This is a genomic window from Nocardioides ochotonae (assembly GCF_011420305.2).
Classification (GTDB): domain Bacteria; phylum Actinomycetota; class Actinomycetes; order Propionibacteriales; family Nocardioidaceae; genus Nocardioides; species Nocardioides ochotonae.
Genome location: NZ_CP061769.1, coordinates 3,913,558 through 3,969,255, shown reverse-complemented (window position 1 = coordinate 3,969,255; position 55,698 = coordinate 3,913,558). Strand labels below are relative to the sequence as shown.

Annotated in this window: 56 protein-coding genes and 3 tRNA genes (2 of these 59 cut by a window edge); 41 read left to right on the top strand and 18 right to left on the bottom strand. The window is 73.4% G+C overall.

The window, feature by feature from the left end:
* The 7 genes from dnaK to HBO46_RS19005 form a co-directional block, all read left to right on the top strand.
* Positions 1-232, top strand: partial view of a molecular chaperone DnaK gene (dnaK, locus tag HBO46_RS19035; protein ID WP_166134516.1) — the 3' end only. 1,619 nt of this gene lie to the left of the window's left edge; only the last 232 of its 1,851 coding nucleotides appear in the window; its start codon lies beyond the left edge, outside the window; the stop codon is at positions 230-232.
* Positions 229-879 (top strand): nucleotide exchange factor GrpE, encoded by a 651-nt coding sequence (gene grpE / locus HBO46_RS19030; RefSeq protein WP_166134514.1) that lies wholly within the window; start codon positions 229-231, stop codon positions 877-879. The genes dnaK and grpE overlap by 4 nt, the downstream gene beginning before the upstream one ends.
* A gap of 117 nt (positions 880-996) precedes the next feature.
* Complete coding sequence (gene dnaJ / locus HBO46_RS19025; RefSeq protein WP_166134512.1) at positions 997-2,172, top strand: molecular chaperone DnaJ; 1,176 nt, start codon at positions 997-999, stop codon at positions 2,170-2,172.
* Positions 2,172-2,606, top strand: coding sequence for a heat shock protein transcriptional repressor HspR (locus HBO46_RS19020; protein WP_166134510.1), 435 nt, complete (start codon positions 2,172-2,174; stop codon positions 2,604-2,606). Before dnaJ ends, HBO46_RS19020 begins: the two co-directional genes overlap by 1 nt.
* A gap of 13 nt (positions 2,607-2,619) precedes the next feature.
* Positions 2,620-3,105: a VanZ family protein gene (locus tag HBO46_RS19015; RefSeq protein WP_166134508.1), complete on the top strand. Its 486-nt coding sequence runs from the start codon at positions 2,620-2,622 to the stop codon at positions 3,103-3,105.
* A 136-nt stretch (positions 3,106-3,241) separates the two neighbouring features.
* The gene (clpB, locus tag HBO46_RS19010; RefSeq protein WP_166134506.1) at positions 3,242-5,836 is read left to right on the top strand and encodes an ATP-dependent chaperone ClpB; all 2,595 of its coding nucleotides are present in this window, start codon (positions 3,242-3,244) and stop codon (positions 5,834-5,836) included.
* Between the two features lie 81 nt (positions 5,837-5,917).
* Complete coding sequence (locus HBO46_RS19005) at positions 5,918-7,111, top strand: hypothetical protein (protein ID WP_166134504.1); 1,194 nt, start codon at positions 5,918-5,920, stop codon at positions 7,109-7,111.
* A 3-nt stretch (positions 7,112-7,114) separates the two neighbouring features.
* On the opposite strand, the gene HBO46_RS19000 is transcribed toward HBO46_RS19005, so the two are convergent.
* Positions 7,115-8,305 (bottom strand): pyridoxal phosphate-dependent aminotransferase, encoded by a 1,191-nt coding sequence (locus tag HBO46_RS19000; protein ID WP_166134502.1) that lies wholly within the window; start codon positions 8,303-8,305, stop codon positions 7,115-7,117.
* Between the two features lie 55 nt (positions 8,306-8,360).
* Between HBO46_RS19000 and pyrE the strand changes: the two genes are divergently transcribed.
* On the top strand, positions 8,361-8,900 hold the full coding sequence (gene pyrE, locus HBO46_RS18995) for an orotate phosphoribosyltransferase (protein ID WP_224769244.1): 540 nt from the start codon (positions 8,361-8,363) through the stop codon (positions 8,898-8,900).
* On the top strand, positions 8,897-9,574 hold the full coding sequence (locus HBO46_RS18990) for a DedA family protein (RefSeq protein ID WP_166134500.1): 678 nt from the start codon (positions 8,897-8,899) through the stop codon (positions 9,572-9,574). Before pyrE ends, HBO46_RS18990 begins: the two co-directional genes overlap by 4 nt.
* A gap of 18 nt (positions 9,575-9,592) precedes the next feature.
* On the opposite strand, the gene HBO46_RS18985 is transcribed toward HBO46_RS18990, so the two are convergent.
* Entirely contained in the window at positions 9,593-10,357 is a 765-nt protein-coding gene (locus HBO46_RS18985) for a DedA family protein (RefSeq protein ID WP_224769243.1), read from the bottom strand.
* 129 nt (positions 10,358-10,486) lie between these two features.
* Here HBO46_RS18985 and HBO46_RS18980 point away from each other — a divergent pair, with 129 nt between their 5' ends.
* A complete protein-coding gene (locus HBO46_RS18980; RefSeq protein ID WP_166136158.1) occupies positions 10,487-11,143 on the top strand; it encodes an RNA methyltransferase in 657 nt (218 codons plus the stop codon).
* Positions 11,144-11,153: 10 nt separating this feature from the next.
* Here HBO46_RS18980 and HBO46_RS18975 read toward each other — a convergent pair whose 3' ends face one another.
* Together HBO46_RS18975 and HBO46_RS18970 are read right to left on the bottom strand one after the other, a co-directional pair.
* Entirely contained in the window at positions 11,154-11,636 is a 483-nt protein-coding gene (locus HBO46_RS18975) for an SLOG cluster 4 domain-containing protein (RefSeq protein ID WP_166134498.1), read from the bottom strand.
* A 29-nt stretch (positions 11,637-11,665) separates the two neighbouring features.
* Positions 11,666-12,418: a septum formation family protein gene (locus HBO46_RS18970; RefSeq protein WP_166134496.1), complete on the bottom strand. Its 753-nt coding sequence runs from the start codon at positions 12,416-12,418 to the stop codon at positions 11,666-11,668.
* A gap of 208 nt (positions 12,419-12,626) precedes the next feature.
* Between HBO46_RS18970 and fbaA the strand changes: the two genes are divergently transcribed.
* The 3 genes from fbaA to HBO46_RS18955 all read left to right on the top strand — a co-directional run bounded on the left by fbaA (position 12,627) and on the right by HBO46_RS18955 (position 15,517).
* A complete protein-coding gene (gene fbaA, locus HBO46_RS18965; protein ID WP_166134494.1) occupies positions 12,627-13,658 on the top strand; it encodes a class II fructose-bisphosphate aldolase in 1,032 nt (343 codons plus the stop codon).
* 123 nt (positions 13,659-13,781) lie between these two features.
* Positions 13,782-14,924 (top strand): hypothetical protein, encoded by a 1,143-nt coding sequence (locus tag HBO46_RS18960; RefSeq protein ID WP_191480174.1) that lies wholly within the window; start codon positions 13,782-13,784, stop codon positions 14,922-14,924.
* Between the two features lie 176 nt (positions 14,925-15,100).
* On the top strand, positions 15,101-15,517 hold the full coding sequence (locus tag HBO46_RS18955) for a DUF3151 domain-containing protein (RefSeq protein WP_166134490.1): 417 nt from the start codon (positions 15,101-15,103) through the stop codon (positions 15,515-15,517).
* A gap of 23 nt (positions 15,518-15,540) precedes the next feature.
* Here HBO46_RS18955 and HBO46_RS18950 read toward each other — a convergent pair whose 3' ends face one another.
* Positions 15,541-16,446 (bottom strand): LysR family transcriptional regulator, encoded by a 906-nt coding sequence (locus tag HBO46_RS18950; RefSeq protein WP_166134488.1) that lies wholly within the window; start codon positions 16,444-16,446, stop codon positions 15,541-15,543.
* Between the two features lie 101 nt (positions 16,447-16,547).
* Between HBO46_RS18950 and HBO46_RS18945 the strand changes: the two genes are divergently transcribed.
* The gene (locus HBO46_RS18945) at positions 16,548-17,516 is read left to right on the top strand and encodes a YeiH family protein (RefSeq protein ID WP_166134486.1); all 969 of its coding nucleotides are present in this window, start codon (positions 16,548-16,550) and stop codon (positions 17,514-17,516) included.
* A gap of 36 nt (positions 17,517-17,552) precedes the next feature.
* Here HBO46_RS18945 and lysS read toward each other — a convergent pair whose 3' ends face one another.
* Together lysS and HBO46_RS18935 are read right to left on the bottom strand one after the other, a co-directional pair.
* Positions 17,553-19,271, bottom strand: a complete 1,719-nt coding sequence (gene lysS, locus HBO46_RS18940) for a lysine--tRNA ligase (RefSeq protein WP_166134484.1) — start codon at positions 19,269-19,271, stop codon at positions 17,553-17,555.
* A gap of 72 nt (positions 19,272-19,343) precedes the next feature.
* Positions 19,344-20,261 (bottom strand): diacylglycerol/lipid kinase family protein, encoded by a 918-nt coding sequence (locus HBO46_RS18935; protein ID WP_224769242.1) that lies wholly within the window; start codon positions 20,259-20,261, stop codon positions 19,344-19,346.
* Positions 20,262-20,399: 138 nt separating this feature from the next.
* On the opposite strand from HBO46_RS18935, the gene HBO46_RS18930 reads away from it, so the two are divergent.
* From HBO46_RS18930 to HBO46_RS18910, 5 genes are all read left to right on the top strand, one after another.
* Positions 20,400-21,683 (top strand): adenylosuccinate synthase, encoded by a 1,284-nt coding sequence (locus HBO46_RS18930; protein ID WP_166134482.1) that lies wholly within the window; start codon positions 20,400-20,402, stop codon positions 21,681-21,683.
* 77 nt (positions 21,684-21,760) lie between these two features.
* Complete coding sequence (gene purD, locus HBO46_RS18925) at positions 21,761-23,032, top strand: phosphoribosylamine--glycine ligase (protein ID WP_166136153.1); 1,272 nt, start codon at positions 21,761-21,763, stop codon at positions 23,030-23,032.
* Positions 23,032-24,462 carry an adenylosuccinate lyase gene (gene purB, locus HBO46_RS18920; protein ID WP_166134480.1) on the top strand — a complete coding sequence of 477 codons (1,431 nt, stop codon included), beginning with the start codon at positions 23,032-23,034 and terminating at the stop codon, positions 24,460-24,462. The genes purD and purB overlap by 1 nt, the downstream gene beginning before the upstream one ends.
* A gap of 94 nt (positions 24,463-24,556) precedes the next feature.
* Positions 24,557-25,123, top strand: a complete 567-nt coding sequence (locus HBO46_RS18915) for an RNA polymerase sigma factor (protein WP_153325248.1) — start codon at positions 24,557-24,559, stop codon at positions 25,121-25,123.
* On the top strand, positions 25,120-26,157 hold the full coding sequence (locus HBO46_RS18910; protein WP_166134478.1) for a hypothetical protein: 1,038 nt from the start codon (positions 25,120-25,122) through the stop codon (positions 26,155-26,157). Before HBO46_RS18915 ends, HBO46_RS18910 begins: the two co-directional genes overlap by 4 nt.
* Before the next feature lie 11 nt (positions 26,158-26,168).
* Here the strand turns inward: HBO46_RS18910 and HBO46_RS18905 are convergent, their stop codons facing one another.
* Together HBO46_RS18905 and HBO46_RS18900 are read right to left on the bottom strand one after the other, a co-directional pair.
* The gene (locus HBO46_RS18905) at positions 26,169-26,738 is read right to left on the bottom strand and encodes a carboxymuconolactone decarboxylase family protein (protein ID WP_166134476.1); all 570 of its coding nucleotides are present in this window, start codon (positions 26,736-26,738) and stop codon (positions 26,169-26,171) included.
* A 71-nt stretch (positions 26,739-26,809) separates the two neighbouring features.
* The gene (locus HBO46_RS18900; protein WP_166134474.1) at positions 26,810-28,261 is read right to left on the bottom strand and encodes an MFS transporter; all 1,452 of its coding nucleotides are present in this window, start codon (positions 28,259-28,261) and stop codon (positions 26,810-26,812) included.
* 106 nt (positions 28,262-28,367) lie between these two features.
* Here HBO46_RS18900 and HBO46_RS18895 point away from each other — a divergent pair, with 106 nt between their 5' ends.
* From HBO46_RS18895 to HBO46_RS18885, 3 genes are read left to right on the top strand one after another with little or no spacing between them, the layout of a single operon-like run.
* The gene (locus HBO46_RS18895; protein WP_166134472.1) at positions 28,368-29,264 is read left to right on the top strand and encodes a phosphoribosylaminoimidazolesuccinocarboxamide synthase; all 897 of its coding nucleotides are present in this window, start codon (positions 28,368-28,370) and stop codon (positions 29,262-29,264) included.
* A 7-nt stretch (positions 29,265-29,271) separates the two neighbouring features.
* On the top strand, positions 29,272-29,667 hold the full coding sequence (locus HBO46_RS18890; protein ID WP_166134470.1) for an SRPBCC family protein: 396 nt from the start codon (positions 29,272-29,274) through the stop codon (positions 29,665-29,667).
* 54 nt (positions 29,668-29,721) lie between these two features.
* A complete protein-coding gene (locus HBO46_RS18885) occupies positions 29,722-31,290 on the top strand; it encodes a long-chain-fatty-acid--CoA ligase (RefSeq protein ID WP_166134468.1) in 1,569 nt (522 codons plus the stop codon).
* Between the two features lie 13 nt (positions 31,291-31,303).
* Here the strand turns inward: HBO46_RS18885 and HBO46_RS18880 are convergent, their stop codons facing one another.
* A complete protein-coding gene (locus tag HBO46_RS18880) occupies positions 31,304-31,828 on the bottom strand; it encodes a general stress protein (RefSeq protein WP_166134466.1) in 525 nt (174 codons plus the stop codon).
* Between the two features lie 80 nt (positions 31,829-31,908).
* Between HBO46_RS18880 and purS the strand changes: the two genes are divergently transcribed.
* Genes purS through HBO46_RS18865 form a run of 3 tightly spaced genes read left to right on the top strand, consistent with a single transcriptional unit; the run spans position 31,909 to position 33,283 of the window.
* Positions 31,909-32,178, top strand: a complete 270-nt coding sequence (purS, locus tag HBO46_RS18875; RefSeq protein ID WP_166134464.1) for a phosphoribosylformylglycinamidine synthase subunit PurS — start codon at positions 31,909-31,911, stop codon at positions 32,176-32,178.
* On the top strand, positions 32,175-32,840 hold the full coding sequence (gene purQ / locus HBO46_RS18870; RefSeq protein ID WP_166134462.1) for a phosphoribosylformylglycinamidine synthase subunit PurQ: 666 nt from the start codon (positions 32,175-32,177) through the stop codon (positions 32,838-32,840). Before purS ends, purQ begins: the two co-directional genes overlap by 4 nt.
* Positions 32,837-33,283: a DUF3817 domain-containing protein gene (locus tag HBO46_RS18865; RefSeq protein ID WP_166134460.1), complete on the top strand. Its 447-nt coding sequence runs from the start codon at positions 32,837-32,839 to the stop codon at positions 33,281-33,283. Before purQ ends, HBO46_RS18865 begins: the two co-directional genes overlap by 4 nt.
* Before the next feature lie 100 nt (positions 33,284-33,383).
* Here the strand turns inward: HBO46_RS18865 and HBO46_RS18860 are convergent, their stop codons facing one another.
* A complete protein-coding gene (locus HBO46_RS18860; RefSeq protein ID WP_166134458.1) occupies positions 33,384-34,865 on the bottom strand; it encodes a glycoside hydrolase domain-containing protein in 1,482 nt (493 codons plus the stop codon).
* Between the two features lie 169 nt (positions 34,866-35,034).
* On the opposite strand from HBO46_RS18860, the gene purL reads away from it, so the two are divergent.
* From purL to HBO46_RS18845, 3 genes are all read left to right on the top strand, one after another.
* Complete coding sequence (purL, locus tag HBO46_RS18855; RefSeq protein WP_166134456.1) at positions 35,035-37,314, top strand: phosphoribosylformylglycinamidine synthase subunit PurL; 2,280 nt, start codon at positions 35,035-35,037, stop codon at positions 37,312-37,314.
* Positions 37,307-37,732, top strand: coding sequence for an alternative ribosome rescue aminoacyl-tRNA hydrolase ArfB (gene arfB / locus HBO46_RS18850; protein ID WP_166134454.1), 426 nt, complete (start codon positions 37,307-37,309; stop codon positions 37,730-37,732). The genes purL and arfB overlap by 8 nt, the downstream gene beginning before the upstream one ends.
* Positions 37,733-37,830: 98 nt before the next feature.
* Positions 37,831-38,553 carry an alpha/beta hydrolase family protein gene (locus tag HBO46_RS18845; RefSeq protein WP_224769241.1) on the top strand — a complete coding sequence of 241 codons (723 nt, stop codon included), beginning with the start codon at positions 37,831-37,833 and terminating at the stop codon, positions 38,551-38,553.
* 3 nt (positions 38,554-38,556) lie between these two features.
* On the opposite strand, the gene HBO46_RS18840 is transcribed toward HBO46_RS18845, so the two are convergent.
* The gene (locus tag HBO46_RS18840) at positions 38,557-39,345 is read right to left on the bottom strand and encodes an ABC transporter permease (RefSeq protein WP_166134450.1); all 789 of its coding nucleotides are present in this window, start codon (positions 39,343-39,345) and stop codon (positions 38,557-38,559) included.
* Positions 39,342-40,352 carry an ABC transporter ATP-binding protein gene (locus tag HBO46_RS18835; RefSeq protein ID WP_166134448.1) on the bottom strand — a complete coding sequence of 337 codons (1,011 nt, stop codon included), beginning with the start codon at positions 40,350-40,352 and terminating at the stop codon, positions 39,342-39,344. The genes HBO46_RS18840 and HBO46_RS18835 overlap by 4 nt, the downstream gene beginning before the upstream one ends.
* Before the next feature lie 61 nt (positions 40,353-40,413).
* Here HBO46_RS18835 and HBO46_RS18830 point away from each other — a divergent pair, with 61 nt between their 5' ends.
* From HBO46_RS18830 to HBO46_RS18810, 5 genes are all read left to right on the top strand, one after another.
* Positions 40,414-41,400 (top strand): helix-turn-helix transcriptional regulator, encoded by a 987-nt coding sequence (locus HBO46_RS18830; RefSeq protein ID WP_166134446.1) that lies wholly within the window; start codon positions 40,414-40,416, stop codon positions 41,398-41,400.
* Between the two features lie 9 nt (positions 41,401-41,409).
* Positions 41,410-41,769, top strand: coding sequence for a sterol carrier family protein (locus HBO46_RS18825; RefSeq protein ID WP_166134444.1), 360 nt, complete (start codon positions 41,410-41,412; stop codon positions 41,767-41,769).
* Positions 41,770-41,948: 179 nt separating this feature from the next.
* Positions 41,949-42,146 carry a hypothetical protein gene (locus HBO46_RS18820; RefSeq protein WP_166134442.1) on the top strand — a complete coding sequence of 66 codons (198 nt, stop codon included), beginning with the start codon at positions 41,949-41,951 and terminating at the stop codon, positions 42,144-42,146.
* Positions 42,147-42,206: 60 nt separating this feature from the next.
* Entirely contained in the window at positions 42,207-43,553 is a 1,347-nt protein-coding gene (locus HBO46_RS18815; protein WP_166134440.1) for a dipeptidase, read from the top strand.
* Between the two features lie 73 nt (positions 43,554-43,626).
* Positions 43,627-44,451, top strand: coding sequence for a DUF1963 domain-containing protein (locus tag HBO46_RS18810; protein WP_166134438.1), 825 nt, complete (start codon positions 43,627-43,629; stop codon positions 44,449-44,451).
* Between the two features lie 33 nt (positions 44,452-44,484).
* Here HBO46_RS18810 and HBO46_RS18805 read toward each other — a convergent pair whose 3' ends face one another.
* Positions 44,485-46,260 (bottom strand): sensor histidine kinase, encoded by a 1,776-nt coding sequence (locus HBO46_RS18805; RefSeq protein WP_166134436.1) that lies wholly within the window; start codon positions 46,258-46,260, stop codon positions 44,485-44,487.
* 115 nt (positions 46,261-46,375) lie between these two features.
* Here HBO46_RS18805 and purF point away from each other — a divergent pair, with 115 nt between their 5' ends.
* The 3 genes from purF (at position 46,376) to HBO46_RS18790 (ending at position 49,440) form a co-directional block, all read left to right on the top strand.
* A complete protein-coding gene (gene purF / locus HBO46_RS18800) occupies positions 46,376-47,938 on the top strand; it encodes an amidophosphoribosyltransferase (RefSeq protein WP_166134434.1) in 1,563 nt (520 codons plus the stop codon).
* A gap of 11 nt (positions 47,939-47,949) precedes the next feature.
* Entirely contained in the window at positions 47,950-49,077 is a 1,128-nt protein-coding gene (purM, locus tag HBO46_RS18795) for a phosphoribosylformylglycinamidine cyclo-ligase (RefSeq protein ID WP_166134433.1), read from the top strand.
* Positions 49,078-49,251: 174 nt separating this feature from the next.
* Positions 49,252-49,440: a DUF3073 domain-containing protein gene (locus HBO46_RS18790; RefSeq protein ID WP_153325225.1), complete on the top strand. Its 189-nt coding sequence runs from the start codon at positions 49,252-49,254 to the stop codon at positions 49,438-49,440.
* Between the two features lie 225 nt (positions 49,441-49,665).
* Here the strand turns inward: HBO46_RS18790 and HBO46_RS18785 are convergent, their stop codons facing one another.
* Positions 49,666-50,997, bottom strand: a complete 1,332-nt coding sequence (locus HBO46_RS18785; RefSeq protein ID WP_166134431.1) for a hypothetical protein — start codon at positions 50,995-50,997, stop codon at positions 49,666-49,668.
* A 61-nt stretch (positions 50,998-51,058) separates the two neighbouring features.
* Positions 51,059-51,835, bottom strand: a complete 777-nt coding sequence (locus HBO46_RS18780; RefSeq protein ID WP_166134429.1) for an SDR family oxidoreductase — start codon at positions 51,833-51,835, stop codon at positions 51,059-51,061.
* 213 nt (positions 51,836-52,048) lie between these two features.
* Between HBO46_RS18780 and HBO46_RS18775 the strand changes: the two genes are divergently transcribed.
* Entirely contained in the window at positions 52,049-52,702 is a 654-nt protein-coding gene (locus HBO46_RS18775; protein ID WP_207950236.1) for a GTPase domain-containing protein, read from the top strand.
* Between the two features lie 100 nt (positions 52,703-52,802).
* On the opposite strand, the gene HBO46_RS18770 is transcribed toward HBO46_RS18775, so the two are convergent.
* Positions 52,803-52,879: transfer RNA gene (locus HBO46_RS18770), tRNA-Phe, on the bottom strand.
* Between the two features lie 206 nt (positions 52,880-53,085).
* Here HBO46_RS18770 and HBO46_RS18765 point away from each other — a divergent pair.
* The 3 genes from HBO46_RS18765 (at position 53,086) to HBO46_RS18755 (ending at position 53,815) form a co-directional block, all read left to right on the top strand.
* A tRNA-Glu gene (locus tag HBO46_RS18765) sits at positions 53,086-53,158 on the top strand.
* Between the two features lie 112 nt (positions 53,159-53,270).
* Positions 53,271-53,347, top strand: a tRNA-Asp gene (locus HBO46_RS18760).
* Positions 53,348-53,440: 93 nt separating this feature from the next.
* Positions 53,441-53,815 carry a metallopeptidase family protein gene (locus HBO46_RS18755; protein WP_166134424.1) on the top strand — a complete coding sequence of 125 codons (375 nt, stop codon included), beginning with the start codon at positions 53,441-53,443 and terminating at the stop codon, positions 53,813-53,815.
* 49 nt (positions 53,816-53,864) lie between these two features.
* On the opposite strand, the gene HBO46_RS18750 is transcribed toward HBO46_RS18755, so the two are convergent.
* Positions 53,865-54,821, bottom strand: a complete 957-nt coding sequence (locus HBO46_RS18750; RefSeq protein WP_166134420.1) for an ATP-binding protein — start codon at positions 54,819-54,821, stop codon at positions 53,865-53,867.
* A gap of 274 nt (positions 54,822-55,095) precedes the next feature.
* Between HBO46_RS18750 and HBO46_RS18745 the strand changes: the two genes are divergently transcribed.
* Positions 55,096-55,698, top strand: partial view of an NAD(P)/FAD-dependent oxidoreductase gene (locus tag HBO46_RS18745; RefSeq protein ID WP_166134418.1) — the 5' portion only. The gene runs 885 nt beyond the window's last position; only the first 603 of its 1,488 coding nucleotides appear in the window; its start codon is at positions 55,096-55,098; the stop codon falls past the right edge of the window.

The following is a 55,698-nucleotide window of genomic DNA, read 5'->3' as shown; positions in this document are numbered from 1 at the left end:
CGACTCCCTCAAGTCCACCTTGGAGAAGGAGGACGCCTCGGCCGAGGAGCTCAACGCCGGCATCACCAAGCTCGGTGAGTCCAGCCAGAAGATGGGCGCCGCGATGTACGCCGCGGCCGAGGCCGAGAGCGCCGCGGCCGGCGGCACCACGGGCGCGACCGGGGAGAGCGACGACGACATCGTCGACGCCGAGGTCGTGGACGAGTCCACCGACGAGGGTGAGAAGAAGTGACCGACGAGCACCGTCACGACGAGGGTCCCCCCGGGGACCCCGCCCGGGAAGGGGCTCCGGAGGGCGCCGACGAGGCGACGGAGCGGTCGGAGGACCCGGCCGCTCCCGCCGCCGGCGAGGCGTCGGACTCCGAGGCCGTCGAGACCGACCCGCTGCAGGCCGCGCACGACGAGGTCGAGACGCTCAAGATGGAGCTCGGCGAGCGGACCAGCGACCTGCAGCGCCTGCAGGCGGAGTTCCTCAACTACAAGCGCCGCGTCGACCGTGACCGCGAGCTGGTCAAGCAGAACGCGGCGTACGTCGTGCTCTCACCGGTGATCGAGGTCCTGGACACGATCGACCGGGCCCGCGAGCACGCCGAGCTCGAGGGCGGCTTCAAGGCCGTCGCCGAGCAGCTGGAGCGGGTCGTGGCCAACCAGGGCCTGGAGAAGTTCGGCGTCGCCGGCGACCCGTTCGACCCGGCCCTGCACGAGGCGCTGAGCCACCTCGGCGAGGACCCGGACGTCGACGTGGTGACCTGCAAGATCGTCGCCAAGGCCGGCTACCGGATGGGCGACCGCGTGGTCCGCGCGGCGCAGGTCCTGGTCGTCGACCCCGCCGCGGACGCCGCGCCGGCGGATTCCGCCGGCGACGCCTCCGAGGGCTGAACCACCCACCGGGCCCCGCCACGTGCGGGGCCCGGTGGCACCGCCCCGGCACCGAAGGGGCAACCAGCACCACGCATCACCAGCACATGACCGGCCACATCGTTGGGAGGAGGGCACGTGAGTGACGACGGCTACCGCGCCGACTGGGCGCAGAAGGACTTCTACGCCGAGCTCGGCGTGAAGAAGGACGCGAGCGCCGAGGAGATCAAGAAGGCCTATCGCAAGCTGGCCCGGGCCAACCACCCCGACTCCAACCCCGGTGACACCGCCAAGCACGACAAGTTCAAGGCGGTCGCCGAGGCCTACGACGTGCTCGGCGACCGCGACAAGCGGGCCAAGTACGACGAGTTCCGCTCGCTGCACGCCTCGGGCCGCTTCGGCGGGTTCCCGACCGGCCAGGGCGGCCAGGGCGGCTTCAACCTCGACGACCTGCTGCGCGACCGCGGCGGCGCGGGCGGCGGCTTCGGGGACATGTTCGGCGACCTCTTCGGCCAGGGCGGCTTCGGCCGGCGCCAGCAGCCGCGCCGTCCCCACAAGGGCGCCGACGTCGAGACCAGCGCCACGATCAGCTTCACCGACGCCATCGACGGCGTCACCATCTCGCTGCGGCTGACCTCCGACGCGCCGTGCCCGGACTGCAACGGCACCGGTGGCAAGCCCGGCACCAAGCCGCACGTGTGCCCCGAGTGCGAGGGCGCCGGCTACGTCACCAGCTCGGTGGGCGGCGCGTTCTCCATGAACGAGACCTGCCCGACCTGCGGCGGCCGCCAGCTCGTGTACGACGAGGCCTGCCCCACCTGCCACGGCTCCGGTCGCGGCATGTCGGCGCGCACCATCCAGGCCCGCATCCCCGCCGGCGTCAAGGACGGCCAGCGGATCCGGGTGCGCGGCAAGGGCGCGGCCGGCGAGAACGGCGGACCGGCCGGCGACCTCTACGTCACGGTCAAGGTCAGCCCGCACCGCATCTTCGCTCGCAAGGGCGACAACCTGACCATCGACGTCCCCGTCTCCTTCGACGAGCTCGCGCTCGGCTCGGAGATCAAGATCCCCACGCTCGGTGGCGCCCCGGTGACCCTGCGGATCCCCGCCGGCACCCCGAACGGGCGGACCTTCCGGGTGCGCGGCAAGGGCGCGCGCCGCAGCGACGGCACGGTCGGCGACCTGCTCGCCACCGTCGAGGTCGTGGTCCCCGCGGTCCTCGACGAGGAGGCCCGCGCCGCGGTCACGGCGTACCGCGAGGCCACCGCGGGCCGCCCGCTGCGCGCCAACCTGTTCGAGAAGGCAGGGTCCTGATGGCGGCCCGGCAGCCGTTCAGCGGTCCGCCGGGCCCGGACGCCGCGGTGTTCGTGATCAGCATGGCCGCGGAGCTGACCGGGCTGCACCCGCAGACCCTGCGCACCTACGAGCGGCTGGGGCTGATCACGCCCCAGCGCACCGGCGGGGGCGGGCGGCGCTACTCCGCGCGCGACATCGAGCGGCTGCGCGAGATCGCCGACCTCACCGCCGCCGGCGTCGGGCTCAAGGGAGTGCGCCGCATCGTCGAGCTGGAGTCGGAGCTCACCGCGCTGGCCCGGCACAACGAGGAGCTGCTCGCCGAGCTCGCGGCCCTGCGCGAGGCGCTCGGCCAGGCCCACGCCGGACACCGCCGCGAGGTGCCCGCCAACAAGCTGCCCGTGCTCCGTCAGACCCAGGCCGGCTCGGTCGTGGTCTGGCGGCGCGGCCGCTGAGACCGGGGTCGACGTGTTCCACCGCCACCCGTTCCTGAGCCTGCTGACCTTCGCCTACCTCGGCTTCGTCGGCTGGATGACGCTCACCCCGCAGACCTCGACCGGCTCCTCGCTGATGACCCGCGTGGCCGACCGGGTGGTGCGTGAGCTGCACGCCTACGAGCCGACCTCGGCGCTGAGCGCCGCCGACATCGAGTTCGCCGCCAACGTCGCGATGTTCGTGCCGGTCGGCATGTTCTTCCTGCTCCTGCTCGGACGTCGGCAGTGGTGGCTCGCCGTGCTGGCGGGGCTGGTGCTGACTATGGGCATCGAGGCCGCCCAGCAGGAGATCCCCGGGCGGGTCAGCGACCCCCGTGACGTCGTCTCCAACGGTGCGGGTACGGCGATCGGCGTGGTGCTCGCCTGGGTGCTGACCGTCGGCGAGTGGCTCCGCGCGGTGAGCGCGCGGCGCGCCGCCGCCCGGACCGGCCGCCCTGCCCGACAGGCGGCGAGCCGATGAATTTCGACAGAGTTGAGTGGAACAGACTCAACTTTGCCGTCGTTGTGGAAGGTGCAGGGCCGTTCGACCCGGGCAGCCGGGACCGCGGCCCGTTCCCGATCGAATCCAGCGTTCGTATGGACCAAGGAGTGTGCAGATGAGCCAGTTCGGCGCCGACAAGTTCACGACCCGCAGCCGCGAGGCGATCGAGGCGGCTCAGCTCCTCGCGACCTCCGCGGGCAACACCACGACCGATCCGATCCACCTCCTCGTGGCACTGCTGCGCCAGGAGGACGGGGTGGCGCGCAGCGTCGTCTCACGCGCCGGGGTCGACGTCAACGCCCTCCTCGCCCGCGCGGAGGCCCAGCTCGAGGCGCTGCCGCGCGCCACCGGGGCCACCGTGCAGCAGCCTGCCGCCTCCGCCGCGCTCACCCGGGTGCTGGCCGGCGCGATGGAGCTGGCCGCGGAGATGAAGGACGACTACGTCGCCTCCGAGCACCTGCTGGTCGCCCTCGCCGGCACCGACAGCAGCGCCCGGCGGGTCCTCGAGGAGGCCGGGCTGAACGAGTCCGGGCTGCGCGAGGGGGTCACCGCCGTGCGCGGCAACCGCCGGGTCACCAGCCAGACGGCGGAGGACACCTACGAGTCCCTGGAGAAGTACTCCGTCGACCTGACCGCCGCGGCCGAGGAGGGTCGCCTCGACCCGGTGATCGGCCGCGACGCCGAGATCCGCCGGGTGGTGCAGGTGCTGTCCCGGCGTACCAAGAACAACCCGGTGCTCATCGGCGAGCCCGGCGTCGGCAAGACGGCCGTCGTCGAGGGGCTCGCCCAGCGGGTGGTCGCCGGCGACGTCCCGGACTCCCTCAAGGGCCGCCGGGTGCTCAGCCTCGACCTGGCCGCGATGGTGGCCGGCGCGAAGTACCGCGGCGAGTTCGAGGAGCGGCTCAAGGCCGTCCTCGACGAGATCCGGCAGGCCGGCGGCCAGGTGATCACCTTCATCGACGAGCTGCACACGGTCGTGGGGGCCGGCGCCGGCGGCGACTCCTCGATGGACGCCGGCAACATGCTCAAGCCGATGCTGGCGCGCGGCGAGCTGCACATGATCGGCGCCACCACGCTGGATGAGTACCGCGAGCGCATCGAGAAGGACCCCGCCCTGGAGCGCCGCTTCCAGCAGGTCTTCGTCGGCGAGCCCAGCGTCGAGGACACCGTGCAGATCCTGCGCGGCATCCAGGAGAAGTACGAGGCCCACCACGGCGTCCGCATCACCGACGCCGCGCTGGTCGCGGCCGCGACCCTCTCCGACCGCTACATCACCGGGCGCCAGCTGCCCGACAAGGCCATCGACCTGATCGACGAGGCCGCGTCCCGCCTGCGCATGGAGATCGAGTCCTCCCCGGAGGAGATCGACCACCTGCGCCGCCAGGTGGACCGGCTCAAGATGGAGCAGTTCGCCCTCGAGAAGGAGAGCGACCCGGCCTCGGTGGAGCGCCTGGAGCGGCTGCGCGCCGACCTGGCCGACCACGAGGAGGAGCTGCGGGCCCTCGAGGCGCGCTGGGAGCGCGAGAAGGCCTCCCTGGAGGGCGAGGGTGAGCTGCGCCGCCAGCTCGACCAGCTGCGCATCGAGGCCGACCGGCTGCTGCGCGAGGGCGACCTGGCCGCGGCCAGCGAGATCCAGTACGGCCGGATCCCGGCCCTGGAGCAGCAGATCGCCGAGGCCGCCGAGGTGGAGAAGTCCGAGCAGGTCGAGCCGCTGGTCGGTGAGGAGGTCGGCGCGGAGCAGGTGGCCGAGGTCGTCGAGGCCTGGACCGGCATCCCGACCGGCCGCATGCTCCAGGGCGAGACCGCCAAGCTGCTGGAGATGGAGCAGGTCATCGGCGAGCGCCTGGTCGGGCAGAGCGAGGCGGTGACGGCTGTCTCGGACGCCGTGCGCCGCTCGCGTGCGGGCATCGCGGACCCGAACCGGCCCACCGGCTCGTTCCTCTTCCTCGGCCCCACCGGCACCGGCAAGACCGAGCTCGCCAAGTCGCTGGCCGACTTCCTCTTCGACGACGAGCGCGCGATGGTGCGCATCGACATGAGCGAGTACTCCGAGAAGCACTCGGTCTCGCGGCTGGTCGGCGCGCCCCCCGGCTACGTCGGGTACGACGAGGGCGGGCAGCTGACCGAGGCGGTGCGGCGTCGGCCGTACTCGGTGGTGCTGCTCGACGAGGTCGAGAAGGCCCACCCGGAGGTCTTCGACATCCTGCTCCAGGTGCTCGACGACGGCCGGCTCACCGACGGTCAGGGCCGCACGGTGGACTTCCGCAACACGATCCTGATCCTGACCTCCAACCTGGGCTCGCAGTTCCTGGTCGATCCCACGATGGACCCGGAGCAGAAGCGGGAGGCGGTGATGGCCACGGTGCGCTCCTCCTTCCGCCCCGAGTTCCTCAACCGCCTCGACGAGATCGTCATGTTCAACGCGCTCACGCTCGCGGACCTGACCCACATCGTCGACCTGCAGCTCGGGCTGCTGGAGAACCGGCTCGCGGTGCGCCGGATCACCATCGAGGTCACCGACGCGGCGAAGACCTGGCTCGCGGAGACCGGCTACGACCCGGCGTACGGCGCCCGTCCGCTGCGTCGGCTGATCCAGTCGGCCATCGGCGACCCGCTCGCCAAGATGCTGATCGGCGGCGAGGTCGTCGACGGCGGCACGGTGCGGGTGGACCGCTCCGAGGACGGTCTGGCCCTCACCGCCGCCGGCTGAGGACGGGCCCGGAACGGGCTGCTGGGAGGACCCACGGAGGCGGGCAACCGCCGATGTGGGTCCTTCTAGTTGAATGAGCCCATGAGTGAGAGCAGTCCGTCCCGTCCGCGCCAGGTGACCTTCGCTGCCTGGCTGATCATGGGCGGATCGCTGTTCGTGCTGGTCTCGGCCTTCGAGCAGATGGCCGGGGTGCAGTCGCTGGACACCCGCCGTGCGGTGCAGGACTTCCTCGCCGAGCCCCCGGCCGACGGGCTCGGGGTCGGCGTGCAGGACGTCCTGAACACGCTGCGGGTGATGGTGCTGATCACCGGCGCGTGCGCGACCGCCACCCTGATCCTGGGTTTCCAGGTGCTCCAGCGCTCCCGCAGCGCCCGGCTCGCGCTCTCCGTGCTCGCGGTGCCGCTGTTCGTCTGCGGGCTGGTCGTCGGCGGCATCATGTCCTCCTTCGTCGCTGCCGCCGTGGTGATGCTGTGGGTGCAGCCGGCCCGCGACTGGTTCAACGGCAAGGAGGCGTCCGCCGGCACCCGCGACACCCGCTTCGACCGGCTGCCGCCCAGCAGCCAGGCCCCGACCGGACCGGTGCAGCCCGGTCAGCCCGGTCAGCCCAATCAGCAGGGCTACCCGCCCGCCGCCCAGGTGCCCCCGGTCGTGTCGGCGCCGGTGGGGGAGCAGTCCCCGGGACAGACCGGCCACGAGCCGGCCGGGTCCGGCGACCCGCGGCCGTGGTCCGGCTTCGGGACCGCGGGCACCGGCAGCGCCGGGGCCCCGGCCACCTACCCGGCCGAGACCCGGCCCGAGCCCGCGTCGTACTCCCCGTCGGCGTCGGGCGCGCGCCGTCGGCCCGCGCCGCAGCCCGTCGTCTGGGCCTGCGTGATCACCTGGGTGATGAGCGGACTGGTCGGCCTCGCGATGGGACTCACCGCTCTCGCCCTCGCCGCCGCGCCCGGCCCGCTCTTCGAGGAGATGGACCGCCGCGACCCCGAGCTGCTGAGCAGCACCGGGATGACCGAGGACGACCTGCGCGTGGTGGTGCTGATGGTCGCCGCGGGGATCGTCGTGTGGTGCGTGCTCGCGGCGCTGGTGGCGGTGTTCGCGTTCCGCCGCGTCCCGGTCGGCCGGGTGCTGCTGATGATCTCCGCGAGCTGCGCCGCGCTGCTCTGCCTGGCCGGTACCGTGCTCGGCTCGCCGCTGCTGGTCGTGCCGCTGGTCGCGTGCGGCGCCACGATGGCGCTGCTGATGCGCCCCGAGGTCACCGAGTGGTACGCCGGGCGCTGATCCTCAGCGGGTCAGGTCGGCCGCGACCAGGCGGCGTACGCCCTCGGTGAGCACGTCGGGGTCCTTGCAGAACGCCCAGCGCACCAGGTGCCGCCCGGCCTCCTGGTCGTCGTGGAAGACCTGCTCGGGGATCGCCACCACCCCGGCGCGCTCGGGCAGGGCGTGGCAGAACTCCAGTCCGTCGCGCCAGCCGAGCGCGCTGATGTCGGTGGTCGCGAAGTAGGTCCCCTCCGGGACGCGCACCCGCAGACCGGCGTCCGCCAGCCCGGCGCACAACAGGTCACGGCGGCCGCGCAGGTCCGCGGCGAGCGCTCGGGGGAAGTCCGGCTCCTCGTCGAGGGCGTGCGCGACCGCGGGCTGGAGCGGGGATCCGGAGGTGAAGGTCAGCCACTGCTTGGCGGCCAGCAGCGCGTCGACCAGCTCGGCGGGCCCGCTGGCCCAGCCGACCTTCCAGCCGGTGAACGAGTAGGACTTGCCCGCGCTGGAGAGCGTCAGGGTGCGCTCGCGCATGCCGGGCAGCGTCGCGATCGGCACGTGCGCGGCGTCGAAGGTCAGGTGCTCGTAGACCTCGTCGGTGATTACCACGAGGTCGTGGGTGGTCGCGACGTCGGCGACCGCCTGCAGCTCCGCCCGCGTCAGCACCGTGCCGGTCGGGTTGTGCGGGCTGTTGAGCAGCACGAACCGGGTGCGCGGCCCGACCGCCGCACGCAGCTCCTCGGGGTCGAGGCGGAAGTCCGGGGCGCGCAGCGTGACCGGGCGGCGCACGCCGCCCGCCATCTGGATCATCGCGGTGTAGGAGTCGTAGTAGGGCTCCAGCACGATCACCTCGTCGCCGGGGTCGACCAGGCCGAGCAGCGCGGCGGCGATCGCCTCGGTGCAGCCGGTGGTGACCACGACCTCGGTGTCCGGGTCGAGCTCGAGGCCGTAGTGGCGCTGCTGGTGGCGCGCGACCGCCTGCCGCAGCGCGGGGACGCCGGGGCCCGGGGCGTACTGGTTGTGCCCGGTGCGCAGCGCCTCGACCGCCTGCGCGATCACGCTCGGGGGGCCGTCGACGTCGGGGAACCCCTGGCCCAGGTTGACCGCGCCGGTGCGCGCGGCGAGCGCCGACATCTGGGTGAAGATCGTCGGCGGGATGCCGTGCAGCCGGCGGGCCAGGCGGGGCGTCGCGGTGGTGCGGGACGGCGAGTCGGGCATGCGCCCCACCGTACGGCGTACCGGGCCTCGTGCGGCGTACGCGACAATGGGCCGCGTGACGACCGCCGATACCGACCTTGCTGCCGACATCGACGCCACCTGCCGCCTGACCGGGAGCTTCACGCTCCGGTCCGGCCAGGTCTCCTCGGAGTACTTCGACAAGTACCTCTTCGAGGCCGACCCCGCGCTGCTGTCGCGGGTCGCGCGCGAGATGGTGCAGCTGCTGCCCGCCGACACCGAGCTCCTCGGGGGCTTGGAGCTGGGAGGCGTGCCGATCGCGACGATGGTCGGCTACCTGACCGGCCACCGCACGCTGTTCGTGCGCAAGAAGGCCAAGGAGTACGGCACCTGCAAGCTCGCCGAGGGCCCCGACGTGGCCGGGCGCCGGATCACCCTCATCGAGGACGTGATCACCACCGGTGGCGCGGTCCGCGACGCCACGCGCGAGCTGCGCGCGGCCGGCGCGATCGTGGAGGTCGTCGTCTGCGCGATCGACCGCAGCCCGGAGGGTGAGAACCCGCTGGCCGACATCGGCCTCGAGGTCCGTCCCGTGCTGACCAAGGCCGAGCTCGACGCGGCGCGGGCCGGCGCATGAGCCTGACCCTGACCGCCCACACCGTCCTGGCTGCCGCGGAGGGCTCCGAGGACCTCGGAGGTGTCGCCGGCTGGGCCGTCGACCTGATGGAGAAGCTCGGCGCCCCTGGTGCCGGCCTGGCCATCGCGTTGGAGAACCTCTTCCCGCCGCTGCCCAGCGAGGTGATCCTGCCGCTGGCCGGCTTCACCGCCAGCCGCGGCACCTTCGGTCTCGTGGAGGTGATCCTGTGGACGATCGCCGGCTCGGTGCTCGGCGCGGTCGCCCTCTACGCCCTCGGCGCGGTCTTCGGCCGGGACCGGATGTACTGGGTCTGGGAACGGCTGCCGCTGGTCAAGACCGAGGACCTCGAGCGCACCGAGGCCTGGTTCGGCCGGCACGGGCGCAAGGCGGTCTTCTTCGGCCGGATGATCCCGATCTTCCGCAGCCTGATCTCGGTGCCGGCGGGCGTCGAACGCATGCCGTTCGGGCAGTTCCTGCTGCTCACCTCCGCCGGCAGCACCATCTGGAACGTCACCTTCGTCCTGGCCGGCTACTTGCTGGGCGAGCAATGGCACCGCGTCGAGGGCGTCGCCGGCACCTTCCAGAAGGTCGTCATCGTCGTCGTGGTGCTCGCGGTCTGCTGGTGGCTGGTGCAGCGGGTGCGCCGCAGCCGGTCCTCGCGCACGGAGCCCTGAGCGGATTCCTGGGCAGGATCACTCGCGCCGGTCGACCGGCGTGACGCTGAGCCCGGTGATGTCGCGGTCGGGGCGGCCGTCGTGGTCGTTGTCCTCCGCGTCGGCGGAGTCGGTACGCCGGTGGCGCCACCACTCGAAGGTGATCGGGACCGCGGTGAAGGCCAGGATGACCAGGAAGATCAGGTCGATGTTGTGCTCCAGCCACGGCACCGCGTGGCCGAGGAAGTAGCCCAGCCCGGTGATCAGCACGACCCAGGCCACGCCGCCGACGGCGCTCCAGGTGTAGAAGCGGCGGCGCGGCATCTGGGTGATGCCGGCGACCACGGTGATGTAGGTGCGCACGAACGCCACGAAGCGGCCGATGACCAGGGCCTTGTTGCCGTGGCGCTCGAAGAACACCTCGGTCTGGTCGAAGTACTTCTGCTTCAGCACCCGACCCTCGCGCTGGCGCAACCGTGGCCCCAGCCGCCGGCCGATCTCGTAGCCGCACACGTTGCCCAGCCAGGCGGCGAGGGTCATCACCGTCACGGCGATCACCAGCTCGGTCAGCCGGCTGCCGGGGAACAGGTCGATCTGGCCGGTGGCGATGAAGATCCCGAGCGCGAACAGCAGGCTGTCGCCGGGCAGGAACGGGAAGAACAGGCCGCACTCGACGAAGATGATCAGCAGGCTGATCCAGAACAGCTCCGCGCCGAACTGCGCCAGCAGCCACTGCGGATCGAGGTAGTCGATACCGAGCAGGAGCGGGTGGGGCAGCGGCATACCTGCCAGGAGCGCGCTCACGCTCTTCAGCCTAACCGTCGCTGCCCGGGGCCGCCGACCGGGATTGCGGCCGCGGGCAGGGCCTCCTCGTACGATGCGGCGGTGGACGAGCAGCGCGAGGAACCCGAGCGGCGCGCGCCGTACGACCCGATGCCGCACGGTCCCGCGGAGGTCGGCGTGGGGCCGTGGCCGGGGCCGTGGCCGACAGGTCCCGGCAGCGAGGTGTACGACGAGCAGTTGCTGGCCGAGGGCGACCGGCGCAACGTGGTGGACCGCTACCGGTACTGGTCGCTGGAGGCGATCCGCGCCGACCTCGACACCCGCCGCCACGACTTCCACGTGGCCATCGAGAACTGGCAGCACGACTTCAACATCGGCACGATCGTGCGCTCGGCCAACGCGTTCCTCGCCCGTGAGGTGCACATCGTCGGCAACCGGCGCTGGAACCGTCGCGGGGCGATGGTGACCGACCGCTACCAGCACGTGCGGCACCACCCGAGCGTCGAGGAGCTCGCGGACTACCTCGCGGACCTCGACGGCGGCCCGGTGCCGCTGCTCGGCATCGACAACCTGCCCGGCTCGCTGCACTTGGAGACCATGGAGATGCCGCGGCGGGTGTGCTTCCTGTTCGGCCAGGAGGGCCCGGGGCTCTCCGAGGCCGCCCGGAAGCGCTGCGACGCGACGTTCTCGATCGCGCAGTTCGGCTCCACCCGGTCCATCAACGCCTCCGCCGCGGCCGCGATCGCGATGCACGGCTGGGTGCGCCAGCACGCCGACCTGTCGGGCGACGAGGCCTGGCGCGGCTGACCAAGCGCGCTCACCGGCCGGCGAGCAGCCCCACGACCGCGCGGACCGCGGCCGGGGCGTCGGCGGCCACCACGCCGGCGTCCGCCGGCAGGTCCCACGGGTCGAGCAGCACCAGCGGCACCCCGGTGCGGCGGGCCAGCGCGATCTCGCTCAGCGTCCCCCACGAGCAGCCGACCGCGCCCACCGCGTCGGCGGCGCGGACCAGCAGGCCGTTGCGCAGCTCGCCGAGCCCGGTGGGCAGCAGGTGGGTGTGCTCGGGGCTGCCGGCCGCACGGTCGGACCCGGGCAGCAGCCCGATCGAGACCCCGCCGGCCGCCGTCGCGCCGCGCGCCGCTGCGCGCATCACCCCGTGGTGCCCGCCGGTGAGCAGCACCGCCCCCTCCTCGGCGAGAGCGCGGCCCACGGCCTCGGCGCGGGCCAGGTCGACGTCCCGCGCGTCGTCGGCGGGGCCGACGACGGCGACGTACCTGCCCTCGAGCCGTCCTGGGTGCACCGCCCCACCGTAGGCGCGGCTGAGGCCCCCTACGCGCGGGTCTTGCTCGAGCAGGTGATCACCCGGTTGCCGAGCTTCCAGTCGAGGGCGTAGGACCAGCCGTAGGAGAACCGGTCGCTGGTGGTCAGCGACGGGCACTTCTTCAGGGCCGCGGCGCGCAGCTTCTTCTTGCTCGGGAGGGCGCGCGCCGGGTGCACGAAGGTGCCGGTGACCCGCCAGGCGTGCGTGCGGGCGCAGGTCGTGAGGAAGCCGCCCGCGGTCGTGCAGCTGGCGATCGAGTCGGGCAGTCGGCCCTTCGGGAGCGCCGGGGAGGCCGTGGTCGGCAGCGCCAGGTACTTCGTGCCGCCGGGCAGGACGAGGTCGCAGCGGTACCACCGCGCCCCGGCCTCGCGCTGGGTCTTGGTGGGGACGAACCAGACCCAGCGGTACGCCGCCCCGGCGCGCACCCGGTGGGTGCGCCCGAGCGCCCGGTCGTGGGCGGGACCGCACCGCCGCGCGACAGCGGCCTCCACCTTCGCGAGCTCGTCGTCCCAGTCCAGGGCGGCCGGCAGCGTGCCGACCTTGATGGTGCGGGCGTTGTGGCGCTGCGAGCAGTCCACCGGCGCGGACGTGCTGCTCGCTGCGGCGGCCTCCTCGACGCTGAGGTTGCGGCACTCCCCGACGACGGGACGGTCCGCCTCGGCGGCGGTGGCGGCGCCGGCGGGCTGGGTCAGCAGCCCGGCGACGAGCAGGGCCGGGGCGAGCGCGGCGAGGCGGCGCAGGACGGGGACGCGAGAGGTCACGGGTTCTCCGAGGGCGGGAGGTCGCGTCTGGGCGACACGAGCCAGCACACACTAGGGCTGCTGGCCGGGTGATGGTCGGGGAATCGGGGAACCGACCCCCACCGCTCGACGGGACCCGGGGGACCCCGGCGCGCCTACGCACTAGGCTCGGGCCAGACGTGCCCCGCCATCAGATCCACCGATCAGCTTTTTGCGAGGAGATCCTCAGATGCCCATCGCCAGCCCCGAGAAGTACGCCGAGATGCTGGACGCCGCGAAGGCCGGCGCCTTCGCGTTCCCCGCGATCAACGTGACCTCGTCGCAGACCCTCAACGCCGCCCTGCAGGGCTTCGCCGACGCCGGCTCCGACGGCATCATCCAGATCTCGACCGGTGGTGCGGACTACCTGTCCGGCCCGTCGATCAAGAACATGGTCACCGGCTCGGCCGCCTTCGCGGCGTACGCCGCCGAGGTCGCCAAGAACTACCCGGTCAACATCGCGCTGCACACCGACCACTGCCCCAAGGACAAGCTGGACGGCTTCGTGCGACCGCTGATCGAGCTCTCCGCCGAGCGCGTCGCGCGCGGTGAGAACCCGCTCTTCCAGTCCCACATGTGGGACGGCTCGGCCGTGCCGATGGAGGAGAACCTCGTCATCGCCGAGGAGCTGCTCGCCAAGTGCGCCGCGGCCAACATCATCCTCGAGATCGAGATCGGTGTCGTGGGCGGCGAGGAGGACGGCATCGTCGGCGCGATCGACGAGAAGCTCTACACCACCCCCGAGGACGCGCTGGCCACCGCGCGGGCGCTCGGCGTCGGCGAGAAGGGCCGCTACATGACGGCCCTGACCTTCGGCAACGTGCACGGCGTCTACAAGCCCGGCAACGTCAAGCTGCGCCCGGAGATCCTCAAGGCCGCCCAGGCCGCCGTCGCCGGCGAGCTCGGCCTCGCCGAGGACGCCAAGCCCTTCGACCTGGTCTTCCACGGTGGCTCGGGCTCGACCGCCCAGGAGATCTCCGACGCGGTCGACTACGGCGTCGTGAAGATGAACATCGACACCGACACCCAGTACGCCTTCACCCGCCCGGTCGCCGCGCACATGTTCACGAACTACGACGGCGTGCTGAAGGTCGACGGCGAGGTCGGCAACAAGAAGCTCTACGACCCCCGCGCCTGGGGCAAGGCCGCCGAGGCCGGCATGGCCGCCCGCATCGTCGAGGCCTGCCAGAACCTGCGCTCCGCGGGTCGCTCGATCGGCTGAGCTGGTCCCGCCCCGCCGCTTGTAACGCGGGGTTATTGACGCTGCACCCACCGCATACGGCGTGTGAAGCGTCAATAACCCCGCGTTACAGCTGTTTTCGGGCCCGCCCGCCGTGCTCCCGGGATGGGCCGCGAGCCGCTCACAGCCGCGCTGCCTGCGGGCCGCTTCACAGCCGCGGCGTACGACGGGGCACGGGGGAGCGCGGCGTACGACGGTTCGGGCATGCGCCCCGAGCTCGCCGCCCACGCCCGTCGCCAGTCCGGCCTGGTCCTGCGTCACCAGGCGGTGGCGGCCGACTACTCCGAGCGCGAGCTGCGCAGCCGGGTCGCGGCCCACGGGCCGTGGACGGTCGTACGCCGTGGGGTCTACGTGACCACCGAGCAGTGGGAGGCCGCCACGCAGGAGGATCGGTGGCGGCTGCGCGACCGCGCCGTCGACCTCACTACCGGCGTCGAGCACCTGATGAGCACCGACTCCGCGGCGCGCGCCCACGGGCTGCCGCTGCTGGCGCCGGCCCGGCCGCTCACCCATCTGGTGCGTCCGGGCGTCTTCGGGTCGCGCACCGAGCACGGTGTGAAGCACCACCTCGCCCGGCCGCTTCCCTCGCCCGCGTTAGAGGTGGACGGGATGCAGGTGACGGGGTTGGCGCGCACCGCCCTCGACCTGGCCCGGGAGCACGGGTTCGCCGCAGGGGTGTGCGCCTGCGACGCGGTGCTGCGCCGACGAGTGAGCAGCGGTGATCTGGCCGCCGAGCTGAAGCTGATGCGCTGCTGGCCGCACGTCACCCGAGCGCGCGCGGCCGCCGAGGCCGCCGACCCCGGTGCCGAGGGACCGGCCGAGAGCCTCGCCCGTCTGCTCGTGCTCGAGCTGGGTCTCGGTCCGGTGACGACCCAGTTCCCCGTGAGCACCGACCTCGGGCTGTTCTGGTGCGACCTGCAGATCGGCAACCACGTGGTCGAGTTCGACGGTCGGGTCAAGTACCGCCTGCGCGCCGACGGCGGCCTCGCCGCCCGCTCGGCCGAGGAGGTCGTGTGGGAGGAGAAGCGCCGCGAGCGCGCGATCGCCGCCGAGGGTCTCGGCGTCTCCCGGCTGATCTGGGAGGACCTGTGGGGCCGCGCCCGCGAGCGCGCACTGGTCCGCCTTTCCGGGGAGATCGCGGTCAGCCAGCGGCGGTACGGCGTGGCGCTTGCCCCGCACCTGCGCGCCATGGCGGCCCGGCTGGCCGGTGCGCGCGCGGCCCGGCTCGTGGAGCGTCGTTCCGCCTGAGGCGCCCGCGCCCCTCGCCGCCGATCCGCCCCCGCCGGCGGCGGCGTACTGGCCCCTGCGCCGCCCCGAGGCCGACTTCCCACGGACTGTGGACGCTTCCGCAGCGGTATACCGCGTGTGAAGCGACGATAACCCCGCGTTACAGGGGGTTGCGGGGCGCGCGCCACAATGGCGCCATGAGTCCCCTCGACCTGATGGCCCAGCCGCCCGCGACCCGCCTGCCCGAGGACCCCGCCGTGGCACTCCTCGAGGCCGGGCAGAGCCCCGCCGCGGTGGTGCGGGCGCTGCCGTCCTCGCCGTTCGCCTGGGCCGCGCTGGCCGACGAGGCGCGTGAGCAGGGCGCCGACGAGGTCACGCTCTACGCCTACGCCCGCGTCGGCTACCACCGCAGCCTCGACATGCTGCGCCGCAACGGCTGGAAGGGCCATGGCCCGGTGCCGTGGGACCACGCCCCGAACCGCGGCTTCCTGCGCTGCCTGGCCGCGCTCGCCCTGGCCGCCCGCGCGATCGGCGAGACCGACGAGTGGGAGCGCTGCTCGACGTTCCTGCGCGAGTCCAGCCCCGAGGCCTACGAGGCGCTGCTCGGCGCCTGACCCTCCGGGTGGCCCGGGCGTTCTCAGCCCGGGCGCCCCACGGCGCGCGCCACCCGCACCAGCTCGGCGGCGGCGCCGTCGGGGCGCCGCTCGCGCAGCCAGACCGCGCGTAGCTGACGGCCCAGCTCCAGGCCCTCGACCCCGACCACCACGAGGCGTCCGGTGGCGACGTCGGCGGCCACGGCCAGCTCGCTGAGCACCGCCGCCGCGCCGCCGGCGGCCGCCGCGGCCTTCACCGCCGCCGTGCTGGCCAGCTCGAGGCGCGCCTCCCCGAGCGCCACGCCCGCGTCGGCGAGCGCCCGGGCGAGGGTGTCGCGGGTGCCGGACCCCTCCTCGCGCAGCACCAGCTCGGCGCCCGCGAGCTCCGCCGGGCCCACCGGCGTACGCCGTCGCGCCCACGGGTGCGACGGGGCCACGACCACCACCAGCGAGTCGGTGGCCACCACGCTCGACGCCACCCCGGTCGGTACGCCGGGGGACTCCACGAAGCCCAGCGGCACCGTCCCGGCGCGCAGCAGCGCGAGGACCTCCACGGAGTTGCCCACCCGCAGGCTGACGTGCAGGTCCGGGCGCAGCGCCCCGAAGCGCGCGAGCCACGCCGGGGCGAGGTGCTCGGCGATGGTGAGGCTGGCGGCCACGGTCAGGTGCGCCGCGCGTTCGGCGGCCAGCGAGTGGGCGCCGAGCACCACCCGGTCGACCGCCTCCAGGGCCTCGCGCGCCCACGCGACGACCACCTCGCCCTCGGTGGTCAGCCGGGAGCCGCCGGGCGAGCGGACGACGAGGCCGAGGCCGAGCTGGCGCTCGAGGCGCTGCACGGCCCGGCTCGCGTTCGGCTGCGCCATCCCCAGGGCGCGGGCGGCGGCGCCGAGGGATCCGGTCTCGGCGACCCGGACCAGCAGATCGAGGACGACGAGGTCGGGACGACTCATGCGCTCAAGATATGACGACGCGCCTGCTCATATCAACCGCGCATGAGTCGCCAGCCGATTGACGGCTACCGCGGAGGTCGCTCCGGCGCGATCGTGGAAGCGTGCTCGTGAACCGCGTCCCTGGACTCCTCCTCGCCGCCGCCGGCGGCGCCGCCGCCCTGCTCGTGCACGCCCTGGTGCCCTACCTGGGCACCACCCTGGTCGCGATCGTGCTCGGGTTCGCCCTCGGCGCCGCCGGCCTCGTCCACGACCGGGTGCGCCCGGGCCTCGCCCTGGTCTCGCGCCATGTGCTGCGCGTCGGGGTGGCGCTGCTCGGCCTGGAGCTGGTGCTCGGAGACGTGCTCGACCTGGGCTGGGGGCTGCTGCTGGTGGTCGTCGCCGTGGTCGTGCTCGGCATCCTCGGCACTCTCGCCCTGGCCCGCCTCCTCGGCGTCCCGCGCGACCAAGGGCTGTTGGTCGCCTGTGGGTTCTCCATCTGCGGGGCCGCCGCGGTCGCCGCCGTCGAGGGCGTGCGCCGCACCCGCGAGGAGGACGTCGCCCGCGCGGTGTCCCTGGTCGTGGTCTTCGGCAGCATCGCGATGCTGGCGGTGCCCGCCCTGGGCGGCCTGCTCGGCCTCGGGGAGGTGGGCGCCGGCGCCTGGTCCGGCGCTGCGGTCCACGAGGTCGGTCAGGTGGTCGTCGCCGGCGGGCTGCTCGGTGGCGCCGCGCTCAAGGTCGCGGTCGTGGTCAAGCTGGCCCGGGTGCTGATGCTCGCCCCGGTGCTCGCGGTCGTCTCCTGGCACTCGCGCCGTGCGGCGGTGGCCACCGGACGTCGTCCGCCGCTGGTCCCGGCCTTCGTGCTGGCGTTCGTGGCGCTGGCCGTGGTCCGGTCGCTGTTCGACGTCCCCGCGGGGGTGCTGGACGTCGCGGGCGGCGTGCAGTCGGCCGCCCTCGCCGCGGCGATGTTCGCGCTCGGCTGCTCGGTGGACCCGCGGGCGCTGCGGCGCACCGGGCGCCCGCTGGTCCGCCTCGCCGCGGGCGCCACCGCGCTGGTGACGGTGGTGGCGCTGCCCGCGGCGTACCTCGTCTGAGGCTGCCCGTGGGGCTGCTCTGGGAGCAGCCCGGCCTCAGCCCGGCGTCAGCAGCGTGCGGATCCGCTCGGAGCCCAGCGCCTGGAACAGCGTGGGCAGCCGGGGACCGCGGTCGGCGTCGACCAGCAGGTTGTAGAGCAGCCGGAAGAACGCCTTCTGGTCCGCCTTCACCTCGTCGGTCGGGGCGTCGTCGAGGCCCAGGCCGCGCGCGAGCTTGGGCACGCCGTAGATCAGCGCGGTGACCTCGTCGCTGTCGGGGGAGTCCGGGAGTCGGTCGAGCAGCACGTCGATCCAGCGCTGCTCCTCGGGGGAGAGTGCGGCCAGGCGGGCGGTGTCGGGTGCGGCGCGCACGGTGGTGCGGTCCTCGGCCGGCACGAACTCCGCGGTCCAGGTCATCGCCTTGGACAGCCGCGGCTCGAGGTCGGCGACGCTGGCGTGGCTGTGGCCGACCTCGTTGACGATGCGGCTGATCTGCTCGGCGCTGCCCGCGGTCACGTCGGCGACCGAGGAGAGCAGACGGAAGGAGACCGGGGTCGCCGGCGCCGGCAGGGTGCCGGCGGTGGTGGTCGCCACCGCCCGCGAGTAGGCGAGCGTCTGGGCGTCGCGGCGCTCGGGGTCGGCGGCCTTGCGGGCCAGCGCGTCCCACTCGTCGTAGAGCCGCACCACCTCGGCGCCGAAGTCGACGTTGAAGGCCTGCTTGGGCTGGCGGCGCACGTAGAGCCAGCGCAGGATCGGCGCCTCGAGGATCCGCAGCGCGTCGGCCGCGGTCGGCACGCCGCCCTTGGACGAGGACATCTTCTGCAGACCGGCGAAGCCGACGAAGGCGTAGGCGGCGTAGGACGGTGCGCGGTGGTCGAAGATCCGCTTCACCAGCTCCTTGCCGACGGTGTACGACGACCCGGGGGTGGAGTGGTCGAGCCCGCCGGGCTCGAAGTCGACGCCCTCGAAGGCCCAGCGCATCGGCCAGTCGACCTTCCACACCAGCTTGCCCTCGTGCTGGGTCGCGACGTTGGTGACGCCGGCGAAGCCGCAGGAGGTGCAGGTGTAGCCCAGGTCGGTGGTCTCGTCGTCGTAGGAGGTGACCTCGACGGTGTCGCGGCCGCACTCGCGGCAGAACGGCTTGTAGGGGAAGCGCGCCAGCGAGCCGGCGGCGCCGGTCTCCTCGTCGGCGTCGTCGGCCACCGAGTCGGCGAGCGCCTCGGCCTCCTGGTCGCTCTCGGCGACCGGCTCCGCCTTCTTGGTGCGGTGCTTGGCCAGCACCTCCTCGATCGTGTCGCGGTGGCGCAGCGCGTGGAGCACCTGCTCGGTGTAGACGCCGGAGCGGTACTGCTCGGTCTGGTCGATCTCCACCATCTCCACGCCGAGCTCGGCGAGCGCGGCGCGCAGCGGGGCCTTGAAGTGCTCGGCCCACGAGGCGTGGCACTCCCACGGGTCCGGTACGGCGGAGAGCGGCCGGCCGATGTGCTCGGCCCACGACTCGGGCACCCCGGCCGGCACCTTGCGGAACCGGTCGAAGTCGTCCCAGCTGTGCAGGTGACGCACCTCGATGCCGCGGCGCCGGATCTCCTCGGTCACGAAGTGCGTGGTGAGGAACTCGCGCAGGTTGCCCAGGTGGATCGGCCCCGACGGGCTGGCGCCGGAGGCGCAGGTGATGACGCGGTCCTCACCGCCGTTCTCGCGGGCGTGCCGGATGGCGTCATCGGCGGCCCGGGTCACCCAGTCGACGGGGTCGCCGGTCTTGTTGCCTCGGGCCATGGCGCTGCGTTCTCCTGTGCGTGCGGGGGTGGGACTCGACCCGCCACGCTACCGCGTGAGCGCGGCTCGGCCTCAGCCGCGCGGCATCATCATCGCGTACGCCGCGGGCTCGACGTGCCAGGTGCGCGAGCGCTCCGGGCCGTAGATCTCCCCGTCGGCGCTGCACCAGAAGCTCTCGCCGCTGACCGAGACCGAGGATCCGCGCAGGTGCAGCACGTCCTCGCGCTCGGTGTGCCGCCCGCGCATCAGCCCCAGGACGTAGCCCACCCGGGCCAGCGGGCCGGTCGCCAGCGAGACCACGACGTCGACGCGGCCGTCGTCGGCCTCGGCGTCGGGGTTGAGCACGGTGCCGGCGCCGACGTGGCTGCCGTTGCCGACCGCGACCATCAGCACCGGGCGGTCCCAGTCGCAGACCAGCTCGCCGTCGACCTCGACGCGCAGGCGCACGAACGGCGGGCGGACCGAGGCCAGTGCCGCGCCGATCGGGTAGCCGAGCCGGCCGAGGTTGACCTTGCCCACGCCGACCTTGCCCAGCCGCGACTTCCAGCGGGCCCCGCGGCGGCTGGCCTGGGCGCCGGCGCCGGCATGCACGTTGTTGACGACCACCTGGCCGACCTCGTCGAGCAGCACGTCCATCCGGCGTACCTCGCCGTCGATGATCACGCGGGCGGCCTTCTCGACGTCGAGGGGGATGTCGTTGCCGCGGGCGAAGTCGTTGCCGGTGCCGAGGGGCAGCAGGCCCAGGACCGCCTCGTGCAGGTCGTTGCGCCGGTGCAGCGCGGCCACGACGGCGTGCAGGCTGCCGTCCCCGCCGGCCACGACGATGCGCCGTGACCCGGCCCGGGTGAGCGCCCCGTCCAGCTCCCCGGGGTTGGAGGTGGTCTGGACCTCCACCGAGGCGTGCTCGCGCAGGATCGCCAGCGCGAGCTCGAGGGTCTCCTCCTCGAGGCTGCCGGCGTCGCTGTTCTTGATCACCAGGATCGGGTCCACGTCGCGGACACTATCCCGCGCCTCGGCGAGGACGGGCCCTCGTTGCCGCAGTTTGCTAGCATCGCGTCGCAAGAGCCCCGATGCACTTGTCGTCGGGGCCCGTTGCATTTCTCTGCAACCTACGATGAGGGGACCCTCATGCCCGCTGTTGTCGTGCTCGGAGCCCAATGGGGTGACGAGGGCAAGGGCAAGGCGACCGACCTGCTGGCGACGACCGACCCCATCGACTTCGTCGTCCGCACCTCCGGTGGTCACAACGCCGGCCACACGATCGTGGTCAACGGCGAGAAGTTCGCCACCCACCTGCTGCCCAGCGGGATCCTGACGCCCGGCGCGACCAGCGTCATCGCCAACGGCGTCGTGGTCTCGCCCGAGGCGCTGTTCCGCGAGCTCGATGGGCTCATCGAGCGCGGGGTCGAGGTCGCTGACCTGGTCGTGTCGGCCAATGCCCACGTCATCGCCTCCTACCACTCGGTGATCGACAAGGTCACCGAGCGGTTCCTGGGCAAGAACCAGATCGGGACGACCGGGCGCGGCATCGGCCCGGCGTACTCCGACAAGGTCGGCCGCATCGGCATCCGCGTCGCCGACCTGTTCGACGAGGGCATCCTGCGCGAGAAGCTCGAGGCTGCCCTGGACGTGCGCAACCACCTGCTCACCAAGATCTACAACCGTCGCGCCATCGAGGTCGACACGGTGCTCGAGGAGCTGCTCTCCTACACCGACCGGCTGCGTCCGATGGTCGCCGACACCTCGCTGCTGCTCAACAACGCCCTCGACGAGGGCAGGACGGTGCTGTTCGAGGGTGCCCAGGCCACGATGCTCGACGTCGACCACGGCACCTACCCGTTCGTGACCAGCAGCAACCCGGTCGCCGGCGGCGTGTGCGTGGGCTCGGGCGTCGGCCCGACCCGCATCGACCGGGTGATCGGCGTGATCAAGGCCTACACCACCCGCGTCGGCTCGGGTCCGTTCCCGACCGAGCTCTTCGACGAGGACGGCCTGGAGCTGCAGCGCATCGGCGGCGAGATCGGCGTCTCGACCGGCCGCACCCGTCGCTGCGGCTGGTACGACGCCGTGGTCGCGCGCTACGCCGCCCGGGTCAACGGCCTCACCGAGTTCTTCCTCACCAAGCTCGACGTCCTCGACAGCTGGGAGCGGATCCCGGTCTGCGTGGCCTACGAGGTCGACGGGAAGCGGGTCGAGGAGATGCCGATGACCCAGACCGAGTTCCACCACGCCACGCCGATCTATGAGTACTTCGAGGGCTGGAAGACCGACATCTCGGGCTGCCGCACCTTCGAGGACCTCCCGGCCAACGCCCAGACCTACGTCCGGGCGCTGGAGTCGATCTCCGGGGCCAAGATCTGGGGCGTGGGCGTCGGACCCGGCCGCGAGCAGACCATCGTCGTCAACGGCTGACCTGCCGAAATCTCCCGACCCGGCCCCCAGCGGGCCGGGCCCGCACCTCGCGACAAGGACCCCACGTGACGACCTCCCTGCGCTGCCTCGTGATCGGCACCGGCGGGCGCGAGCACGCCCTGGCGCTCGCCCTCTCCCGTGACCCCGGCGTCGCCGAGGTGCACGCCGCGCCCGGCAACCCCGGCATCGGCGAGGTGGCGACGCTGCACGACGTCGACGCGATGGACCCGGAGGCGGTGGCCGCGCTGGCCATCGCCATCGACGCCGACCTGGTCGTCGTCGGGCCGGAGGCCCCGCTCGTGGCGGGCGTCGCCGACGCGGTGCGTGCCGCCGGCATCGCCTGCTTCGGCCCGTCGCGCGAGGCGGCCCGCCTCGAGGGATCCAAGGCGTTCTCCAAGGAGGTCATGGCGGCGGCGGGCGTGCCGACCGCCCGCTCCGCCACCTGCGACACCCCCGCGGAGGTGGCGGCCGCGCTGGATGCCTACGGCGCGCCGTACGTCGTGAAGGACGACGCGCTCGCCGCCGGCAAGGGCGTCGTGGTGACCACCGACCGCGACGAGGCGCTCGCCCACGCCGCCGGGTGTGGGCGCGTGGTGGTCGAGGAGTTCCTCGACGGCCCGGAGGTGTCGCTGTTCGCGGTCTGCGACGGCACCACGACCTACCCGCTGCAGCCGGCGCAGGACTTCAAGCGGATCTTCGACGGCGGCCGCGGCCCCAACACCGGCGGCATGGGCTCCTACACGCCGCTGACCTGGGCGCCCGCCGACCTGGCGAGCACCGTGGTCGAGACGGTGGTGCAGCCGACGCTGGCGGAGATGGTCCGCCGCGGGGCGCCGTTCGTGGGCTGCCTCTACGTCGGTCTCGCGCTGACCGCAGCCGGCCCGCGGGTCATCGAGTTCAACGTCCGCTTCGGCGACCCCGACATCCAGCCGGTGCTGGCGGTGCTGGACACCCCGCTGGGCGGGCTGCTGCTCGCCGCCGCCGAAGGCCGTCTGGCTGAGGTGGAGGCCCCGCGCTTCCGCGACGAGGCGGCCGTGAGCGTGGTGCTGGCCTCGGCCGGCTACCCCGAGTCCTCCTCGAAGGGCGACGTGATCGACGGGGTCTCCCATGCCGACGCGGAGCCGGACATCGACGTCATCCACGCCGGCACCGCGCTGGTGGACGAGGAGCTGGTCACCGCCGGCGGGCGGGTGCTCGCCGTGCGTGCCACCGGCGCCGACGTGGCCGACGCGCGGGCCCGCGCCTACGCGGCCGCCGAGAAGATCTCGTTCGAGGGCCTCCAGTGCCGCTCGGACATCGCAGCCGAACCCCTGGGCGTCGTCGAAGGCGCCTCCGTCAAGGAGTCCTGATGAGCGTCCCCAACGTGCTGGCCACCCGCTACGCGAGCGCCGAGCTGGCCCGGATCTGGTCGCCCGAGCACAAGATCGTGCTGGAGCGCCAGCTGTGGGTGGCGGTGCTGAGGGCCCAGCGCGACCTCGGCATCGAGGTCCCCGACGGTGTGATCGAGGCCTACCAGGCCGTCGTCGACCGCGGCGAGGCCGGCGTCGACCTGGCCTCGATCGCGGCCCGTGAGCGGGTCACCCGCCACGACGTGAAGGCCCGCATCGAGGAGTTCTGCGACCTCGCCGGGCACGAGCACATCCACAAGGGCATGACCTCGCGCGACCTCACCGAGAACGTCGAGCAGCTCCAGGTCCGCCAGTCGCTCGCCCTGGTGCGCGACCGTGCGGTGGCCGCGCTGGTGCGCCTCGGCCGGCTCGCCGCCGAGCACGAGGTCACCGTGATGGCCGGGCGCAGCCACAACGTGGCGGCGCAGGCGACCACGCTGGGCAAGCGCTTCGCGACCGCCGCCGACGAGCTGATGGTCGGCATCGAGCGGGTCGAGGACCTGCTGGGCCGCTACCCGCTGCGCGGCATCAAGGGCCCGATGGGCACCGCCCAGGACATGCTCGACCTGCTCGACGGCGACGAGGCCCGCCTCGCCGACCTCGAGGGACGGGTCGCTGCCCACCTCGGCTTCGACCGGGTGTTCACCAGCGTCGGGCAGGTCTACCCGCGCTCGCTCGACTACGACGTGGTCACCTCGCTGGCCCAGCTGGTGGCGGCGCCCTCCAACCTGGCCACCACGGTGCGCCTGATGGCCGGCAACGAGATCGTCACCGAGGGCTTCAAGGAGGGGCAGGTCGGCTCCTCGGCGATGCCGCACAAGATGAACAGCCGCTCCTGCGAGCGCGTCAACGGCCTCGCCGTCGTGCTGCGCGGCCACGTCTCGATGATCGGCGAGCTCGCCGGGGACCAGTGGAACGAGGGCGACGTCTCCGACTCCGTGGTGCGCCGCGTGGCGCTGCCGGACGCGTTCTTCGCCGCCGACGGGCTGTTCCAGACCTTCCTCACCGTGCTCGACGAGTTCGGTGCCTTCCCGGCCGTCATCCAGCGCGAGCTGGACCGCTACCTGCCGTTCCTGGCCACCACCAAGGTGCTGATGGCAGCGGTGCGCAACGGCGTGGGCCGCGAGGCCGCCCACGAGGCGATCAAGGAAGCCGCCGTCGGCACCGCGCTCGACATGCGCCGCGGACAGGCCCACAACGACGTCTTCGACAAGCTCGCCGCCGACCCCCGCCTGGGCCTCGACGCCGCGCAGCTGGCCTCGCTGGTCGCCGAGCCGATCACCTTCACCGGCGCCGCGGTGGCGCAGGTGCAGGAGGTCGTGCGCCGGGTCGGCGAGATCGCCGCGCGTCACCCCGACGCCGCGGCGTACGTGCCGGGCGAGATCCTCTGAGGTAGCCCGCGGCGGGGCTGACCGCCCCGCCACGACGACACGCGTCAGCGCGTGGAGCCGCAACGCTCGGTCCCGTGCCGGACATGGTGGGGACATGAGCCAGTTCCCCGAGGGACGTGAACAGGAGTTCCGCCGGCTGTACGCCGCGTACTTCGACGCCGTGCTCGGCTACGCCCTGCGGCGCACCGACCGCCCGGAGGACGCCGCCGACGTCACCGCGGAGACCTTCCTGGTCGCGTGGCGACGGCTCGCGCACGTGCCGCCGGGGGAGGAGGCCCGGCCCTGGCTCTATGGCGTCGCGCGCCGGACCCTGGCCAACCACCGCCGCGGGGAGCACCGCCGCAGCGACCTCGGCGCGCGCCTGCGCCGGGAGTTGCCCGCTGCCCTCCCGGACCCGTCCGCCGACGTCGTCCAGCGCGCCGACGTCACCGAGGCCATGCGCCGGCTGAGCGGCCGGGACCAGGAGGTGCTCGAGCTGCACCTGTGGGAGGGGCTCCAGCCGCGGGAGATCGCCGAGGTTCTGGGGCTGACCACGGTAGTGGTCCGCCCGCGCCTCTCCCGGGCCCGGGCCCGGCTGCGCGAGGCGCTCGGCAACGATCCGGAGCCGGCCGGACACCACCACTCCACAGACCTGCTCGCCGCCCAGGAGGAGACGCCGTGAACCCCAAGCTGACCGACGAGGCCGTGGCCTCGCTGCCGCTGTCCCGCGGACGCGCCGACCTCCTGGAGGAGATCGTGAGCACGCCGCTCCGCGAGCGCACCGAGCCGTCCGTCGTCCGCGCGCGCCGCACCCGCTGGGTCGCGCCGCTGGTCGCCGCCACCGTGGCGGCGCTGGCGCTCGTCCCGCTGTGGTGGGGCGGGGGCGGCGACGGCACCGGCGGTCTGGCCGGGACGGCCGCCGGGCAGCGGACCGGCCACGAGCCCGTCGCCGCGGAGTCCTACCGGGTGGTCCTCGACGCCCCGGGCTGGACCCTGGTCACCTCGGCCGTCGAGGAGGCCAGCGCGGAGCTGACCTACGAGCGCGGCACGCAGGTGGTCTCGGTGATGTGGGGCGAGGCCGACTCCTACGAGGACTACCTCTTCGACCGCGAGCACATCACCGACCCGCGCTCGCCCGGCGAGCCGATCGTGGTGCTCGGCCTGGAGTCCCGGCTGTGGGCCTACGGCGCCACCGACCACACGGTGCTGCGGCCGGTGCAGCACGGGCACTGGGCGGAGGTCCGCGGCAGCGGGATGGACCGCGAGGTCTACGAGGGCCTGCTCACCCGGCTGCGGCAGGTCGACCTGGCCGGCTTCGAGGCGGTGCTGAGCGGAGAGGCCGTGACCAGCGCCGAGCGTGCCGAGGCGATCGCGGAGATCCTCGACGCGATCCGCTCCGTGGCTGACCCCGCCCTGCCGCCCGGCCTCGACCCCGCGTCGATCACCTCGGAGCAGGTCGACCCCTACCACCTCGGTGTCGACGTCGCCGGTGCCGTGGCCTGCGCCTGGCTCGGGGAGTACCGCGCCGCACGGCGGGCCGGCCAGGACGAGCGGGCGGCCACCGCGGTGACCGCGCTGGGCACCTCCCGCGACTGGCCGGTGCTGGTGGAGATGCGCGACGAGGGGGACTACGCCGAGGTGGTCTGGCAGTTCGCCGACGACGTCGCCGAGGGTCGCCTCCCGCGCTACCGCGAGGCGCTGGGCTGCCCGCGCTGAGGCGGCAGCACTCAGCGTCCCCAGGTGACGGCGTCGCGGACCGGCGCCGGCACGCCGGCACGCAGCTCGGGGTCGGGCACCGCGCCGAGAGCGTCGTTGACGGTGGAGAACGCCGCGCGCAGCGCCACGAAGACGGTGATCGCGAAGATCTGCCGCTCGGTCCAGCCCGCGGCGCGCAGCTCCTCGACGTCGCCGGCGGTGGTGGCGTTGGCGTCCCGGGCGACCGCCCGCGCCCAGGCCGCCATCGCCCGCTCCGCGGGGCTCAGCCCGTCGTGGGAGCCGCTCAGCACGGCGACGGCGAGGTCGGGGTCCGCGACGCTCGCGAGCCTCCCGCCCCAGGCCAGCGCGCAGTAGGAGTCGCCGATCGTGGACGCGCACGCCGCGACCAGGATCCCGCGCTGGCGCAGCGTGAGCTCGCCCGCCGCGACGACGTCGTCGAGCAGCGCGAACAGCCCGTCATGCGCGGGCGGGTGGTGGGCCCACAGGCGCGAGAGATCCATGATGTAGCCGTCGTCGGCCACGTCCGCGTCGTACAGCGCCTGCGCCTCTGGGGTGTCCGGAGCGTCGTGGAGGAAAGCCATGAGCCACTCGACACCCGGTGGGCGAGGAGCGTCAAGACCCCTTCGGTGGCGTCCGCTGCGCCCAGCGCGAGTCAGTGCTCGGCGCGTGCCGAGCGGATCGCCACCACCAGGGCGAGGCTGAGCAGCACCAGCGCGGTGACCAGCGCGGCGCGCAGGCCGACGGCGGGCGAGGTCGCTGACCCGGTGCCGTAGGCGGTCATCAGCAGTGCGGCACCGAACGCGGTGCCGATGCGCTGCCCGGTCTGCACCGCGCCACCGGCCGCGCCGCCCATCACCGGTGGGACGTCGGCGAGGGTCAGGGTGAAGTTGGGCGAGATCACCCCGCCCGCGCCGATGCCGGCCAGCAGCAGGCACGGCACCAGCACCAGGGCCAGCGAGGCGCCCTCGCGACCCGGCGCGAGCAGGGCGACGAGCACGACGCCCGACATCATCATCAGCAGCGCCCAGACCGTGATCCGGCGCCCGATCCGGCTGACCAGGCGGCCGGCGACCGGCGAGGTGACCCCCGACCCGACCGCGAAGGGCGTGATCAGCAGGCCGGCCTCCAGCGGGGAGAGCCCGAGGTGCTCCTGCAGGTGCACCGAGAGCACCAGGAAGATCCCGGTGAACCCGGTGAAGTAGAGGGTGCCGATGACCAGGCCGTCGGCGTAGCCCGGCACCTGGCGCAGCAGCCCCACCTCGAGCAGCGGGGGGCGGCCGATCCGGCGCAGCCGGGCCTCCCAGCGCACGAACGCCCACCCCAGCGGTACGGCGAGTGGGATGAGGAGCAGCGGCAGCCGGGCGCCGCTCTCGGCGATCACCATCGGCCACAGCACGGCGAGCACCGTCAGCCCGAGCAGCAGGGCGCCGACCACGTCGATCCACGGCCGCTCCTCGCCACGACGACCGGGGGTGAGGCGCAGGATGCCGACCAGCGCGGCCAGACCGATGGGGACGTTGATCCAGAACAGCCAGCGCCAGCCGTCCTCCTCGCCGGCCACCGCGATGATCGAGCCGCCGATGACCGGGCCCAGCGCGGAGGCCGTCGCGACCGTGACGCCGAACATGCCGAACGCGCGCCCGCGCTCCGCGCCGCGGAACAGGTCCTGGATCAGGCCGGTGTTCTGCGGGGTGAGCAGGCCGGCCGCCGCCCCCTGGAGGAGCCGGGCCAGGATCACCGTCTCGACGTTGGGGGCCAGTCCGACCAGCACGCTGGCCGCCATGAAGCCGAGCAGCCCGAGCGCCATCAGCCGGCGCCGCCCGTAGGCGTCCCCGAGGCGGCCACCCGCGACGAGGGTCAGCCCGAAGGTCAGCGCGTAGCCCGAGACCACCCACTGCACCGTGGAGGTGGACGTGTCGAGCGCGTCCTGCATCGAGGGCAGCGCGACGTTGACGACCGTGACGTCGAGGAGGGACATGAACCCGACGACCAGGTTGACGCCGAGGATCCGCCAGCGGCGCGGGTCTGCGACGTACTCGTCGTCGGCGGCGCCGGGGGATGCGGGGGAGCCGGGCGCGGGCCGCGGCGTGGGCTGCTCGTCCATCGTGGTGCATGGTGCCCGGTCCCGGCCCCCATGACACCGGCCTGGTCGTTGTCCGGGATGGGGCGGGCCGCGGGTGCGGGGCGCGGCCGGCCTCTAGGGTGGGGCCGTGGCCGAGCCGAACATCCCACCCGCCCCGGCGATCGAGGGTGCGCGGCACCTGCACTCGGGCAAGGTGCGCGACCTCTATGAGATCGAGACCGGCGAGCACGCCGGGCAGCTGCTGATGGTGGCCAGCGACCGGATCTCCTCCTTCGACTGGGTGCTGGACAGCACGATCCCGGACAAGGGCGAGATCCTGACCCGGATGTCGCTGTGGTGGTTCGACCAGCTCACCGACCTGGTCCCGCACCACGTGCTCTCCACCGACGTGCCCGAGGCCGTCCGCGGGCGCGCGGTGATCTGCGAGCGCCTGGAGATGTTCCCGGTCGAGTGCGTGGCCCGCGGCTACCTCACCGGCTCCGGGCTGGCCGACTACCGCGCCACCGGCGAGGTGTGCGGCATCGCGCTGCCGCCGGGCCTGGAGGAGGCCAGCCGGCTGCCCGAGCCGATCTTCACCCCGGCCACCAAGGCCGAGCTCGGCGACCACGACGAGAACGTCTCCTACGACGCGGTCGTCCGCACGGTCGGGGAGGAGACCGCCGCGTCGCTGCGCGAGCTGACCCTCGCGGTCTACGAGCGCGCCGAGGGCATCGCCCGCGAGCGCGGCATCATCCTGGCCGACACCAAGTTCGAGTTCGGCCTGCGCGCCGACGACGTGATGGTGCTGGGCGATGAGGTCCTCACCCCGGACTCCTCGCGGTTCTGGCCGGCCGCCGACTGGCAGCCCGGGCGCACCCAGGCCTCCTACGACAAGCAGAACGTCCGCAACTGGCTCACCTCCCCGGAGTCCGGCTGGGACCCCCGCTCCGACGTGCCGCCGCCGGCGCTGCCGCCCGCGGTCGTCGAGCACACCCGGGCCCGCTACGTCGAGGCCTACGAGCTGCTCACCGGCGAGCGGTTCTAGGACCGCCATGCGCCTGCCGGTCGCGCCCGAGGTCGCCTTCGACTTCCTCGTCGACCCGCGTCACCGGCCGGCCTGGCAGTCCAGCCTGGCCCGCGTCGAGGACGTCGACGGCGAGCCCCGGGTCGGTCAGACCTGGGTCGACGTCACCAGGCCCGGGCTGCGCCCACGGATGGAGACCACCGTGCTGCAGCGCCCGCACCGCTGGACCGAGCGCGGCACCTGGCGCTCCTTCGCCGCCGAGCTGACCCTGACCTTCGCCCCGGCGCCGGGCGGCTGCGAGGTCGAGCCCACCCTCGCGCTCCGCGCCACCGGTCCCGCCCGCCCGCTGGCGGGGTTGCTGGCCCGCCTCGCGCCGTACGCCGTCCGCGCCGACCTGCGCCGCGCCGCCCGCCTCCTCGCCTGACGGGCGGGAACCGGCACGTAGGTTGTCCCCACACCCCAGCCGTTGGAGGCTCCGTTGTCGTACAACCTCTCGTCCCTGCTCGAGGACAGCGCCGCGAAGTACCCCGACCGGGACGCGGTGGTCCTCGGTGACACCCGCCTGAGCTACTCCTCCATCAACGCCTTCGCCAACATGTGCGCCAACCTGCTGGTGGAGCGCGGCATCGGTCCCGGCGACAAGGTGGCGCTGAGCTGCCCCAACACGCCGTACTTCACGATCGTCTACTTCGGGATCCTCAAGGCCGGGGCGACGGTGGTCCCGCTCAACGTGCTGCTCAAGGGCCGCGAGATCGCCTACCACCTCGAGGACTCCGACGCGAAGGCCTACTTCTGCTTCGAGGGCACCCCCGAGCTGCCGATGGGCGTCAACGGCCACGCCGGTTTCGAGGCCGTCGACGGTTGCGAGCACTTCTTCGTCATCACCGCCGACCTCGGTGCTCCCTCCCCGATCGAGGGCACCGAGACGATGGCCGGAGCGATGATGACCCACTCGGGCGCGTTCGAGACCGTCGCGACCGACGAGGACGACACGGCCGTCATCCTCTACACCTCCGGCACCACCGGGCAGGCCAAGGGCGCCGAGCTGCGCCACCGCAACATGCGCGACAACGCGCTCGCCAGCGAGGCCCTCTTCGGCGCCGACGCCGCGAACCCCGACACCTACCTGTGCGTGCTGCCGCTGTTCCACTCCTTCGGCCAGACCGTGTGCCAGAACGGCGCCTTCGCCTTCGGCGGCACGGTCGTGATGCTGCCGCGCTTCGAGCCGGTCGCCGCGCTGGAGCTGATGCGCCGCGAGCGGATCACCTTCTTCGCCGGCGTCCCGACGATGTACTGGGCCCTGCTCGGCGCGCTCGAGGAGGGGATCGACGCCCAGGAGATCGCGGAGAGCCTCCGGGTCGCGGTCTCCGGCGGCTCGGCGCTCCCGGTCGAGGTGCACCGCGAGTTCGAGAAGCGCTTCGGGGTCACGATCCTCGAGGGCTACGGCCTCTCCGAGACCTCCCCGGTCGCGTCGTTCTCCGAGTACGGCGCCCCGGCGCGCCCCGGGTCGATCGGCGTGCCGATCCCGGGCGTGGAGATGCGGCTGGTCGGCAGCGACGGCGCCGAGGTCACCGACGACGACTCCGGCGCCGACGTGATCGGCGAGATCGCGGTGCGCGGCCACAACGTGATGAAGGGCTACTACGCCCGCCCCGAGGCGACCGCGGAGGCGATCGACGCCGACGGCTGGTTCCGCACCGGCGACCTGGCCCGCAAGGACGAGGACGGCTGGTACTACATCGTCGACCGGGCCAAGGAGATGATCATCCGCGGCGGGTTCAACGTCTACCCGCGCGAGATCGAGGAGGTGCTCCTCACCCACCCCGAGGTCTCGATGTGCGCGGTCATCGGGGTTCCCCACGACACCCACGGCGAGGAGATCAAGGCGGTCGTGATCCGCACCCCCGGCTCGGACCTCACCGAGGACGCGCTGGTCGCGTGGGCCAAGGAGCAGATGGCGGGCTACAAGTACCCGCGCCTCGTGGAGTTCCGCGAGAGCCTGCCGATGACCGCGACCGGCAAGATCCTCAAGCGCGAGCTGAGCTGAGCGCCGGCGCCGCTCAGGCGAACGGGTTGGGCTGGCTGCCCGGCAGCTGGGCCAGCAGCTCGCGGGCCTGGGCGGCCACCTTGTGCTCGACCAGCACCTCGTAGCGGGTCGCGACCACCTGGGTGACCGAGGAGAAGTCGCGGCGCCCGCGCGTGGCGGCGTACCCGACCAGCGACCAGATGACGCCGAACAGGGCACCGAAGATCAGCGTGGAGATCAGCACCGCCAGGGCGGCCTCGGTGGTGAACAGAACGAAGAGCAGGCCCACGAACAGGCCGAGCCAGGCGCCGGAGGCCGCGCCGCCGAGGGCCACCTTGCCGGTGGTGAGGCGGCCGGTGATCCGCTCGATCCGCTTGAGGTCGGTGCCGACGATCATGCACTGCTGCACGGGGAACTTGCGGTCGGAGAGGAAGTCCACGGCCCGCTGGGCGGCCGCGTAGTCGTCGTACACGGCGAGGGACTGGGGGAACTCCAGGCGTAGCGGGTTCGCTCCCGGTCCGGGGACGCCGCTGCCGGCGCCGGGGGTGGGCATGCTCATGGGTCCAGTGTGCCGGACCGGAGGTGAGCGAGCCCTCGTAGAATGCGTACACACCCACCCCTGCTTCCCAGGAGCCTCACGTGCCCCGAGTCGTCGTCGACGTCATGCCCAAGCCCGAGATCCTCGACCCGCAGGGGAAGGCCGTGCTCGGTGCCCTGCCCCGCCTGGGCTTCTCCGGCGTCGTCGACGTGCGCCAGGGCAAGCGCTTCGAGCTCGAGATCGAGGGCGAGGCCACCGAGGCCGTCCTCGCCGAGGTGCACCAGATGGCGGAGACGCTGCTGTCGAACCCGGTGATCGAGAACTTCACCGTGCGGGTCGAGGACGCCAGCGGCGCCGAGGTGCTCGCGTGAAGGTCGGCGTCGTCACGTTCCCCGGCTCGCTGGACGACGTCGACGCGCAGCGCGCCGTGCGCATCGGCGGCCACGAGGCGGTCGCGCTCTGGCACGGCGACCACGACCTGCAGGGGGTGGACGCGGTGGTGCTGCCCGGTGGCTTCTCCTACGGCGACTACCTGCGCTGCGGCGCGATCTCGCGCTTCTCCCCGGTCATGACCGAGGTCGTCGAGGCCGCGCGCCGCGGCATGCCCGTGCTCGGCATCTGCAACGGCTTCCAGATCCTGTGCGAGTCGCACCTGCTGCCCGGCGCGCTGATCCGCAACACCGAGCAGCGGTTCCTCTGCCTCGACCAGCCGCTGCGCATCGAGAACAACCGCACCCCGTGGACCGCGTCGTACGACGAGGGCGCGGAGGTGGTGATCGCGCTCAAGAACGGCGAGGGTGCCTTCGTGGCCGACGCCGAGACGCTGGACCGGCTGGAGGGCGAGGGCCAGGTCGTCGCGCGCTACCTGGGCAACCCCAACGGCTCGCTGCGCGACATCGCCGGCATCTGCAACGAGCGCGGCAACGTCGTCGGCCTGATGCCCCACCCGGAGCACTCGGTCGAGGACCTGACCGGTACCGGGACCGACGGTCTCGGCTTCTTCACCTCACTCGCAGCTGGAGTGTTTGCATGACCCCGATCCGTCTCTACCGCTTCATCGCCCGCGCCGAGGCCGTGACCTGGGCGCTGCTGCTGGGCGGGATGTTCCTCAAGTACGTCACCCAGACCACCGAGCTCGGCGTCCGCATCGGCGGCATGGTCCACGGCGCGGTGTTCATCGCCTACTGCCTGAGCACCGTCCTGGTCGCGCTGGACCAGCGCTGGCCGCTCAAGCAGACCGCCCTCGGCCTGGTCGCGGCGGTGCCGCCGTTCGCGACCGTGCCCTTCGAGATCCACGCCGAGCGTCGCGGGCTGCTCGCCGACACCTGGCGGTTGCGCACGCAGGAGCCCGGCGGCTTCCTCGAGAAGGTCGCCGCCTGGTTCATCCGCAAGCCGTTGCAGGGCGTGGTCACCGGCCTCGTCGCGGTGGGTGTGCTCTTCGGCGTCGCGCTGGTCGCCGGCCCGCCGGTCGGCTGACCCGCTCCCCACCTGAAACGCCGTACGCCGGCACCGCCTGAGCGGTGCCGGCGTACGGCGTTTCGTGCTGTGCGTGTCGTGCGGTGCGGGGGAGCGGGCCTCAGCGCACGCCGTTGGCCAGGTGGCGCCAGGTCCGGGCCTCGACCACGCCGGACTGCGGGAGCCCGACCTTCTTCTGGTAGCCCTTGACCGCGGCGGTGGTGGTGGCCTCGAAGGTGCCGGTCACCGGGATCGCCGCGGCCGGGCGGGCGGCGTTCAGGGCCCGCTGGACGCGGCGCACCATAGTGCCCGCGGAGCCGTGCTTGAGCACCGCGCGCGGCCCGGCCGCGGTCAGCGACATCCAGTTCTTGTGCGTCCAGCTGCGGCTGACCGGCTGGCCGGCCTCGCGCTGCCACTGGTTGACCGCCTTGATCAGGCGGGCGTTGTACGTGCCGTGCAGGCGACCGGTGTAGATGCCCTGCTCGGTCAGCAGGCACTGCAGCGCGGTGACCTGCGCGGGCGGGGAGACCCGGCCGGCGGTGGGCGCCTGGAGCGCCTGGTAGCGCTCGAAGTCCACGCGCACCCCGCCGCAGTGGGTCTCCCGCGCGGCCACCGAGCCCTGGCCGAGGTCGAGGTAGTTGCTGTCGATGTTGATGCGCACCCCGCCCCAGGTCTCGTCGTGCCCGCCGCGGTACTGCTTGAGCCGGCCGCCGGGGCGCCAGCCGTCCTCGCCGATGTAGGTGGTGGAGGTGTTGGCGATGCCGTCCCAGTCGGCGATCCAGATCTGGTCGGGCACCACGGTCGCGCGCTGCTTGGTACGCCGTGCCTTGTCCAGCGCCACGATGCCGGAGGAGGCGCTCGAGTAGACCCCGGAGAGGTAGCCCTGGGCGCGGACCCGGTTGGTCCAGCCGGTCAGGAAGGCCAGCGCGGACTCGCGGCAGTGGGTGTTGGTGTTGTCGTAGCCCTCGAGGTCGTAGAACAGCGTGCTGCCGGGCACGATCCCGAGCCGCTTCGCGGCGGCGACGGCCGAGTCGGCCTCGGCGCGGCCCATGGTGCGGGCCTGGCCGTAGAGGCCGTGCTTGCCGGGCGCGGGGTTGATCGTCGGGTCGTTGCCGTAGCGCGGGAAGCGGGGCTGGCAGGAGGCCTGCGGGCCGAGCGTGATCGGCAGCAGCCGCCAGCCCTTGGTCAGCTGCTTCTTGACCCAGGCCGCGGTGAGGTTCGGCTGGTCCCGGCAGGCCCGCGAGGCGCCGGAGATGTAGACGCCGACCGCGAGGAACGGCGAGGTGCGCAGCCAGGTGTTCATCGCCTGCTGGGTCGGGGTGAGGCACTGGTCGAAGCCGTAGCCGGTGAAGCTGCCCGGCGTGGGCGGGTTCGACACGGACGCGGACGCGGCGGCGGGCGGCGCGGTGGTCAGCACCGTGGTGGTGCCGGCGACGCTGAGGGCGAGCACCGCGGCGAGGGCGCCGGCGAGGCGGCGGCCCGGGCGGGTGCGGGCGCGGGACGTGCGAAAGGACGGGTGACGCATGGGGAAGCTCCAGGGCAGGACCGGGGCCAGGGCCGGGTCGGGGTTCTGGCAGTCGGCTCGTGAGTCGAGCCTCGTCACCCTAACCACAGCAGTCACATCAGTCACAGCCTTCCGCGCGAACTACAGATGTGTAGTTCGCGGCGGTGTCTGCGCAGGTCAGCGGCGCGCCGGAGGGTTGGTGCGCCCGGGGACCGGTGCGCGGACGCCGCCTGCGGGGCGGGGCGGCCACGCCGGTAGATTGACCCTCGTGCCGAAGCAGCAGCGACCCGCCACGTCCACCCTCGACACCGTCGCGGCCGCCGCCACCGACCCCGACCGGCCCCAGCCGTGGTCGGACCTCGGGCTGAAGGCCGACGAGTACGCCCGGATCCGCGAGATCCTCGGGCGCCGCCCGACCAGCTCGGAGCTGGCGATGTACTCGGTCATGTGGAGCGAGCACTGCTCCTACAAGTCCTCCAAGGTGCACCTCAAGCAGTTCTCCGAGATCCCGCAGGAGACCCCGGCCGGCAAGATGCTGGCCGGCATCGGCGAGAACGCCGGCGTCATCGACGTCGGCCAGGGCTACGCCGTCACCTTCAAGGTCGAGAGCCACAACCACCCGTCGTACGTCGAGCCCTACCAGGGCGCCGCGACCGGCGTGGGCGGCATCGTCCGCGACATCCTCGCGATGGGCGCGCGCCCGGTCGCGGTGATGGACCCGCTGCGCTTCGGCCCGCTCGACGCCCCCGACACGCACCGGGTGCTGCCCGGGATCGTGGCCGGCGTCGGCGGCTACGGCAACTGCCTGGGCCTGCCCAACATCGGCGGCGAGGCGGTCTTCGACGCCAGCTACGCCGGCAACCCGCTGGTCAACGCGCTGTGCGTCGGCGTGCTGCGCCACGAGGACCTGCACCTCGCCAAGGCCTCCGGCGTCGGCAACCAGGTGATCCTCTACGGCGCCCGCACCGGCGGCGACGGCATCGGCGGGGTGTCCGTCCTGGCGAGCGAGACCTTCGACGCCGACGGCCCCGCGAAGCGCCCCAGCGTGCAGGTGGGCGACCCCTTCATGGAGAAGCTGCTCATCGAGTGCACCCTGGAGATCTTCGCCGCCGGCCTGGTCGCCGGCATCCAGGACCTCGGCGGCGCGGGCCTGTCGTGCGCCACCTCCGAGCTCGCCTCCGCCGGCGACGGCGGCATGCACGTCGAGCTCGACCGGGTGCCGCTGCGCGACTCCACGCTCGCTCCCGAGGAGATCCTCATGAGCGAGTCGCAGGAGCGGATGATGGCCGTCGTCGAGCCCGACGACGTCGAGGCGTTCATGGCGATCTGTGCCAAGTGGGACGTCGAGGCCGTCGTGATCGGCGAGGTCACCGACACCGGCCGCCTCGAGATCGACTGGCACGGCGAGCGGGTCGTCGACGTGCCCCCGCGCACCGTCGCCCACGAGGGCCCGACGTACGAGCGCCCCTTCGCCCGCCCGACCTGGCAGGACGCCCTCCAGGCCGACCGCGCCGAGGACCTGGCCCGCCCGGGCACCGGCGCGGAGCTGCGGGAGACGCTGCTCCGCCTGGTCGCCAGCCCGAACCTGTGCGACAAGTCCTGGATCACCGACCAGTACGACCGCTACGTGCGCGGCAACACCGTGCTCGCCCAGCCCTCCGACAGCGGCATGGTCCGCATCGACGAGGAGACCAACCTCGGCGTCGCGGTCTCCACCGACTGCAACGGCCGCTTCGCCAAGCTCGACCCGTACGCCGGCGCGCAGCTCGCGCTCGCGGAGTCCTACCGCAACGTCGCGACCGGTGGCGCCACGCCGCTGGCGATCTCGGACTGCCTGAACTTCGGTTCGCCCGAGGACACCGACGTGATGTGGCAGTTCGCCGAGGCCTGCCGCGGCCTCAAGGACGGCTGCCTCGAGCTCGGGATCCCCGTCACCGGCGGCAACGTCAGCCTCTACAACCAGACCGGCGAGACCGCGATCCTGCCGACCCCGGTGGTCGCGGTGCTCGGCGTGATCGACGACGTCACCACACGGACCCCGTCGGGCTTCGGCGCGGCCGGCGAGCGGGTCTTCCTGCTCGGCGAGACCCGCGAGGAGCTCTCGGGCTCGGAGTGGGCGCACGTGGTCCACGGCCACCTCGGCGGCACCCCGCCGCGGGTGGACCTGGCGGCCGAGAAGGCGCTCGCCGAGCTGCTCGCCGAGGGCCGCGGCCTGCTCACCAGCGCCCACGACCTCGCCGACGGCGGCCTGGCCCAGGCGCTCGTCGAGTCCTCGCTGCACCGCATGGTGGGTGCCCGGGTCTCGGTGGCCGACGTGGCCGACGACGCGTTCGTGGCGCTGTTCTCCGAGTCCGCGGGCCGGGTGCTCGTCACCGTCGCCCCCGGCGAGGAGGACCGGCTCGCCGAGCTCGCCGCGCGCCACGGCGTACCGCTCACCGCGCTCGGCGTCACCGGCGGCGACGCGGTGTCGGTGGAGGGGGAGTTCGACGCCCCGCTGCTCGAGGTCCGTGCGGCGTGGATGGCGACGCTCCCGGCGGCGCTTGCCTGACGACCTGCCCGTCAGCCGGTCGTGGGTGCTTCCCGCGGCCGAGCTGACCGAGCGGTTCTCCCGCTCCTCGGGCCCCGGCGGCCAGGGCGTCAACACCACCGACAGCCGCGTCGAGCTCTCCGTCGACCTGGCCCGGTCGGGGTCCCTGCCGGAGTCGGTGCGCGACCGGGTGCTCGACCGGCTCGCCGGCCGCCTGGTCGACGGGGTGCTGACGGTCGTGGCCAGCGAGCACCGCACCCAGCTGGCCAACCGCAAGGCCGCCCGCGAGCGCCTCGCCCAGCTGCTGCGCGAGGCCGCCGCGCCCCCACCCGCCAAGCGCCGCCCGACCCGCCCCACCCGCGGGTCGAAGGAGCGGCGCCTGGGTGCCAAGAAGCGCCGCGGGGACATCAAGCGCGGGCGGCAGGGTCGCTTCGACTGATCGGGCCGGCGGCGATGGTGGGCGGCTGGTGGTTGCGCGCAGTTACGCGCGCGCCCCGGAGGCCAGCACGCCCCGGCCCGCCCGGGCACGATGACCCCATGCGCCGGATCACCTACGGGCCCCACCCCGACCAGTACGCCGAACTGACGCTGCCCGCCGGGTCCGGGGGCGTCCCCCGCGGGACCGTGGCGGTGGTGCACGGCGGTTTCTGGAGACCGGCGTACGACTGCGCGCTGGGCCGCCCGCTCGCGACCGACCTGGCCGCCCGGGGCTGGGCGGTGTGGAACGTCGAGTATCGCCGAGGCGTCGGCGCGGCGGCGACCTGCGGCGACGTGGCTGCCGCGATCGCGTCGCTGCGCGAGCACGCCCCCGCCCACGGGCTGCCGCTGCACCGCGTCGTCGGTCTGGGCCACTCCGCCGGCGGGCACCTGGTCGCCCGGGCCGCGGCGCAGCCCGGCTCGCCGCTGACCCACGTGGTGGCCCAGGCCGGGGTGCTCGACCTGACCGCCGCGCACCGCGAGCACCTGGGCGACGGCGCCGTCGAGGCGTTCCTCGGCCACCCGCCCGGCGCCGCCGAGGCGGCCCTCGACCCGGTCGCGCAGGTGCCGCTCGCGGTGCCGGTGCGCTGCGTGCACGCCCGCGCCGACGACGTCGTACCCCTCACCCAGTCCGAGGAGTACGTCGCGCGGGCCCGCGCCGCCGGCGGCGACGCGGACCTGCTCGTGGTCGAGGACGACCTCGCGGACCCGCACATGGCCCTGGTCGACCCCGACTCGCCGGCCTGGGCACGGACCGTGGACCTGCTGGCCGGGCTCGGATAGCCCTCAGACGGACCGGTTCATCGCGCGCAGCCCGACGACCAGGCCGAGTGCGGCGACCACGGCCGATGCCGCGAAGCCCGCGCCGACGACGCCGGGGTCGAAGGAGCCCGCGAACAGCTCGCGGACGGCGTCGACGACGTAGGCGAGCGGGTTCAGGTCGGCGAGGAAGGCCAGCCATCCCGGGGCGCCCTCGAGGGGGAGCAGCACCCCGGCGAGCAGCAGCAGCGGGAAGATCGCGGTCTGCTGGACGGTCCAGAACAGCCAGTCCTGGTCCTTGCTGGCCAGCGCCAGGGCGAAGGACAGCGCCCCGACCCCGATGCTGAACCCGGCCAGCACCACCAGCCCGAGCAGGACGCCGCGCAGGTGCAGGTCGTAGCTGAACGGCGTCACCACCACCAGGATGATCGCGGTCTGCATCAGGAGCGGGACCACCTCCTTGAGCGCGCGCCCGACGAGCAGCGCGGCGCGCGACAGCGGCGAGACGAGCAGCCGTTCGTGGGAGCCGGACTGGATCTCCGCGGTCAGGTTCGCGCCGGTGAAGGAGGCGCCCATCAGCGCGGTCATCGCGACGATGCCCGGGACGAACCACTGCAGCGCCGAGCCGTCGGAGACCTCCGGCAGCAGCGGGGCGAAGAGCGCGAGGAACACCAGCGGCTGCACCATCGCGAACAGCACCGACACCGGCTCGCGCCACACCGGGCGCAGCTCGCGCAGCATGACGTTCCAGGTGTCGGCCAGGAAGCCGGGAGCGACGGGGCCGGGGTGGCTGGAGTGGGTGGCGACGGCGCTCATGCCGCTGCTCCTTCCGTCGCGGGGGCGGGGCCGGGTGTGGCGTCGGCATGGGCGTCGCGCAGGCTGCGGCCGGTGAGGTCGAGGAAGACGTCGTCGAGGCTCGGGCCGACCACCTCGAGGCGGGTGACCGGGACACCTGCCGCCGCCAGGTCGAGCACGAGCCCGGGGACCAGGTTGCGGCCGTGCGCGACGCGCACCGTGACCTCGCGGTCCTGCACGCCCACCGTGGCCTCCGGGACGCGACCGATCCGCTCGGCGGCCCGCCCGGCGTCCGTGGCGGTCGCGAACCCGAGCGAGACCAGGTCGCCGAGCCCGGCCTTGAGCCGGGCCGCGCTGTCGTCGGCGATGACCGTGCCGTGGTCGATGACGACCACGCGGTCGGCGATCGAGTCGGCCTCCTCCAGGTAGTGCGTGGTGAGCACGACGGTGGTGCCCTGCTCGCGGTGCAGGCGCAGCACCTGCTCGGTCAGGTTGACCCGGTTCTGCGGGTCCAGCCCCGTCGAGGGCTCGTCGAGGAACATCAGCGGTGGGGCGTGCACGAGCCCGATCGCGACGTCGAGGCGCCGCCGCTGACCGCCGGACAGGGTCGAGACCGGCCGGTCGGCGTGCTCGGTGAGGTCGAAGTCCGCGAGCAGCTCGGCTGCGCGCTCCCGGGCGGCGGCTCGGGAGAGCCCGAAGGCGCGACCCTGGCTGACCAGCTCGTCGCGACCGCGCTGGGCGTGCGCCGCCGCGTTGCCCTGCCCGACGTACCCGATGCTGCGGCGTACGTCGCGGCGCTGGGTCGCCACGTCGAAGCCGGCCACCTCGGCGCTGCCGGAGCTCGGCGGGAGCAGGGTGGTCAGCATCCGCAGGGTGGTGGACTTGCCGGCGCCGTTGGGGCCGAGGAAGGCGACGAGCTCGCCGGGGGCGACCTCGAGATCGAGGTCACGGACGGCCTCGATCGTGTTCTTGCCGCGGGTGAAGTGCCGGGTGAGGCCACGGGTCCGGATCACTGGTAACTGGCTCATGACCCCAGCCTCCCGGCCGATCAGGACAGTTTCCGGCCGCAATCGGATCTAGTCTCGGACCATGTCCACCGCTGCCCGGATGCTGCGCCTCCTCTCCCTGCTGCAGACCCACCGGCACTGGCCCGGGCCCGAGCTCGCGGCCCGCCTCGAGGTCAGCCCCCGCACGCTGCGGCGCGACGTGGAGCGGCTGCGCGACCTCGGGTACGCCGTGGAGGCGGCGCGCGGCGTCGACGGCGGCTACCAGCTGCAGGCGGGCGGGGCGCTGCCACCGCTTCTGCTCGAGGACGAGGAGGCGGTCGCGATCGCGGTGGGGCTGCGCCAGGCGACCACCGGGTCCGCCGCGGGGCTCGCGGAGACCTCGGTGCAGGCGCTCACCAAGGTGATCGCGCTGATGCCGCCCCGGCTGCGCCGCCGCATGGAGGCGGTGCGCTCGCAGACCGAGTCGCCCGGCCCGTGGCGCGGTGCCCCGGTGCTCGACGCCGGCACCCTCACCACGCTGGCCCAGGCCTGTCGCGACGAGGAGCGCGTCGAGTTCACCCACACCCCGGCGGCTCGCGGCGGCGGCGCTGCCGAGCCGAGCCGGCGTCGCGTCGAGCCGCACCGCCTGGTCACCCTGGGTCGCCGCTGGTACCTCGTGGCCTACGACCGCGACCGCCAGGACTGGCGCTCCTTCCGGGTGGACCGGATCGCGGAGGTGGGCACCACCGGGCAGCGGTTCCGCCGTCGTGAGCTCCCGGCGGCCGACGCGGTCGCCTTCGTCGAGGCCGGCATCCGCGGCATGCCGCACCGCTACGCCGTCCGGGCGCGTGTCTCGGCGCCCGCCGAGGTGGTCGCCGCCGCGGTCGGTCAATGGGGGCGGGCGCTGCTGCTCGAGGACGAGCCCGGCTCGTGCGTGCTCGAGATGGGCGTCGACGACCTCTCCTGGGCGGTGGTGGTGCTCGCCCAGGTCGGTGCCGACTTCGTCGTGGAGTCGCCGCCGGAGCTGCGCGAGACGCTGGCGCGGACCGCGGAGGTGTTCGCCCGGGCCGCCACCGCGCCCGCGTCCTAGGCTGGTGCCGTGCCCGCCCGTCTGAAGCCCGCCCCCGCCACAGAGGTCGCCGACGCCCTCACCCGGCTGCGCGCCGGGGAGGCCGAGAAGCCCGACCTGAGGCTGCTGGTCAAGCACTACCTCGCCGTGCTCGAGGAGCGCGCGCCGGGCCGCTCCGTGGAGGTCCGCGTGCCGCCGTACGCCGCGGTGCAGGTCATCCCCGGTGTGCGCCACACCCGCGGCACCCCGCCGGCGGTGGTGGAGACCGACGCGCTCACCTGGATCGACCTCGCCACCGGTGGGCTCGCCTGGGAGGACGCCGACGCCGCCGGGCGGGTGCGCGCCAGCGGGGAGCGCGCCGACCTCACGTCGTACCTGCCCCTGACCTAGCGCGGCCGACCGCCTCGCGGTCGCCGTCAGGTGGTTCGGGTCCGACCGGTCCGGGAATGGGCCTCCTGTCGCGCACCGGAAGGACCGCACATGGGCGATCTCGGGGTGCATCCCGGCGACCCGGAGGGCGTGGACGCCGGGCCGTCCGTGCTGCGGGTTGGCGGCTGCGGTGGACCGTCGTGGAGGTCGCCCGCCACCTGCTCGCGTCGGAGCAGGGGTGGCGGTTCCTCGGCGCCCGGGTCGCCGAGGACCGGGTGCTCGACGTCGCCTGGATGCGGCCCCGCGACACCGGCCCCCTCGACGTCGTGCGCTTCCTGCTCGACGCGTGCGGGGGCGAGCGGTGCGTCCAGGTGCCGGCGGAGCCGGGAGGCGCGTAGGCCCCGCCGCCGGCGTACCTGCTCTGGGATGAGCCCGGGGGAGCGCCTAGGTTGGATCCCATGAGTCTCGACATCCACGCCAGGGTCCAGCAGCTCCTCCCCGGGATCCGCCGGGATCTCGAGGACCTCGTCCGCATCGAGTCGGTCAGCGCCGACCCCGCGCGCGCCGCGGAGGTGCAGCGCAGCGCCGAGGCGGTGGCCGAGCTGTTCCGCGCCGAGAACTTCGACACCGTCGAGATCGTCAGCGCCCGCGAGGACGGCGGCGCCCCGGCGGTCATCGCCCACAAGGCCGGCCCGGCCGGTGCGCCCACGGTGCTGCTCTACGCCCACCACGACGTGCAGCCCGAGAACGACCACGCCGAGTGGGACTCCCCGCCCTTCGAGCCGACCGAGCGCGGCGACCGGCTCTACGCCCGCGGCGCGGCCGACGACAAGGCCGGCATCGCCGCGCACCTCGGCGCGCTGCGCGTCTTCGGCGACGAGCTGCCGGTGAGCGTCACGATGTTCATCGAGGGCGAGGAGGAGGTCGGCTCCGACACCCTGCCCGAGCTGCTGCGCCAGCACCGCGACCGGCTCGCGGCCGACGTCATCGTGATCGCCGACTCCGGCAACTGGGACATCGGCGTGCCCGCGCTGACCACGAGCCTGCGCGGCCTGGTCCGTGCCGACATCGAGGTCCGCACGCTCACCCACGCGGTGCACTCCGGCATGTGGGGTGGGCTCGTGCCCGACTCGCTGATCACCCTGAGCCGCCTGATCGCCTCGTTCCACGACGACGCCGGCAACCTGCTCATCGAGGGCCTGCACAGCGGCCCGGCCGCCGACGTGGAGTACCCCGAGGACCGTCTGCAGGCCGAGTCCGGCGTCAACCCCGGCGTGCAGTGGATCGGCTCCGGCTCGGTCGTGGAGCGGCTGTGGACCAAGCCGGCGCTCTCGATCACCGGCCTCGACGCCCCCAAGGTCGACGGCGCCAGCAACACCCTGGTCGCCTCCGCGCGCGCCAAGGTCTCGCTGCGCATCGCCCCCGGCGACACCGCCGCCAACGCGGTGGAGTGCCTGCGCCGCCACTGCGAGCAGCACGTCCCGTGGGGCGCCGAGCTCACCTTCACCGTCGTCGACACCGGCGAGGCCACCGCCATCGAGGCCACCGGCCCGGCGTACGACGCGGCGCGGGAGGCCTTCACCGAGGCCTGGGACGGCACCGCGCCGGTCGACATGGGCGTGGGCGGCTCGATCCCGTTCATCGCGGAGTTCCTCGAGACCTTCCCCGAGGCCAGCGTGCTCGTCACCGGCGTCGAGGACCCCGACACCCGCGCCCACGGCGCCAACGAGGGCCTGCACCTCGCGGAGTTCGAGCGCGTCGTGCTCGCCGAGGCGCTGCTGCTGCGCAACCTCGCCCAGGGCTGACCCGCCCGCCGACTCGGCGCCGATGACGCGTCGAGGCGGCGCTCGTGGTGCGTCGCTTGCCACACTGACGCCCGTGACCCAGCGCCGCCTCGACCACCTCACCCGGCTCGCCCACGAGCACCTCGACGACGGGGCGGCCGAGCGCTGGCTGGGCCTGCTGCGACCCGCCGTACAGCTGGTGCCCGCGGGGCCGGGCGATCCGGTGATCGCCCGGCTGGGCGGCATGCCGGCGCTGCCCGAGGGCACGCCGTGGCCGGAGTGGCCCGGCAACGGGCCGCTGTCGTTCGTTGTCGAGGTCGACCTCGACGCGCTCGCTGCCGGCGGACTCGACCCGGGGCTGGCCCTTGCCACCGAGGGGCGGCTGCTCGGGTTCTACTTCGACGACCCCGAGGGGACCGGCGCGATCGTGTACGCCGGCGACCCCGGGTCGCGCGCCGGTGCGCGGCTGCTGCACGTGACCGGTACGCCGCCGAGCGCCGGCTCTGCGGTCGAGCTCACCGGCCGCCAGGTGCTCACCTGGCCGGGTTGGGAACACCCGGTGCTCGAGCTGCTCGGCCTCAAGGAGGTGATGGAGCCGTTCGACGAGGTGCTGACGGACCTGCTGGAGGAGGAGCTCCCCGATGCGTGGGGCCACCAGGTCGGTGGCTGGGCCCAGCCCGTGCAAGGCCCGGTCGAGCTCGAGGCCGCGACGACCCGGCTGGGCGAAGCGTCCTACGACGAGGCCCACGTCGCCGAGGCGATGCGCTGGCGCCCGCTGGTGCAGGTCGACAGTGACGAGGCGGCCGGCACCTCCTGGGGCGACGCAGGGTGCCTGTACTGGCTGGTGCGCACCGACGGCTCCACGCCGCCCGACCCGGCCGACCCGGACGAGATCGCCTTCACCTGGCAGTGTGGCTGAGCCCCGAGTCGGCGCCCACTGGCCCCCCGGGGCTCAGGCAGGCAGCAGCACCCGGAAGGTGCTGCCGCGGCCGATCTCGGACTCGACCTCGATCCGGCCGCCGTGGCGGCGCACGATGCGGCGCACGATCGCCAGGCCGAGCCCGGTGCCGGGCTGGGCGACTGCTTCGGGGTTGCTGGAGCGGAAGAACTCGGTGAACAGCTTCTCCTGGTCGGCCGCGGAGATGCCCAGTCCCTCGTCGGAGCAGGTGAGGACGACCTCGTCGGGGGTGCGGTCGAGGTTCACCACGATGGTGCCGCCGTCGGGGGAGTACTTCACCGCGTTGCTCAGCAGGTTGGTGAGCACTCGGTCGAGCTCGTCGGGGTCGCCCATCGCGATGACCTGCCCGTTCGGGGCCTCGACGCGCACGGTCAGATCGCGGGTGGAGGCGGAGATCGCGGTGAGGTCGACGACGTCGTCGACCACGGACCGCAGGTCGACCGCCCGGCGCTGCACCGGGGTGCTGGGGTCGTCCATGCGCGCCAGCAGCAGCAGGTCGTCGGCGACCCGGGCCAGGCGCCGCGCGCCGCGCTCCATCGCCGACAGCGAGGTGCGCACCGCTCGCGGCACCTCCACCGACTCCAGGATCTCCAGGTGGCCCAGCACCGCGGTGAGCGGGTTCTTCAGCTCATGCGAGACCGTGGCGATCAGCTGGCTCTTGTAGGTGTCGAGGGCCTGCAGCTCCTGCACGAGCAGGTGCTCGCGCTCGAACGTGCGGGCGTTGAGCACCGCGCGACCCAGGTCGTGGCCGATGTCGAGCGCGGCACTCGCCTCGGTCTCGGTCCAGGGCCGCTCGGTGGCGGGGCGGGTGAGCACCAGGTTGCCGACGCAGTCGCGCCCGGCCCCCAGGGGCACGAAGAGCAGGGTGCCCACCTCCGCCCGCTCGAGGCCGTCCACGATCAGCTGCTGCTGCGCAGGGGTCAGGGCGGGGGCTCCCTCGGGCGCCGGGTCGGCGCGGCTGAACACGAGCGCCCGCTGGGTCTGCCACACCTGGCGGGCCACGCTCTCGGCCAGCGCCTCCAGCTCGGGGCCGAGCTCGGGCACCTTGTCGTCGGCGGCGTAGATCGCCGTGGAGCGCTGGTGGTCGTCGCCGAAGGTCTGCACCCACACGCCGCCGGCGCGGAAGCCCTGGGCGAGCGCGCCGTGGCACTCGCCCAGCACGTCGGCGAGGGCGAGGTGGCTGGAGGCGTTGCGGATCACCCCGCGCGCCGCCTCGGCCAGGCGCACCTGCTCGGCGAGCGCCTCGCGCTCCAGCGCGGTGACGACCGCGCGGCCGGCCTGCTCGGCGTACGCCTGGAGCATCCGGCGCTGCCCGACGCCGGGACGGAGACCGTCGGTGGGCAGGTCGATGCTGAGCATGCCGCGCAGCACGCCCTGGTCGTCGACGAGCGGCGCGACCAGCAGGTCGAGCGGGTGCCAGGCGTCGGGGGCGTCGATCGGCTCGATGTCGGGGACCCAGCCCCACTGGTCGTCCTCGAGGTCGAGGCGCTCGTGGGGCACGAACTTGAACAGGCCCCAGTCGTCGGCGACCGCGATCTCCGCCATCAGCTCCGCGATCGGGGTGCGGCTGCCCTCGAGCGAGCGGCGGGCCTCCTCGCTGCCGGCCACGGCGACGATCTGCATGTGCGTGTCGTCGCGGACGACGCTGATCGCGGCGACCCCGAACCCGGCGACCTGGGTCACCCCGTCGGCGATCAGCTGCAACGCGTCGCGCGACGGGGCGGTGATCACCGCCGAACGGGAGGTGGATGCGAGCTGCGAGGTGGTCATGGTCCCTCAGGAGGAGTCGTGGCCGCCCAGAGTACGGCGCGGGCCGCCGCCTGTCCCGAAGTCCAGCACCGTCACCCGCGCAGGACACGGGGCCGCCACGCCCTAGACTGGGCCCGTGCCCTTCCTCAGCAGCAGTGGCAGCTCTTCCAGTGCTGGTCGGCGGGGCGGCGACGGCCGCCTCACCCACGCGATCGACCCGCAGGACCAGGGACCCCAGGACGCCTGTGGCGTCTTCGGCGTCTGGGCCCCGGGCGAAGACGTGGCCAAGCTGACCTACTTCGGTCTCTACGCGCTCCAGCACCGCGGGCAGGAGTCCGCCGGCATCGCGGTGAGCAACGGCCGCCAGATCCTGGTCTACAAGGACATGGGGCTGGTCTCGCAGGTCTTCGACGAGTCCACGCTCAGCTCGCTGCGCGGCCACCTCGCGATCGGCCATACGCGCTACTCCACGACCGGGGCGAGCACGTGGGAGAACGCCCAGCCGACGTTCCGCCCGACCGGGCACGGCTCGATCGCGCTGGGCCACAACGGCAACCTGATCAACACCCACGAGCTGCGTGAGCTGGTCGCGGCGCTGCCCGGCCCGGCCGACGAGCTCGACCTCCAGCGTCCGCAGGGCGAGGCGACCAACGACACCAGCCTGGTCACCGCGCTGATGGCCCACCACCCGGACGGGACGCTCGAGGAGCGCGCGCTCGAGGTGCTGCCGATGCTGCGTGGCGCGTACTGCTTCGTGTGGATGAACGAGGACACCCTCTACGCCGCCCGCGACCCCCAGGGCATCCGCCCGCTGGTCCTCGGTCGCCTCGAGCGTGGCTGGGTGGTGGCCTCGGAGAGCGCCGCACTGGCCACCATCGGCGCCAGCGTCGTGCGCGAGGTCGAGCCCGGCGAGATGATCGTCATCGACGACCAGGGCCTGCGCTCGCACAAGTTCGCCGAGCCCGACCGCAAGGGCTGCGTCTTCGAGTACGTCTACCTCGCCCGCCCCGACGCCACCATCAGCGGGCGCAGCGTCCACGAGGCGCGCGTCGAGATGGGCCGCCAGCTGGCCCGCGAGTTCCCCGTCGAGGCGGACCTGGTGATGCCGGTGCCCGAGTCCGGTACGCCGGCCGCCGCCGGGTACGCCGAGGAGAGCGGCATCCCCTTCGGCCAGGGCTTCGTCAAGAACGCCTACGTCGGGCGCACGTTCATCCAGCCCAGCCAGACCCTGCGCCAGCTCGGCATCCGGCTCAAGCTCAACGCCCTCGACCACATGATCCGCGGCAAGCGCATCGTGGTGGTCGACGACTCCATCGTGCGCGGCAACACCCAGCGCGCCCAGGTGCGGATGCTGCGCGAGGCGGGTGCCCTCGAGGTGCACGTGCGCATCTCCAGCCCCCCGGTGAAGTGGCCGTGCTTCTACGGCATCGACTTCGCGACCCGCGCGGAGCTGATCGCCAACGGCATCGACGTCGACGAGATCGCCCACAGCGTCGGTGCCGACAGCCTCGGCTACATCTCCCTCGACGGGATGATCGAGGCCACCAAGCAGCCGGCCGAGCAGCTGTGCCAGGCCTGCTTCACGGGGGAGTACCCCGTGCCGCTCCCCGACGAGAGTCAGCTCGGCAAGCACCTGCTCGAGGCGACGCTCACCTCCCCGACCGTGGGCAAGGCGCTGCCCGTGCTGAACAACCCGTGAGGAACGACCCCGTGACCGAGACCCCCTCTGGCACCCCCACTGGCACCCCCACTGGGACCACTGCCGGCGCGAACAGCACCGCCAACGCCTACGCCGCCGCCGGCGTCGACATCGAGGCCGCCGACCGCGCGATCGACCTGATGAAGGGCTGGGTCGAGAAGGCCCGCCGCCCGGAGATGATCGGCGGGCTGGGCGGCTTCGCCGGGCTCTTCGACGCCTCCGCGCTCACGAAGTACAAGCGCCCGCTGCTCGCCACCTCCACCGACGGCGTCGGCACCAAGGTCGCGATCGCCCAGGCCATGGACGTGCACGACACGATCGGCTTCGACCTGGTCGGCATGGTCGTCGACGACCTCGTGGTCTGCGGCGCCGAGCCGCTGTTCATGACCGACTACATCGCCACCGGCCGGGTCGTCCCCGAGCGGATCGCTGCGATCGTCAAGGGCATCGCCGAGGCGTGCGTCGAGGCCGGCTGCGCGCTGGTCGGCGGCGAGACCGCCGAGCACCCCGGCCTGCTCGCCCCCGACGAGTACGACGTGGCCGGCGCGACCACCGGTGTCGTCGAGGCCGACGACCTGCTCGGCCCCGGCCGGGTCCGACCCGGCGACGTGGTGATCGCGATGGCCGCCAGCGGCCTGCACTCCAACGGCTACTCGCTGGTGCGCCACGTGCTGCTCGAGCAGGCCGGCTGGGCCCTGGACCGCGAGGTCGAGGAGCTGGGCGGCGCCCTGGGCACCGAGCTGCTGGTCCCCACCCGCATCTACGCCAAGGCCTGCCTCGAGCTCGCCCGGCGCACCCGCACCCACGCGATGTCCCACGTGACCGGTGGCGGCCTCGCGGCCAACCTGGAGCGGGTGATGCCCGCCGAGCTCACCGCGACCCTGGACCGGGCCTCCTGGACCCCCCAGCCCATCTTCGACGTCGTACGCCGGGTGGGCGGGCTCTCCCAGGCCGACCTGGAGATGACCCTCAACTGTGGCGTCGGGATGGTCTCGCTGACCCACCCCGAGGACGTCGACGAGGCGATCCGGGTGCTCGACGGCTTCGGCATCCACGCCTGGGTCGCCGGCGAGGTGACCGCCTCGGAGACCGACGGAGGACGGGTGAGGCTGATCGGCCAGCACCCCGGCTGGAGCTGACCCGCACGGGCCGCGAGGCCCCCGCGAGAGGCGGTGTTCGCCCACGGCGGAAGCCGAAGGGCGGTCCGGACGTGCAGGAACATCGGCCAGCAGGTAGCGTTGCCCTCACGAGAATTTTCTGAGGACAGCCCGGGAGCCACAGTGCCCCGGCCGAGGTGCGAGGGGGCTGACCCTATGGGGCGCGGCCGAGCAAAGGCCAAGCAGACGAAGGTCGCCCGCGACCTGAAGTACCGCACTCACGAGACGGACTTCGGGAAGTTGGCCCAAGAGCTGCACGGCGGTGAGAAGAACCACACCGAGGACCCGGTAGATCCCGAGGTCCTGGAGAAGTGGGCAGACTACTCCGAACCGCACCGCGACTGACGCCGCGTCGAGGGTGTCATCACAGGGTGTGAACCGCATCTGACGACCTCCACCGTGCCGCCAGGCTTCGCCTGACGGCACGGTGCTGTTCGCCATGTCTCCACCGGCCCGCGGGCCTCGGGGGACGGTGCGGTGTCACCCGACCCGGTTTCCGCCCAGTCGACCGCCCAGTCGAGGCGTCGCGGATCCGGTCCTTGGCGACCCGGTCACCCGGGTCGGTCCCGCTCAGTGCGGGACGGAGCGCATGAGCACCACGTCGCCGTGGGTGCCGTACCCGGTCAGCCGACCGCCCTGCTCGGTCCCGTCGAACGCGGCGAGCAGCCACCCCGCCCCGGTGCGCGCGAGGGTCGGCCACGGGATGTTCGAGGGGTACGGCGCGGCGAGCCGGCCCAGCGGGGCCAGGTCGAGGTCGCAGACCGGGTAGGCCCGGCGGTCCTTGCTGCTCGCCAGTACCCGCCAGGCGTCGTCCGCCCCGGGGTCGCGCAGCAGCGTGGTCCCCTCGCACTCCCGCGACGCGGTGTCGACCGCGCGCAACGTGAGGGCGTCGAGCGCCGGCCCGGTGGCGAGCGCGGGCCCGAAGCGGAAGTAGCGCGTCGCCACCACGTAGCCAACCAGCCAGCGCTCCCCGTCGCGGACCAGGTGCGGGTCCCAGACGCCGACCGCCGGCACGCCGGTCGTCGGTACGTCGAGTGGCCGGGTGTCGAGGACGTGCTGGCCGCGGGTGAGGTCGGCGTCGGACTCGGCGTAGGTGATCCGCATCGACCGCGAGGTGTCGAAGTCGCCCCAGGTGCTGGTCGCGAGCAGCCACCGCGCGCCGTCGCGCACCAGGTGGCAGGCGTGGTCGCCGAAGACGCCCGGGGCGTCGGGTCGGCGGAAGAACACGTCGCCGCGGTGCTCGAGATCCAGCGTGACCGGGTCGAGCGCCCACACCGAGGTGTGCGCGGTGTCGAAGAACCCCGGGCCGGCGCTCGTGGCGGTGAGCAGCAGCCGCCCGTCCGGGAGGTGGTACGTCGTGCCGTCGGCGTGGGTGGCCAGCCGCAGGTCGCGCAGGCCGAGCTGGCCGAAGCGGCCCCAGCGGTGCGCGCCGGTGCTGTCGGCGGCGAGGGTGGCGAGCCAGGCCTCGTCGCGGGTGTCGAGCTCGTCGGCGAGGTCGAGCCGGCCGCGCGCGGTCCAGCCGTCGGCTCCCCGCGTCAGCACGGTGACGTGCGTGCCGGTGAGGGCGAGGCCGAGGGTCGTGACCGGCGCGTCCGGCCGGGAGAGGGCGCGGTGGCGGTGCCGCAGGGCGCCGGCCAGCTCGCGCGGGGAGCGCCGGACCGCCCGGCCCTGGACGTGCGCGGTCAGCGTGACCCGCCCGTGCGCGCCGGCCCCGGGGTCGTGGCGGGCCTCCAGCACGACGTCGCGCCCGGTGAGGCGCACCGCGAGCGGCTGCCCCTCGACGACGGGCGCCTCGACCGCGACGTACGGCGCGGCGGCGCCGCCGGCGGGCAGGTCGTCCTGGATCAGGGCGACCGGTCGGTGCCGGGCCGCGACCTCGAAGCGGATCTCGGTGAGGTTCACCGCATCGCGTCCGCGACGGCGCTCGGGACGGGCACCGCCGTCCGCCACGTCCTCGCCGGCCTCAGAACCGGTCGGGGCCGCGCAGGGTGGCCTCGGCGCCACCGTCGACGTAGATCACCTGGCCGGTGATGTGGGTGGTGGTCGGCTCCACCAGCCAGATCAGCACGCGCGCGACGTCCTCGGGCGTGGCGTAGCCGTGCAGCGGCATCGGCACCGCCTTGTCCATGACCTCGCGCATGGCGTCGTCGGCGAAGAGTGCCGTCGTCATCGGGGTGAGCACCACGCCGGGGGAGACGACATTGAGCGCGATTCCGGCGTCGGCCCATCCGGGGGCGATCGCGGTGCGCCGGGCCCACTGGGCAAGGGCGGCCTTCGTGGCCGGGTAGATGGTGTTCGCCCCGGGTCCCTGCACGGCCAGCGCCGCGGCGGCGGATGCGCCGCTCTCGTCGTCGGCCAGGCAGGCCGCGAGGACCTGCGCGTCCGGGGTCTGGGTGGCGCTGATCGAGCCGACCACCGCGACCCGCGGCGTGGGCGAGCCGGCGAGGAGGGGACGCAGGCCCTCGACGATCTCGGTGGTGCCGAAGTAGTTCACGCGGACCATCAGCTCGCCGGGGCGGGCGACGCCGGCACAGGTGACGACGGCGTCGATCGTCCCGCCGCTCAGCTCGCGTACGGCGTCGATCGCCTCGGCGCGCCCCTCGGCGGTGCTGAGGTCGGCACGGACCTCGGCGTCACGAAGGTCGATGCCGATGACCTCGTCGCCTCGCTCGCGCAGGAGGGCGGCGACGGCCTGACCGATGCCGGACGCGCTTCCGGTGACGACGACTCGACGGGGCATGGAATCCTCCTGAAGTAGAATCAATTCTAGTTGAAGGTAGCACTCCGGGCGGGTGCTGTCCGGTACGTTGGCGCCGTGGTCGACCCCCGCCATCTGGCCCGTCAGCAAGCCCGAGCCGACGCCCGCCGGGGACTGCGCGCCGTGCCGGCGTCGCTGGCCCGCGGACGGGATCGCATGGCTGGAATCTTCCAACACCGTTATCCCACGGTAGCCGTGACCGGTATGACCGGGGTCGGCAAGAGTGAGCTGGTCGAGCATCTCGCCGGTCGCCCGCGCGCCGACGACGAGATCGCCGAGGCGGGGTCGGCGGTCCTGGAGCGACGGGTCCGGCGCGGCCGCGGCCTGCACGGCTTCCGGTTCCGCGTCGTGCCCGGCGAGAACGCCGCGACCCGCCTCGGCGCCCTCGATGAGGTCTTCCACGATGACCCCGTCGACGGCGTGCTGCACGTCGTCGCCCACGGCTACGCCACCGGTCGCCGTACCGCCGGCACCTCCGGCGTCCGTGCGGTCGACCGCGAGGAGCAGCTGGCCCGCGAGCTCGAGGACTGGACCGTGACCGCGCACCGCATCGCCTCGATGGCGGTACGCCGCCCGCGGCCGACCTGGCTCGTGGTGGCGGTGACCAAGGTCGATCTCTTCCCCGACCGGGTCGAGGAGGTCGTGGAGGCCTACTCCCCGGGCAGTGGCACCCCGTTCGGCGACCGGCTCGATGAGCTCCGCGCGCTCGCGGGCGCCGCGAAGCTCTCCGTCGACGTGCTGCCCGTGTGCAGCCGGGTCGAGCCGGGCGGGCCGATCTCGGCCGCACGCCGGGACGCCTACCTCGACGCGCTCGCCACCCGGATGGGACAGCTCGCCGGGCACCGCTGAACGTCGCTCCCGCTCCGGTCGCGTCGTACTGGGGTGCGGAAATGACGAACGCCCCGCCGGATCCGGCGGGGCGTTCGGTGCAGATCGAGATCTGCGCTGCTGGTGGGCAGGGGCGGGGTCGAACCGCCGACCTTCCACTTTTCAGGCGGACGCTCGTACCAACTGAGCTACCTGCCCCACTCCGGGCTCCGAGCCACCTGCGACCAGCACAGGATGACGTTCGGAGAGCGTCCCGGACTCGCAGAACTATACATGGGGCGCGCGAGGGGTCCGCATCGCCCCCGTCCCTGCTGCGGCGCTCTCCCGTGCGGCACCCGCGCGCCCGCGAAGGGGGTGTCGCGTGGAGCACTCGGGCGGACGTCTTCTATGCTTCTTCTCGTCTGGCCCCCATCGTCTAGCGGCCCAGGACCCCGCCCTTTCACGGCGGTAGCACGGGTTCGAATCCCGTTGGGGGTGCTGAAGATCGGTTCGTCAGAGCCGATCGGGTGCGGGTGGAGCCCCGATTGGGAGTCCACACGGATCGTGGGTTAGAGTTCCATCGCTCGCCCAGTGAGGGAGAGCAAAGCGAGGCCCCGTAGCGCAGTTGGTTAGCGCGCCGCCCTGTCACGGCGGAGGCCGCGGGTTCGAGTCCCGTCGGGGTCGCCAGCACGGAGGGTCCCGGTCCACGAGAGTGGGCCGGGGCCCTTCGTCATTTCCCCCGTCCGTGCGGTCCCAGTCGGGCGTCTGGACAATGGGCTCGTGGCCCCTGAACCCCTTGACCGGCTCGATGTCGACCGCGAGCGCTTCGACGCCCTCGTCGACGCCGCGCTCGACCAGATCCCCGACGAGCTCGCGTCACTGGTGCGCAACGTGGTGGTCCTCGTCGAGGACGAGCCGCCGGCGGGCGAGCCCGCGGACCTGCTCGGCCTCTACGACGGGGTGGCCCTGACCGAGCGCGACAGCATGTACGGCGCGACGCTGCCGGACCGGATCTTCATCTTCCGCAACCCGCTGCTCGAGTTCTGTGCGTCCGAGGAGGAGCTGGTGGAGGAGGTGCGGATCACCGTCGTGCACGAGGTCGCGCACCACTTCGGCATCAGCGACGAGCGGCTGCACGACCTCGGGTACGCCTGAGGGCGGCGTACGCCGTGCGCCGGACGCCTGAGCGCGCGTACGGCGCGGCCTAGGAGGCGCGGGAGCGCTGCCCGTCGAGCGCGAGGTCGTCGTCCTCCAGGGCGTCGGCGGCGAACTCCTGCCATGCCTTCGGGGTCTCGCCGCTTCCCTGGCGGACGAACTCGCCGAGGTACCAGCGCTGGAAGGCTCGCTGGCGGGGGCTGCGCGCCAGCGAGAGCAGTCGCTGCTGGCGGCAGAACTCGTCGGCCAGGTCGAGCATGTCGATGAAGCGCGCCATCGTGCGGGTGCTGGCGCGAGAGGCGACCAGGTCGACGTCGGTGAGCTCGTCGCCGGGGGTGGTCGCCTCCTCCAGCGAGTCCAGGCCCACGCCCTCGCGCAGTTGGCGGTCGAGGGCGCAGAAGAGGTCGCTGAGGTCCTGCGCGAGCGGGTAGTCCGACTGGTGGGCGAGCGCCAGCAGGCGCACCTCGCGGCCGAGCTCGCGGAAGTGGCGCTGGAAGGCCAGGTAGTCGGCGAGCGGGACGCCGCGGATCTGGACCGAGACCGGGTCCTCGGGGACGGCGACCGGGTCCTCCTCGTCGCCGGTGATGACACCGGTGACGCCGTCGTCCTCGGCGAAGTCGCGGGCCGGGGCGAACCAGACGATCTTGCCGTCCTCCTCGATCACCGCGCCCCAGGCGTCGGCGCAGCGCGCCACGATGCTCAGCCCGCGCCCGAACGTCAGCAGCAGGTCGTCCTCGGGGTCGATCTCCGTGGGCAGCTGCGGGCGCTCGCGGGAGCCGTCGCGGACCTCCACGCGCGGGTGCTCCGCGGTGCCGCGCACCCGCACGGTGATCGGGTGGGTGCCGTGCAGCAGTGCGTTGGTGACCAGCTCGGAGACACCGAGCTCGGCGCACTCCGCGAGGTCGTCGCGCCCGATGTCGTGACAGGTGTTCAGGACCCACCGGCGCGCTTCCTGCACCCCCCGCGGGCCGATGCCCAAGGAGAGGGCGGGCCGGTTCAAGGGCACAGAGGCGCTCCTGGGTCGGGCGAGACGGTCGGGGGGTCGGGGTGACGGGGGACAATCCGTCCTTCGCCGTCTACCCCCGGGCCTCCGGGGACAAACGCCGTGTTGTTGAAAGTAGTCGAAAGTGTGACGCGAATCGAGTGGGCCCGCCCACGATCCCCGCTGGACGAGACGCGGCGCGCCGAACGGTGTCGCGATTCACCGCATGGGGCACCGGGGTGTCCTCCCGGTCCCAGGGCGCGGGACAATGGGCATATCCCCGCAGAAAGGTCACTTCATGGCAGCGCTGGCAGCGAACGACGGAACCGGACGAGCCGCACGACACCGCGTGGTGATCATCGGCTCCGGCTTCGGGGGGCTCTTCGGAGCCAAGTCGCTCCACGACTCCGACGTCGACGTCACCGTCATCGCGAAGACGACCCACCACCTCTTCCAGCCGCTGCTCTACCAGGTGGCGACCGGCATCCTCTCCGAGGGCGAGATCGCCCCGCCGACCCGTGAGGTGCTCTCCGGGCAGAAGAACGCCCAGGTCATCCTCGGTGAGGTCACCGACATCGACCTCGAGCGCCGTGAGGTCCTCTCCCACGTCCTGGGCCGCGAGACCGTCACGCCGTACGACTCGCTGATCGTGGCGGCGGGTGCGGGGCAGTCCTACTTCGGCAACGACCAGTTCGCCGAGTTCGCGCCGGGGATGAAGAGCATCGACGACGCCCTGGAGCTGCGCGGGCGGATCTTCGGCGCCTTCGAGCTCGCCGAGCTGGCCGCCGGTCGCGGTGAGTCGGTCGACCACCTGCTGACCTTCGTGGTCGTCGGCGCGGGGCCGACGGGCGTGGAGATGGCCGGCCAGATCGCCGAGCTCGCGCACCGCACCCTGCGCCGG

Bases quoted from the DNA above. Each gene is read 5' to 3' on its own strand.
- HBO46_RS19020 (WP_166134510.1), top strand. From the start codon at position 2,172: ATGGCGGCCCGGCAGCCGTTCAGCGGTCCGCCGGGCCCGGACGCCGCG.
- HBO46_RS18835 (WP_166134448.1), bottom strand. From the start codon at position 40,352: ATGAGCCAGTTACCAGTGATCCGGACCCGTGGCCTCACCCGGCACTTC.
- HBO46_RS18840 (WP_166134450.1), bottom strand. From the start codon at position 39,345: ATGAGCGCCGTCGCCACCCACTCCAGCCACCCCGGCCCCGTCGCTCCC.
- HBO46_RS19005 (WP_166134504.1), top strand. From the start codon at position 5,918: ATGAGTGAGAGCAGTCCGTCCCGTCCGCGCCAGGTGACCTTCGCTGCC.
- HBO46_RS18880 (WP_166134466.1), bottom strand. From the start codon at position 31,828: ATGAGCATGCCCACCCCCGGCGCCGGCAGCGGCGTCCCCGGACCGGGA.
- HBO46_RS18890 (WP_166134470.1), top strand. From the start codon at position 29,272: ATGCGCCTGCCGGTCGCGCCCGAGGTCGCCTTCGACTTCCTCGTCGAC.
- HBO46_RS18980 (WP_166136158.1), top strand. From the start codon at position 10,487: ATGCCGCACGGTCCCGCGGAGGTCGGCGTGGGGCCGTGGCCGGGGCCG.
- lysS (WP_166134484.1), bottom strand. From the start codon at position 19,271: ATGGCCCGAGGCAACAAGACCGGCGACCCCGTCGACTGGGTGACCCGG.
- HBO46_RS18780 (WP_166134429.1), bottom strand. From the start codon at position 51,835: ATGCCCCGTCGAGTCGTCGTCACCGGAAGCGCGTCCGGCATCGGTCAG.
- HBO46_RS18930 (WP_166134482.1), top strand. From the start codon at position 20,400: ATGCCCGCTGTTGTCGTGCTCGGAGCCCAATGGGGTGACGAGGGCAAG.
- HBO46_RS18905 (WP_166134476.1), bottom strand. From the start codon at position 26,738: ATGGCTTTCCTCCACGACGCTCCGGACACCCCAGAGGCGCAGGCGCTG.
- HBO46_RS18900 (WP_166134474.1), bottom strand. From the start codon at position 28,261: ATGGACGAGCAGCCCACGCCGCGGCCCGCGCCCGGCTCCCCCGCATCC.
- clpB (WP_166134506.1), top strand. From the start codon at position 3,242: ATGAGCCAGTTCGGCGCCGACAAGTTCACGACCCGCAGCCGCGAGGCG.
- HBO46_RS19000 (WP_166134502.1), bottom strand. From the start codon at position 8,305: ATGCCCGACTCGCCGTCCCGCACCACCGCGACGCCCCGCCTGGCCCGC.
- HBO46_RS18815 (WP_166134440.1), top strand. From the start codon at position 42,207: ATGAGTCTCGACATCCACGCCAGGGTCCAGCAGCTCCTCCCCGGGATC.
- HBO46_RS18805 (WP_166134436.1), bottom strand. From the start codon at position 46,260: ATGACCACCTCGCAGCTCGCATCCACCTCCCGTTCGGCGGTGATCACC.
- HBO46_RS18955 (WP_166134490.1), top strand. From the start codon at position 15,101: ATGAGTCCCCTCGACCTGATGGCCCAGCCGCCCGCGACCCGCCTGCCC.
- HBO46_RS18865 (WP_166134460.1), top strand. From the start codon at position 32,837: ATGACCCCGATCCGTCTCTACCGCTTCATCGCCCGCGCCGAGGCCGTG.
- HBO46_RS18990 (WP_166134500.1), top strand. From the start codon at position 8,897: ATGAGCCTGACCCTGACCGCCCACACCGTCCTGGCTGCCGCGGAGGGC.
- HBO46_RS18960 (WP_191480174.1), top strand. From the start codon at position 13,782: ATGGGCCGCGAGCCGCTCACAGCCGCGCTGCCTGCGGGCCGCTTCACA.
- HBO46_RS18950 (WP_166134488.1), bottom strand. From the start codon at position 16,446: ATGAGTCGTCCCGACCTCGTCGTCCTCGATCTGCTGGTCCGGGTCGCC.
- HBO46_RS18830 (WP_166134446.1), top strand. From the start codon at position 40,414: ATGTCCACCGCTGCCCGGATGCTGCGCCTCCTCTCCCTGCTGCAGACC.
- HBO46_RS18790 (WP_153325225.1), top strand. From the start codon at position 49,252: ATGGGGCGCGGCCGAGCAAAGGCCAAGCAGACGAAGGTCGCCCGCGAC.
- HBO46_RS18915 (WP_153325248.1), top strand. From the start codon at position 24,557: ATGAGCCAGTTCCCCGAGGGACGTGAACAGGAGTTCCGCCGGCTGTAC.
- fbaA (WP_166134494.1), top strand. From the start codon at position 12,627: ATGCCCATCGCCAGCCCCGAGAAGTACGCCGAGATGCTGGACGCCGCG.
- purB (WP_166134480.1), top strand. From the start codon at position 23,032: ATGAGCGTCCCCAACGTGCTGGCCACCCGCTACGCGAGCGCCGAGCTG.
- HBO46_RS18845 (WP_224769241.1), top strand. From the start codon at position 37,831: ATGCGCCGGATCACCTACGGGCCCCACCCCGACCAGTACGCCGAACTG.